The organism is Cupriavidus sp. YAF13 (genome assembly GCF_052113425.1).
Classification (GTDB): Bacteria; Pseudomonadota; Gammaproteobacteria; order Burkholderiales; family Burkholderiaceae; genus Cupriavidus.
This window is the reverse complement of sequence record NZ_JBFRDD010000020.1, coordinates 1-56,101: the sequence shown is the minus strand read 5'-3', so window position 1 is coordinate 56,101 and position 56,101 is coordinate 1. Positions and strand designations below refer to the sequence as shown.

Here is a 56,101-nt window from a genome sequence, read left to right as displayed (position 1 = left end):
TCCACAAGGCAACGGGATGCGATGTGCGCTGGCGACCGATGGCCGCCCGCGCAACAAGCACCTGGTCTGCGATAACGCGGAGCTTTCGATGCGCTACGAGCGCATCTATGCCGAACAGCAGAGGCTGCTGCACAGCGGTGTCACCAACGATGCGGACGTCCGCGCCTGGCGCAGCAAGCGCGATGCCTGCGGCTCCGTGCGCTGTCTTGATAGCCTGTTCCATGAATGGTGGCGGTGGCGGGACGCTGCCCGCATGAAGCCGGCACGGCCCGCCGTGGCGCCGAGCAAGACCATTGCGCCGAGCACGACCGTCATGCCGAATACGACCGTTGTGCCGAGCACGACCGTCATGCCAAGCACGACCGTTGCGGCGCCTGTCCCGCCAGAGCAGGAGCCGGCACCTCCCGCGCAAGACATGGCGACGCCGACTCCGCTGGCTGCCGCGCCAGAGAGCGCGCAACCGAGCGAGCCGACAGCGCCGGCGGCCGCCGACGTTCAGGCCCCGCCGAACCCGATCGGAACCGGGCAAGTCCCGCCCGAGCCAGCCTCCGGTGCCGGGGTGTCGCCAGGCTTGTCGTCAGGCTTGCGGACGGGCTTGCTGACGGGCTTCGCCGCCTTCGGCATTGGAGCGGCCTGGCTTTGGAAGCGCAAGCGAGATCGGCGCGCCTCGCCTAAACATGAACGGCGTCGGGCCATCTCCGCAGGCATGGCGATCCTGTACGGCTTGCTCATCGTGAATGTGCTGCTTCTGGCGTTCACGCTGAGGTCGAGTTAGCACACCTTGTTGTCGCACGGCTGGCCAAGGCGCCATGTCACGCCGAGCGCTGCGGCTGGCCGAGTGATGATCATCAGCTTCTGGGCGACCTGGTGCGCGCCATGCCGCAAAGAAATGTCGGCGCTTGATGCGTTCTATCAAGAGCATCACGCGCAAGGCGTGGACGTCGTTGCCGTCAGCATTGACAAGCTCAGCGACCGTTACTTCTAACCACTGAAAGCGCTTTTCACATTGCGGAATCCACGCCGAGTTTCCCCGGTGTTTTGTTTTCGTTCCTCGAAAACGCGTTCCACATCGCGAAATTCAATGCCTATCTCATTGAATAATAAGGATAAACCAACTCTTATGTCTTATATAAGACTTCGCCGTGGCGGGCCAGAGGCGCCATACAATGATCCCACGCTGCTTGCTTCGACATCCGTAGCGGCACACGCAACCCTTTCTTCAAACTTCAAACGCGCTTAGGAATTTCACATGACCCAGTATCAAGACGACATCAAGGCAGTTGCCGGTTTGAAAGAGAACCACGGCAGCGCATGGAATGCCATCAACCCCGAGTATGCGGCCCGCATGCGTGCCCAGAACAAGTTCAAGACGGGTCTGGACATCGCCAAGTACACCGCCAAGATCATGCGCGCCGACATGGCCGCCTACGATGCCGATCCGTCCAAGTACACCCAGTCGCTGGGTTGCTGGCACGGCTTCATCGGTCAGCAGAAGATGATCTCGATCAAGAAGCACTTCAACAGTACCGAACGCCGCTACCTGTACCTGTCCGGCTGGATGGTGGCCGCGCTGCGCTCCGAGTTCGGCCCGCTGCCGGACCAGTCGATGCACGAAAAGACCTCCGTCAGCGCGCTGATCCGCGAGCTGTACACCTTCCTGCGCCAGGCCGACGCCCGTGAACTGGGCGGCCTGTTCCGCGAACTGGATGCTGCCCAAGGACCGGCCAAGGCCGCCATCCAGGAAAAAATCGACAACCACGTCACCCACGTTGTGCCCATCATCGCGGACATCGACGCAGGTTTCGGCAACGCCGAAGCAACGTACCTGCTGGCCAAGCAGTTCATCGAAGCCGGCGCATGCTGCATCCAGATCGAAAACCAGGTGTCCGACGAGAAGCAGTGCGGCCACCAGGATGGCAAGGTCACCGTGCCACACGAGGACTTCCTGGCCAAGATCCGCGCCATCCGCTACGCCTTCCTGGAACTGGGCGTGGACGACGGCATCATCGTGGCCCGTACCGACTCGCTGGGCGCTGGCCTGACCAAGCAGATCGCCGTGACCAACACGCCGGGTGACCTGGGCGACCAATACAATTCCTTCCTCGATTGCGACGAAATCTCGGCCGATGCACTGGGCAATGGTGACGTCATCATCAAGCGCGACGGCAAGCTGCTGCGCCCTAAGCGCCTGCCTAGCAACCTGTTCCAGTTCCGCGCCGGCTCGGGCGAAGCGCGCTGCGTACTGGATTGCGTCACCGCACTGCAAAACGGCGCTGACCTGCTGTGGATCGAAACCGAAAAGCCGCATATCGCCCAGATCGGCGGCATGGTCAGCGAGATCCGCAAGGTCATCCCGAACGCCAAGCTGGTGTACAACAACAGCCCGTCGTTCAACTGGACGCTGAATTTCCGCCAGCAGGTGTACGACGCGATGAAGGCCGCGGGCAAGGATGTGTCGGCATACGAGCGCACCCAGCTGATGAGCGTGGAGTACGATCAGACCGAACTGGCACAGCTCGCCGACGAAAAGATCCGGACCTTCCAGGCCGACTCGTCGCGCGAAGCAGGTATCTTCCACCATCTGATTACGCTGCCGACCTACCACACCGCCGCACTGTCGACCGACAACCTGGCCAAGGAATACTTCGGTGACCAGGGCATGCTGGGTTATGTGGCTGGCGTGCAGCGCAAGGAAATCCGTCAGGGTATCGCCTGCGTCAAGCACCAGAACATGTCCGGCTCGGACATCGGCGATGACCACAAGGAGTATTTCAGCGGCGAAGCAGCCCTGAAAGCGGCGGGTAAAGACAACACCATGAACCAGTTCTGATACCAGTAGTACGCCGCAAACATAGCGCCAACCCAAAACGGGTTGGCGTTTTTTTATCCGGCGACATAGCTCACGTTTCCCGGATCTCGCTCAGCACCTTGGCCTCGACCTCCGGGTTGGGTTCGCCATCCTTGGTGGCGATCAATTCTTTCGGCGTCAGTGGGATCAAGGGCAGGATCAGCGCGTACACCACGGTCGTCGCGATCACGCAATAGGTGAATCCGTACGCTGGGCTGCTGTTATAGATCCATGAGCCCAATAGATCGCCGGCACGCGCCGAGAGGGCGAGAACGCCATCCACCAGCATCATCAAGGTGCCTTGCAAGCCTGGCGGGCAAGATCGCATCGCGAGATCGAGGTATGCTGCCGTGGCTACGCCGCCCATCAGTCCTATCGGCGCCGCCAATACAAGCGCGAGATTGGCTGAGTGAATGAATGCCAGCGGAATCATCTGCGGTACTGCGACGATCGTTCCCCACCACAGCAGCTTGTTCAGCGAGACTCTCTTGCACAGAAAGCCATACAGTAGAAATGTCGGGATGAACGCGGCGGCGAAGATCCCGTTGTAGTACGAGTAAACGGAATCCGATGCATGCAGGGCATTGGTCAGATAGAACTGCAGCGGAGTCGCCGATCCTGGCGCAAAGTTCCACAGAAAGCAGATGAGGACCGCTGGATAGACGGCCTTATGCTTCGCCAGCCGCCTGACATTCCCAACGAGATCCGTGCCCCTGGCTTGTGGCTGCTCGTAGATATGCCCGAAGACGGAAACGGGCTTCCAGAGCCCAAGCACCGCAATCCATAACGTGACCGTTGCCATCAGGATGAAGGCATCTTTCGCGGCAAGATGATCGGAGATATACCCGGAAGCGAATGCTCCCGCAACGACCGGGACGGAGCTGACCACATTGCACAGCGCGCTCAGGCGCCCGGACATGCGCTTCTCCTGGCCCACCAGAGCAATCAACCCCTGATAGGCTGCGGCGACAAATCGGGACGACAGCATTGCCAGCAGCATCCCGATGACCAGTCCCGCGTATGAGAAACCTGAAAACGCTATCCAGATGAAAGCCACCGCGGTCACTGGAGCGAAAATCAGGAGGAAGCCGCGATCGCGCAATCCCAGCGGGTTCCATTGGTCGCGGGCGAGGCCAAAAGCGAACGCAATGTACACGGGTATGCCTGTCACCAGCCGGAATGTCGAGATCTGCGTCGCCGTTGCATGCAACTGGTTCTTGAGTATGTACGACGTCTGTATATCAACCAGGAAACCGGCTGGCGTTGCCAGATAGATGAACAGGGTGAGCCAACCGAAATACAGCAGGGTTCGGTCGCGGTCCTCGGCACCATTGCGACCAGAAGCGGCCAGCACGTTTGTCGCGGCGCGTTTGAAGTTCTTGGACATGGGGGACCACGTACACGTCCTCGGAAAACCAATCAAAGGTGCTCCCGTGCATGTGCGGGCTGCGCCACCAAGCATCGTTAACAGAATACAGCGCCAGTGCAGAAACAGTGTAGGTAAAAAATGGGACTCGATGCTCGGAGGCCTACCTCGTTCGCGCGGAGAATCCCGCGAGCGAGCGAGCTGGCACGCTGCTAGCGGGCGGTGCGATGGCCTGGCCACCGTCCGCCAGGCTCTCCGGAGGCGTTCTGCGCGTTGCGCGCTTGCGTGGTATCCGACGGTTACGCCGGTAGCGCCGGTAGCGCCGCCTTCATCATCGCGCCGACGCGATCGAACAGGCATTGCGCAGCGGGCGCCACGCCGAGCAGGTGGATGCAGGCATGCACCATGCCCGGCAAGCGACTTTGGTGCACGATAACGCCGGCGTCGGCGAGGCGGCGGGCATAAGCCTCGCCTTCGTCGCGCAGTGGGTCGTACTCGCAGACCAGGATGGTGGCGGGCGGCAGGCCGCCGAGCCGCTCTGCGCGCAGCGGCGACGCAGCTGGCGAGTCTTTGTCCGCCGGTCCGCGCAGGTAGGCCGACCAGCAGAACGCCATCACATCCCGCGTCAGGTAGTAGCCTTCGGCAAACTCGGTGTAGGAGTCCGAGTCCATCGCACTGTCCAACGCGGGATATAGCAGCAGCTGATGCGCGATGGCAGGGCCATGGCGGTCGCGTGCCAACAGGGCCGCAGCGGCTGCGAGGTTGCCGCCGGCGCTGTCGCCGCCCACCGCGATCCGCTTTGGATCGATGCCGAGTTCCGCGGCCTTGTCGAATGTCCACACTACCGCGCGATACACGTCCTCCAGCGGCACAGGAAACTTGTGCTCGGGCGCGAGCCTGTAGTCCACCGACAGCACCACGCAGCCGGTGGCGTTGGCCAGGGCACGGCAGGGGTTGTCGTAAAGCGCCAGCGAGCAAAGAAACCAGCCTCCGCCGTGAGCGAACACGATGGCGGGCAGCGGCGCGTCAGCTTGCCGCGACGCCGCCGGCCAGTAAGCACGAATCCCGATCTCGTGGCCGTCATCGGCTCTGAGGCTGAACATCTTGATCGCGGCCACTTCCTGCAAGGGGCCGTGCAGCGCTGGCAAGTCGCGTTCGGTGGCGTGGCGCATGTCCGCTAGCGACGTCTCACCGCCGCTTGCTGGTAACGCAGCCAGGAAGCGAGCGATATCCGCATCAACGGGCATGCGCATGCCCTCCCTGCTGCGCTTCCAGGAACGGCAGCAGCTCAGCCATGAATGCCTCTGGCGCCTCCTCCATGATGAAGTGGCCGCAGTCCGGCACCACCGCGCCGCGCAGGTCGATGGCGTTGTCGCGCAGCGTCACCAGCGGCGCGTCGTTGGTCGCGTGCTCCGCGCCGATGGCCAGCACCGGCATCGCCAGCTTGCGCTTTGCGCGTTCGCGGTTCTGGCGCACCGTTTCCGGAATCGCGCGGTAGTAGGCGAAACCGCCGCGCAGGCCGCCCGGCGCCGAATAGGCCGCGATGTAGGTGTCCACGGCCACGCGGTCGCGGCGATGGGACCACTGGTCGAACATGAAATTCAGGTAGGCGGCCTCGCGCCCGGCGATCAGCGTCTCGGGCAGATCGGCTACCTGGTTGAACATGAAGTGCCACAGGAACTTGTTTTCAGCAGGCGGCGCGAAGATGCTCGGCGCAGGCGCGAGTCCGGGGATCACGGCCTCGGTAAGCGCCAGCCGCGTGACTGCGTCAGGATGGTCGCTGGCCAGCGCGTAGGCCACCCACATGCCCACATCGTGGCCGACCACCTGATAGCGGTCATGGCCTAGCGCGGCCATCACGCGGTGCAATGTGTGGGCAGTGGCGCCGGTGTCGTAGCCCGTGGGCGGCCGGTCGGAATGCCCTGTGCCCGGCGGGTCGACCGCGACGGCGAGGAAGCCGCGTTGCGCGAGCGCCGCCATCACATGGCGCCAGGCGAACCACGTCTGCGGCCAACCGGGAATCAGCAGCACCGGCTGGCCGCTGCCTGCGGTGACGCAGTGCACACGGTGGCCGTCGATGCGTACATAGGTGTGCGTGTGTTGGGCGTTGTCTTGCATGGATGTCTTCGTTGGATGATGCATTGGTTTCGTTGAATGCGTTGAATGCGTTGTATGCGTCGGATGCGCTGTTGGTGTCAGGCGATGCCGAGCATGCTGGCGATCTGCGCCTTGTTGACCGTGGCGCCAGCAAAGTCGTCGAAGATCCGCGAGGTCACGCGGATGATATGGCGGTTGATGAAATCCACGCCTTCGCGCGCACCGTCTTCCTGGTTCTTCACGCAGCACTCCCACTCAAGCGTGGCCCAGCCCTGGTAGTCGTATTGCGCAAGCTTGGAGAAAATCGACTTGAAATCGACCTGGCCATCGCCCAGCGAGCGGAAGCGTCCGGCGCGCTCGGTCCACGACGTATAGCCGCCATAGATGCCTTGCCGCCCGCTTGGATTGAACTCGGCATCCTTGACGTGGAACATGCGGATGCGGTCGCGGTACAAGTCGATGTAGTCCAGGTAGTTCAGCTGTTGCAGCACGAAGTGGCTGGGATCGAACAGGATGTGGCAGCGCGGATGGTCGCCAACCAGGCCGAGGAAGCGCTCGAAGGTGGCGCCGTCGTGCAGGTCTTCGCTGGGGTGGATCTCGTAGCAAAGGTTGACGCCTTGCGCATCGCAGGCATTGAGCACCGGCAACCAGCGTTTGGCGAGTTCTTCGAACGCGGCTTCGATCAAGCCTTCGGGGCGCTGCGGGAACGGGAACAAGTAAGGCCACGCGAACGAGCCGGAGAAGGTGCCCATCTCAGTCAGGCCGAGCCGGCGCGACGCCTTGGCGGCAAGCTGGAGCCGCTCCAGCGCCCACGCGGTGCGCGCCTGCGGATTGCCGCGCAGCGCGGGCGGCGCGAAGTTGTCGCACATGGAATCGTAGGCAGGATGCACCGCCACCAGCTGCCCGAAGATATGCGTGGTCAGTTCGCTGATGACCAGGCCGTGCTCGGCCAGCGTGCCTTTGACCTCGTCGCAGTATGTCTGGCTTTCCGCTGCGGTCTTTACGTCGAACAGGCGCTCATCCCACGCCGGAATCTGCAATGCCTTGAAGCCTGTATCGGCAGCCCATTTGGCGATGGCGGGCAGCGTGTCGAACGGCGCTTGTGTGTCGCTGAACTGGGCGAGGTGGAGGCTTGGGCCTTTGATGGTTTGCATGGATTGAACCGCCTATTGTTTGTCGAGCGACAAAGAATAGATGGCCGGGACGAGGAAGTCAACCGTGTTTGGCGCCGCGACGGTAAAATGCAAGCCGCAACAGCATTCACTCACGAGCAGAACATGGCCGGACGCCCCAGAGAATTTGATCGAGACCAAGCCCTGAATACGGCCATGAACGTGTTCTGGGAGCGCGGTTATGAAGGTGCGTCGATGTCGACGCTGGTCGAGGCGTTGGGCTTGGCCTCGGCGCGCATCTACGCGGCGTTCGGCAGCAAGGAAGCGTTGTTCCGGGAAGCGGTGGCGCTATACGAAGCTGGCGAAGGCGGCTTCGCGGACCGCGCCATGCAGGAAGAAGAGTCGGCCAGGCAGTCCATCGAACGCTTGCTCGGCGACGCTGCGCGGACCTACACCAAACGCGGCCGTCCGCATGGCTGCCTGGTGGTGTCCGCGGCCAGCAGCTGCGCGCTCGAGAACGAACCGGTGGCCGACTGGCTGGCGGAACATCGCCGCCAGCGCACGCAATCCATCATCGACCGGCTGCACGCGGCGGTGCAAAGCGGTGAACTGCGGCAGGATACCGACATCGCCGCGCTTGGCGATCTCTACGGCGCGCTGTTGCACGGCATCTCCGTGCAGGCCCGGGACGGCGTCAGCCGCGCCCGCTTGCAGGCGATGATCGGGCCCGCGATGCTGGCGCTGGATGCTGCCGCAGCCCCTGGCAAAGCCGCCCCTCAACGTTGATCTGGAAGAATCTGGCATCTGGCGCGACCAGGCGAATCCCCAGCTTGAGGCGCATGCGCGGACCATGAGCAGTCAATTGACAGCGCCTCTTCGCGTTCAGCGAGGGATGATTCTGTTCCCGGCCTCAGACTGAATAACTCGCCGCCATGCCCTCGTGAGCATGGTTACATCGTCCGCGCAGACATAGGCCGGGGCTCCGAGGGCCATGGCTGCTTGCAGGAATGCGTCATGGGCGCCTTGCCATTTTGATGTCAGCACTTCCTCGGTACTGTCGTTGTCAAACACGAGCCTGAAGGCGTTGTTTCCTTCGAGAGATCGAGCGCGCTGCCTGATGAGGGTGCTGATCACCTTGAAGCCTGAATGGATGGGCGATTGTTCCGCACCCTGCTTGCTTGGCGCGGCAAGAACACCTTCCCAGTCTTCATCAGACGCCGCGGGGCGCGGGAACTCGCGTGTCTCAGACCAGCGGATCCAGGCACGCGAGTACGCGTTCCATGCGCTTGGGTCGGCGTTCGAGGCCAGTGCTTCGGCTTGTTCTGGTGACAGCGTACGGATCTGCGAGAGCAAATCGACCACGCTGTCCCCGTGTGGCCCAAACAATGCCGCGCCCGGTATCTCTTCGACCAACTCCAGGGCCGTTGCACGCCAGTATCCTGGTTGTGCAACTAAGCCCGACATATCCCCCAGTGCTTTGACGCGTACACGCCAGAGCCGGCCGGGCCAATGGCTACCGACGATGACGGTGGAAAGTGATTGCTCCACGATTATCCAGGGAGGGGCAGCGGCGGCAAGCATCACCTCGTTGCCATCTCTTCGCAGGGCTGGGCTGCTATCAGGGGAGTCATACCAGAAACCCTCGGGACTAGGCGAAGGGCGATGGAACGGGAGCTTCATAGATAAGGTTCTCAATGCAATCGCTCGTCAGTATATAGGCCAGGGAACAGATTTCAGGGTGGCGGCGCGTCGTCGTCGTCGGCAGTCCGTGCGGCGTACTCTGGCTAACGAAAACTGAGCGCTTCGAGTGAAGCGTCCTTCAACGAATGCCCACCATGTCTGGCACCGTACCGGCTGCACGGCCAGTCCCTGTCACTATAATCAATGGGTCATGCTGCATCGCGCAGAGACCTTCGCTTGCCCGGCTACTGATGGGATGCAGGCTGGCGATCAGCCCGCCACGTGAGGGCGGTTTCCCGGCCAACCTACGGGGGACAAACCATGCAAGCAAGCCTTGATAAGGTGCGTACCGCAATTCTCGCCGTGATGATTTCACTGATTGCCGCATGCGGCGGGGATGGAGGCGGAGGCGGCTCGGGTAATGGCAGTGGCGCGGCTACCCCGCCGGGCGGCATTGATCTGCAAGTTGTCTCGTTCGGCGACAGCCTGTCGGACGTCGGGACCTATGCGCCGATCGCTAGCGCGGTCGGCGGGGGGCGGTTCACAACGAATCCCGGACAAGTGTGGACTCAGGATGTGGCGCAATATTACGGCGATACGCTAAGCGCCGCGTTTACGATCGACATCACGCATCAGTTGAGTACGCAAAACGGCCTAGGCTACGCGGAGGGCGGCGCCACGGTGGCAACGCCGGCAAATCTGAACAATTTTCTTACCGACGTGATCGGCAACATCGAAATGCCCGTCAACCAGCAGGTTTCGAGCTATTTGTCCGCACACGGGAGCTTCAACGCCAATCAGCTGGTGCTGGTCTGGGGCGGCTCGAACGACGTGCTTCGCGCCGGGGCGCTGCCAGCCGCGGCGCAGACCGTGCAGACGGCGGCAACCACCCTGGCTCAAGTTGTCGGACAGATCATCCAGAACGGCGCCACGCACGTCGTCGTGGTCAATGTCCCAAATGTCGGACTATCGCCCAAAGGCATCGCCGCGTCCGACGGCGGGGCAAACCTGACCCAGCTATCGCAGATCTTCAACAACAGCTTGAACGCTGCCTTGCAGGCCGATGGCCTGCAAGGCAAGGTCATCCAGATCGATTCTTATACATGGGAGAACCAGATCATCGCGAGCTTTCAGGCCAATGGCTTCGTCGTGTCAAACACCGGCGCCGCCTGCGACCCGGCAAAAACGCCTCACGACACGGCCTTGCTGTGCTCGCCGGCTACCTACGTGACGGCCAATGCCGATCAGACATACATGTTCGCCGACGACCTTCATCCGGCGACACGTCTGCATACACTGTTTGCCCAGTTCGTGGAGCAGCAGATCGCCAAGAGTGGTCTTGGTCACTGAGCCTTGGAAATTGATGACTCGTCAGCGGAATCGTCGGGTTCCGGCACGTGCGATTTTTGTCCGTGTCCGTGTCGTGTTACGCGGGCAAATGGAAGACATCGCACAAGGTGGCGTTTGGCACGCAAGAGGTCGGTGGTCTTAGGCGTGCCGTTTCATCACCCTCTAGTTCAGGTGTGGCGAGCGCCAACGATGACTGTTGCCTCTTCGGCTGCTAACAGTAGCGCGGCGGCGCAGCCGATGGCGGAACAGGTGGGGATGGTAGCGCTTACGATTGCTGTTGTTTCCGAAGCGCCTCCATCACGCGCCTGGCGGCAAACAGTGGCAGGTAGTCGTGAACCTTGGCGCCGTCCTGAAGCTCGTGCCAGGCGGCGAGATACGCGCGCTCCACTTCCTCCACCGGGACTTTCAAGGCTTCGGATATCCTGGCGATCATCGAGGACTGTGATTCGGTTCTCATATTGCCTGTCACCCGGCGGAAAGAGGCGGTGCATGATGCGGCGCTGTGCTGTCGCCTGTCGCCTGTTGCGTGCGGGCGGGCGGAAGGGATTGATTAGTCACCCGCCTGACAATCGGTGGGACGTTTTTTTAGTATAGGAATGCCGCGTCGCTAAACCCGCCATCGGCTTGCCATATTTGTCCTGCACAATGCGGGCTATGCCGACTCAGGTGGATAAGTTCTGAATGCCAACACCCACGACTGCCGCAGGCCTGGATCGTCGTAGCGAGTCGGTTGGCCTCTCCCTTGCTTTGTGGTCTCGCCGTGCATCCAAGAATGCCGGGGACGCTGGGGATGGGGTGCGCTTTGCTTGCTTGTTCGCGGGGTGCGGAGCCATCAGGTTGATGGCTCTTTTTGTTTTTGGTGCCACGGCGCGGCGATTGGCCATGCTGCTGGTGCTATGCATGGCGACGAGTGCCTGGGCCGATGCGGACATCGGGTTTCTTGCGATGTTTGCCAAGGACGGGTTGTGGCGTAACGTGCAGGCTCGCTGCCTGGCGCCCGGCGCGCCGCATCACCCCGATTGCGTGGTGGTGGATCGTGAAAAAGGCTTGGTGCTCTACAAGGATGCCATCGGCCGCTCGCATTTTCTCGTCATTCCGGATCATCGCGTGACTGGCGTGGAAGAGCGTGGCGTGTGGGAGGACGGCGGGCAGAACCCGTGGGCATTCGGCTGGGACGTCAGGCAGTTTGTCGGGCAGGCACGCGGGCGGCCGTTGCCCGATGGCATCCTGGGGCTGGCGATCAATGCCAAGGCGGCACGCAGCCAGGAGCAGATGCATATCCATCTGGACTGCATCAGCCGGGATGCCAGGGACTTTGTCGCCGGCGCGAGTGCGCGTATCGGGACCACCTGGACGGCCCTGCGGTTCATGGGCAAGCCGGTACTGGCTGTGTTCGTGCCTTCGCCGGGAGCGGCGCTGTCCGTCAATCCATTCCTGCTTATCAAGCATCGTCTTGGCGAGGTGGCGTCGGTCGTGCCGGACCGGGGCGTGTTTGTCACCTATGTGGCGGATGCCGCGGGCACGAGCGGCTTTGTCATCGTGGACCAGCCAGTCGATCGTGAGGCTGGCAGCAATGGACACGCCAGCGATTTCCTGGATCGCCAGTGCAAACTGGCGCAGGAAGACGCGCCAGCGGCGCTCGAGTAACCTCGGCTTCGCGGCTGTCAATCCGGGGTTGCGCTCGCGCAAGCCGTTGCTAGAATGAATGTCCCCGTTCAGCATGCAGGAGTGCAGCCATGGCAACGTATCAGCGCGGCGATTTGTTCCTCGTCACTTCTGTTGAGGAATTGCCCTGGGGGCGTTACAGAGGGTTTGTGACCATGATGGAGGGCACGCAGACGCAAGCCTCATCACGGCACACTTGCCCCATGTGCAGGGACAATCCGCTCCAGGCCCATGAGGACGCCGACGCCGATGTCGAGTACGCCTACAGGCACTATCTCTCGGAGCATATTGACTGGAGCGCCCACGCCGGCGATACGGAGCACTGAGCCGAAACCGGGAAACCGCTGCAGCGCAGGGCTTCCCGAACGCACTGCCCGCGCTACCCGCACTCGCTGCTCGCACTCACTTCAGGTTCTCTCCCCAGTAGGCTTCGATCTGCTTGACCAGCACAGGCGGCAGCGCCACGTAGTGTTCCGCCGCGGCATCGGCCTGCCCGTCATTCAATGCCCAACGGAAGAACGCGAGCGCGGCTTTGGCGCTGGCGGGATCCTTCGGGGCCTTTGGCATGATCACGAACACGGCGCCGGTAATTGGCCACGCCTGCGTGCCGGGCGCGTCCGTGATGACCTGATAGAAGTCGGGGTGCTGGCTCCAGTCCGCTGACGCCACCGCGGCGCTGAAGCTCTCCCGCGCGGGCTCGACAAACGAGCCCTCCCGGTTTCGCACGGCGGTGTAGGGCAGCTTGCGTTGCAGCGCGTAAGTCAGCTCGACATAGCCGATCGCCCCTTTGACATTCTTGATGTAGGTGGCCACGCCCTCGTTGCCGCTGGCACCGACACCTGCCGGCCATTTGACGGTAGTGCCCGAGCCCACGCTGCCTTTCCATTCGTCGCTGACCTTGGACAGGTAGTCGGCCCAGTTGAAGGTTGTGCCGGAGCTGTCGCTGCGGTGAACGACCAGGATCTTTTGATTGGGGAAGTGGATGCCGGGGTTGATCGCGCTGATGCCTGGGTCATCCCAGTTGGCGATCTTGCCCAGGTAAATATCCGCCAGCAGTTGGCCGGTAAGGCGGATCTGGCCTGCGGCCACGCCATCCAGGTTGACAATCGGCACCACGCCACCGACAACCAGCGGAAACTGGACCAGCCCCGCGGCGCGCAATTCATCTGGCTTGAGCGGCATGTCCGAGGCGCCAAACGTGACATTGGCGGCCTTGATCTGCCGGATGCCGTTGCCCGAGCCGGTGGGCTGGTAGTTCACTTCCAGGCCGGTCTTGGTGTAGTAGGTGGCCGCCCATTTCACCAGCAGGGGATAGACGAAGGTGGAGCCGGCGCCGGTGATATCGCCCGCGTGCGCGGACAGCGCAATGCCGGCGGGCAGGCTGGTAAGCAGACAGGTAAGCAGGCAGGTAAGCAGGCAGGTGCGCGTGGCGCTGCGCTTCACGTTTTGCCAAATGAGGGTCGGAGTCATTTTGCAACCTCCCGGGCATGTCAGTGAACGGCGCACGTATTGCATCTACTGCACGGACTGCATGTAACGCACCGACGGCATGGTCCGCCGGGGAGGTCACATGCTTATCCTAGCACTCGCTGCGTTGTTACCGGCAAGGCGTTTTGCAAGCGCGACGGAGGGGCGCAACGGTGCGTCATCGCGCTGTCATGATGTTGTCGCCGGGTTGTCATGATGGCTTGCCGAGTCCCTAGAGCCTAGAGGCCATTTCCAAAAGATGCTGGCGTCGTTGCGCGGCCTTGGCCGATCCACTTGTACTGTCTGCGGCCGCCCGCCTGGCCAGAACCGCTTCGCTTCATGTTGAAACAGCCTCTTACTTTTCCGCTATCCACCCCGCCACGGCTTTCACCACTTGCGGCTCGATCCCGTTGAACCCGTGATAGGACATGGCCTCGCACGGGTCTCCCACGCTGTTGCCGCCGGCAAAGTGGATCAGTCCGGCCTTGGGGGTCTTGGCCAGCTTGTCCATCAGTCCTTGCACCTCGTTGTATGGGCACTGCTTGCAGCCATCCTGTTCGTGATGGACCACAAGCACGGGTATCTTGAGTTTGTCGAGGGCCATCGCCGGCACCTGATGGCCGCGATCGTCGCGCAGGATGGTGGCGGTCAGCACGATGCCATCGGGGCCGCCATCGTCCGCCAGCCGGATCGCGGTGGACGCCACCGACTGGGTGCCGCGGCTGGTGCCGACCAGCCAGACGGGCAGGTGGGTGTGGCTGCGCATCCAGGCGATCACGGCCTTGGTGTCTTCGGCATGCTCGGCGGACAGGCGAAAACCGCTCAGGTAGGGCCAGGACAGCCGGTCGCTCGGCGCATCGATGACGGCAACCGCGAGGCCGTTGTCGACGAAGAGCTGGCGGGAGCGCACCAGGAAATTGCCGGCGCCCCAGGCAAGGCTGCCGTTGGGGTAGATACTCAGGCCACCATGCGCGCCTGCGTAGAGGATCACCGCCGCCGTGGGCTGTGCGGGCGCCAGATACAGGAAGCGCTGCGTCACGCCTGGGCGGGTCGGGATGTCAACCACCTGTGGCGCGGTTTGTGCGCGTGCGGCCAGGGTGCCGAGCAGCAGCGTGAGGCAGAGCGTGGCCTGGCGCAGCCATCGCGGCGGCGTGTTTGCTTGGCGGCAAGGCATGGGTTGTCTCTCCGGGGTTCGATCTGGCTGGCGGGCACGGCGCCCGTGGCTGCGCAGCAAGATAGCACCGGCGGCGAGGATGACCAATCCACGCTAACCCCGGCTTCGCCGTCTATGCCTCCGATCCCACCGATCCACCTATGCCACGGCGCTGACCCGATACACGCAGCGCCGCGCGTTGCTCAGCAAATGCTCTTCGCGCGTGACGGTCGCTTGCGCGCCAACGACCTCCTGGAAGATCCGCAGCTCGGCCCGGCAGAACCCCTGGCAGGTCTGGGCAGCGGCGCAGATCGGGCAATGGTCTTCGATCAGCAGCCAGTCCTTGCCGTCTTGCTCAAGGCGCGCCATGTAGCCTTCGGCCTGGCGCAGCGCGGCGAGCGTGGCCAGCCGCTGCTGCAACTCGCCCTGGCCGGCGACCGCCGCGAGATATTGCGCGCGGGTTTCCGACTCGCGCTGGCCGATCAGCTTGTCCATGCCTTCTTCGCCGAACAACTGCCGCACCGATCCGATCAGCTGGATGGTGAGTTGCGCGTGGGTATCGGGAAAGCGGCCGTGCCCGCTGGCGGTGAGGGTCCAGTCCTGGCGCGGCCGGCCTGCGCCGCTGGCGTTTTGCTGGCGGCCCTCGATCAGCCCGGCGGCGAGCAGCTTCTGCACCTGCTGGCGCGCGGCCTCGGCGGTGCCGCCCAGCGCCTGGGCGATCTGCGTGGTCGATGCCGCGCCCTTGGTCTTCAGCAGGAACAGGATGCGATCACCCGGAGACCCTGTAGGGTTATCCAAGTTATTGTTTGCATAATTCATGGGCGCGTCCTAATATCCAAAAACTGTCTTGGATATTAGGGCAGGCGGGCGGCAAAGTCGAGCCTGTCCTGCATCTGGCCAAGCCGATCAACGCTGTCTCAACGCTGAATATCAAGGAAATCGTCCCATGCAAGCCGCTCGTACGCAACACGCATCGCGTCAGCTCACCATGCTCAATCCGCTTGGTCTCTATGATCCCAGCGCCAACGGTTACTCCCATGTGGCGATGGTCGCGCCCGGTGCGGGCCTGGTCTGCGTGGCCGGGCAGGGTGGGGAGCGCGCTGACGGCAGCCTGCCTGACAGTTTCGAGGCGCAGGTGCGCCAGGCCTTCGACAACCTGGGCGTGGCGCTAGCCGCCGCGGGCGCGCAACTGCGCCATGTGGCCAAGCTGACCGTGCTGGTGGTGGATCACGACGAGGCACGCCTGGGCGTGCTGGCGGCGGCGGTGGAGCGGGCCTGGGGCGATGCGCCCAAGCCGGCGTGCACCTTGATTCCGGTGCCGCGGCTGGCGCTGGACGGGATGTTGTTTGAGGTGGAGGCGCTGGCCGTGGCGGAGGGCACAACGTCCTCCGCGTCCTCCGCTGCGGTGTAGCCGGTGCCAGTGCGCGGCACGCCGGTGTTGGGCTCAGGCCGCCAGCTTGGGTTGGCGGGACGGCTGAGGCTGTCCCGCCTGGGTCTCGCCAAACTGCGGATGGCGCGCGAACAGCTCGGCCACCCAGCTGACGAACACGCGCACCTTGGCCGACAGGTGGCGGTTCTGCGGGTACATCGCGGCGATCGGCAACGAGTCCGTGGGCCAGTCGGGCAGTACTTCAACCAGCCGGCCGCTTTCCACATAGGGCAGCGCCATGGCCCGCGAGATGCGGGCGATGCCGTGGCTTTCCAGCGCGCAGCTCAGGTAGACGTCGCCATCGTTGGTGGAAATGGACGAGGGCAGCAGCATTTCCGTGCGCTGCTCGCCTTGCCCGAGCGGCCACGGTATTTCGCGGCCGGTGCGGTTGGACAGGTAGTTCACGGCCCGGTGTTGCACCAGCTCGCTGGGCTGGGTAGGTGTGCCGTTGCGCTTGAGATAAACCGGCGAGGCGTAGAGCCCCAGCCGCAGCTCGCCGATGCGGCGCGCCACCATGGTGTCGTCCACCGGGTCGCCCACGCGCAGCACCACGTCCACGCCTTCCTTGAGCAGATCGATGGGCTTGCCGTTGATGGTGAGTTCCATCTTGAGCTCGGGGTAGGCGGCAAAAAACTCATGCAGCTTGGGGATCAGCACGAGCCGCGCCAGCCCGGCGGTGGTGTCCACGCACAGCGTGCCGCGCGGCGTGTTGTTCTGGTGGGTGAGGGATTGCTCGGCCTCTTCCACATCCGCCAGGATTCGCACGCAGCGCTCGTAATAGGCGGCGCCGTCGGTGGTCACGCTGATGCGCCGGGTGGTCCGGTGCAGCAGCTTCACGCCAAGATGGGTTTCCAGGTTCTGGATCAACCGGGTGAGGGTGGCCTTGGGCAGGTCCATGGCCTCGGCCGCGCGCGCAAAGCTGCCGACATCCACCACGCGGGTGAAAGCCTGCATTGATACGAGACGATCCAYGTTCACTCCCCTGGGTAAGGAAACAAGCGGGCCTGGCTGGCGGGGCAGGCACCCGGGTGGGGTGCGGCCCGGCGTGGCCCATGACGGCTTGCGCGGCTGCGGAAGTGCGGGAGTGGATCACAAAATGGATGACCTTGCACAGCGAAGGGTTTCCCGGGCGCCACATGCCCGATTATTTCACCGGGGAAACAGTGCATTGGTAAAGCCTCGCTTTATCCCACCTTCATCAACCACCATAATTCGGTGCATCGCAATATGCAATGGATGCGTCGCCCTCGCGCCGCACGTCACCGACATGTCGCCCTCGCAATCGAAAGCCGCAGCAGCAGCCTTAACCGCCGAACTGGCCGAGGGGCGCGTGACCGAGCACACGGTGGAGAGTTGCGGGCGCACTATCACGGTGCACCTGAACTACCCGCCGGGCTATCCGGAGGGCAAGGCCGCACCGTTGCTGCCGTGGCTGATCTACCTCCATGCGGGCGGCTTTGTGGAAGGCAGCCCGGAGAAATCCCAGCGCCTGGCGCGCTCGCTGGCCGCGACCATGCCTGCGGTGGTGGTCACCCCGGCGTATTCGCTGGCCCCCGATTTTCCGTTCCCGGCGGCGCCGGAGGACGTGTTTCATACCGCCGAATGGGTGCTGCGCCATGCGCGCCGCCTGAAGGTGGACAAGCTGCGCTTTGCGCTGGTGGGCGAAGAGGCGGGCGGCAACCTGGCGATCGCGCTGTCGCAGATGCTGCGCGACCGCGGCTTGCCCGAGCCGCGCGCGCAGTGGCTGATCCGCCCGGTCACCGACCCGTGCCTGCAGCACGCCTCGTGCTCGGTCGGGCAGGGCGGGCGCAGCGTGCCGCTGGAAATGCTCCAGCGTCTGGCGGGCTACTACCGCGATTACCTGCCGACCCCGGCCGCCAGCGTGCATCCCTACGCGGCCCCGGCGCTGTCCTCGCGGCTGGCAGGCCTGCCGCCCACCTTTGTGCAGGTGGCAGAAGAAGATGCATTGCGCGCCGAAGGCGAAGCCTTCGTCAGCCGCCTGCAGACGGCCAGTGTGCCGGCGCAGGTCCAGATCATGCCCGGTGCCTGTGGCGCCGGCGTGGAAGTGTCCCACGACCGATGTCAGGTGTGGATAAACGAAGGCGCGCGCTACCTGCAAGGCTATCTTGCCGGCGGCGACGACGCCTCACCCAAGGCCGAACGCCAGACAGGAGCCAGCCCGCCCGGCTGATCCGGCGTTACCAATAAGCCAAGCCGGACTGCGACAAGCAGGCGTACCGGGCGCGCTCCTTTTGCGCGCTCCGGCGGGGGCGTTCGTCCTATTTTTGCTTTCCAGTTGAAGAAAACCCGCAGACGGAATACGGAGTCAAGAACATGAATCAGCAAACTCGACGCACCATGATTGCCCTGGCCATCGTCGCAGTGCTCGGCGCTGGCCTGGCCACCTCGATCTTCAAGCCCTGGCACGCCGGCGAGGCGCAGGCCGTGCCTGGCCCGGCAGCACCGACCACCGTGGACGTGGCAGCGGCCCTTGGCAAGACCATCACCGAATGGGATGAGTTCTCCGGCCGCCTGGAAGCGGTGGACCGGGTTGAGATTCGCGCCCGCGTTGGCGGCACCATCGATGCCGTGCACTTCCGTGAAGGCGCGCTGGTGAAGAAGGGCGATCCGCTGTTTACCATCGACCCGCGTCCTTATGCCGCGGAGGTAGCGCGTGCGGAAGCTGCGCTGGCCGCCGCGCAAGTGCGTGCCGGCCACGCGCAGACCGAACTGGCCCGCGCGCAGCGCCTGGTGCAGGACAACGCGGTATCGCGCCGCGAGTTCGATGAGCGCGACAACGGTTCGCGGGAAGCCATCGCCAATGTGCGTGCCGCGCAGGCCTCGCTGGATGCGGCTCGCCTTAACCTGACCTATACGCGCATCACCGCGCCGGTCAGCGGGCGCGTATCGCGCGCCGAGATCACGGTGGGCAACCTGGTGGCGGCCGGTGCCGGCACGCCGGTGCTGACCACGGTGGTGTCGGTCTCGCCGGTGTATGCCAGCTTCGAGCTCGATGAGCAGACCTACCTGCGTTATACGGCGGAGAAGACGTCCGGAGCGTCCGGTGGCGAAGGTGGCCAGTCAAAGCTCCCGGTGTTCCTGGGCCTGGCCAACGACGAGGACTATCCGCGCGAGGGCCGTATCCAGTCGCTGGATAACCGGCTCGACACCAAGAGCGGCACCATCCGCGTGCGCGCCGTGTTCGACAACCCGGACGGCCGCCTGCTGCCGGGGCTGTATGCGCGCATCAAGCTCGGCGGCGGCTCGCCGCACCCGGTGGTGCTGATCAACGACCGCGCCATCGGCACCGACCAGGGCAAGAAGTTTGTGCTGGTGCTGGACGGCGCCAACAAGCTGGCCTATCGCGAAGTCACGCTTGGGCCCTCGTATGAAGGGCTGCGTGTGATCCGCCAGGGTTTGAAGGCCGACGAGAAGATCGTGGTCAATGGCCTGCAGCGCGTGCGCCCCGGCATCACGGTCGCGCCCAAGCCGGTCGATATGGCATTCAAACGCGAACTGGATCAACGCGGCGAATCGGCTGACCGCAAGCAAGCGGCCACGGAGAAAACCACGGATAAGGCGGCCGACGGAAAGCCGGTGACCTGAGCCGATCCGGCATGAACCGCCTGAGCTGAATCCGCCAAGGGTTTGCTCCCCTCTCCCGCATGGCGGAAGAGGGGCAGGGGCAGGGGGAGAGGGCGGGCGCATCCACCGTGCGCCGGCTTTGACAGTACCTCTCCCCCGAGGCCAAGCCATTTTTTAGCTTCCCCGCTCCACATGGCGCCTGCCATTCAGGCCGCCAGGGGGAGCCCTTTCGCCAAGACTGCCGAGACTGAGATGAATCTCTCGAAATTCTTTATCGACCGGCCTATCTTTGCCGGCGTGCTATCGGTGCTGATCTTCCTGATCGGCGCCATCTCGATGTTCAAGCTGCCCATCTCGGAGTATCCCGAGGTGGTGCCGCCGTCCGTGGTGGTGCGCGCGCAGTATCCGGGCGCCAACCCCAAGGTGATTGCCGCTACCGTGGCGTCTCCGCTGGAGGAGCAGATCAACGGCGTCGAAGACATGCTCTACATGTCGTCGCAAGCCAATAGCGATGGCCTGCTGACGCTGACCGTCACGTTCAAGCTCGGCACGGATCCGGACAAGGCCCAGCAGCTCGTGCAGAACCGCGTGGCGCAGGCCGAGCCGCGCCTGCCGGAGGACGTGCGCCGCCTGGGCATCACCACCGTGAAAAGCTCGCCCGACCTGACCATGGTGGTCCACCTGGTCTCGCCGAACGACCGCTACGACATGACCTACCTGCGCAACTACGCGGTGATCAACGTCAAGGACCGCCTGGCGCGGATCCAGGGCGTGGGCCAGGTGCAGCTGTTCGGCTCGGGCGACTATTCCATGCGCGTGTGGCTGAACCCCGAGAAGATGGCCGAGCGCAAGCTGGTGGCCGCCGACGTGGTCAAGGCGATCCGCGAGCAGAACGTGCAGGTGGCCGCCGGCGTGATCGGCGCCTCGCCCGCGCTGCCGGGCGCTGACCTGCAGCTCTCGGTAAACGCGCAGGGCCGCTTGGAAACCGTGGAGGCCTTCGGCGATATCATCGTGGCGACCTCGCCCGATGGCGGCGTGACCTACCTGAAGGACGTGTCCCGCATCGAGCTGGGCGCGTCGGAGTACGCGCTGCGCTCGCTGCTGGACAACAAGTCCGCGGTGGCCATTCCGATCTTCCAGGCTCCTGGCTCCAACGCCATCCAGATCTCGGACGACGTGCGCAAGACCATGGAGGAGCTCAAGCAGAACTTCCCCGATGGCGTGGACTACAGCATCGTCTATGACCCGACGCAGTTCGTGCGCCATAGCATCGAGGCCGTGACCCACACGTTGTTCGAAGCCATCGCGCTGGTGGTGCTGGTGGTGATCCTGTTCCTGCAGACGTGGCGCGCCTCGGTGATTCCGCTGCTGGCCGTGCCGGTGTCGATCGTGGGGACGTTCGGGCTGATGCACGCCTTTGGCTTCTCGATCAATGCGTTGTCACTCTTCGGGCTGGTGCTCGCCATCGGGATCGTGGTGGACGATGCGATCGTGGTGGTGGAGAACGTCGAGCGCAATATCGCCGAGGGGTTATCGCCAAAAGAGGCCACCTACAAGGCCATGCGCGAGGTGAGCGGCCCGATCATCGCCATCGCGCTGACGCTGATCGCCGTGTTCGTGCCGCTGGCCTTCATGACGGGCCTGACCGGTCAGTTCTACAAGCAGTTCGCGCTGACCATCGCCATCTCGACCATCATCTCGGCCTTCAATTCGCTGACGCTGTCGCCGGCTTTGTCCGCGCTGCTGCTGCGCGGCCACGATGCGCCGAAGGACTGGCTCTCGCGCGGCATGGATCGCGTGCTGGGTGGCTTCTTTGGCCGCTTCAACCGCTTCTTTGGCGCCAGCGCCGATCGTTACGGCAAGGGTGTGAGGGGCGTGATCTCGCGCAAGACGGCAGTGTTCGGCGTCTACGCCGTGATGCTGGCACTGACCTGGGGTGTGTTCCAGCTGGTGCCCAAGGGCTTTGTGCCGGCGCAGGACAAGCAGTACCTGGTGAGCTTTGCCAAGCTGCCCGACGGCGCCACGCTGGACCGCACCGAAGACGTGATCCGCCAGATGTCCGACATCGCGCTCAAGCAGCCGGGCGTGGAATCGGCGATTGCCTTCCCGGGCCTGTCGATCAATGGCTTCACCAACAGCCCGAGCGCCGGCATCGTCTTTGTCTCGCTCAAGCCGTTTGAAGAACGCAAGACCAAGGAACTGTCGGGCAACGCCATCGCAGCGCAGCTCAACGGCAAGTACGCCGCGATCCAGGACGCCTTCATCGCCGTGTTCCCGCCGCCGCCGGTTCAGGGCCTGGGCACCATCGGCGGCTTCAAGATGATGATCGAGGACCGCGCCGCGCTGGGTTACGACGCCTTGTTCGACGCAACCAACGCCTTTACCACCAAGGCGCGCGCCACGCCTGAGCTGGCCGGTATCTTCACCAACTACCAGGTCAACGTGCCGCAGCTGGATGTAAAGCTGGATCGGGTGAAAGCCAAGCAGCTGGGCGTGCCGGTGACGGATGTGTTCGACACGCTGCAGACCTACCTCGGCTCGGCCTATGTCAACGACTTCAACAAGTTTGGCCGGACCTACCAGGTCAAGGTCCAGGCGGATGCGCAGTTCCGCGCTCACGCCGAGGACATCCTGCAACTGAAGACGCGCAACAGCGCGGGCGACATGGTGCCGCTGTCGTCGCTGCTCACCGTCAACCAGGGCTTTGGCCCGGACAGCGTGATCCGCTACAACGGCTTTACCGCGGCCGACATGAACGGCGGCCCGGCCCCGGGCTTCTCCTCGGGCCAGGCGCAAGCCGCGGCCGAGCGCATTGCGGCCGAGACGCTGCCCAAGGGCATCAAGTTCGAGTGGACCGACCTGACCTACCAGGACATCCTGGCCGGCAACGCGGGGGTATGGATCTTCCCGCTGTGCGTGCTGCTGGTGTTCCTGGTGCTGGCCGCGCAGTACGAAAGCCTGACCTTGCCGCTGGCCGTGATCCTGATCGTGCCCCTGAGCCTGCTGGCTGCCATGACTGGCGTGTGGCTGACCAAGGGCGACAACAACATCTTCACGCAGATTGGTTTCATCGTGCTGGTGGGGTTGTCAGCGAAGAACGCGATCCTGATCGTGGAGTTTGCGCGGGAACTGGAGCATGAAGGCCGCTCCATCGTGGCCGCCGCGATCGAAGCCAGCCGCCTGCGCCTGCGCCCGATCTTGATGACGTCGTTCGCGTTCATCATGGGTGTGGTGCCGCTGGTGGTGTCCACCGGCGCGGGTGCCGAGATGCGCCATGCGATGGGCGTGGCGGTGTTCGCCGGCATGCTGGGCGTGACCTTCTTCGGGCTGTTCCTGACGCCCGTGTTCTACGTGGCGCTGCGCCTGCTGGCGACCCGTGGCATGCGCCGCACGGTGTCGGACGCGCCGTCGGCGAGCCACAAGGCTATCGCCTCCGCTGAATAACGGTGATCGACATGAATGCAACATTGACATCCAAGATGACATCGCGACTCCCCGCGGCGCTGCCGCGCCTGGCCACGCTGGCCGTGGCCCTGATCCTGGCGGGCTGCTCGCTGGCGCCGACCTACAAGGTGCCGGAAAGCGCGACCGCCGCCACGCCGGCCTACAAGGAAGCGATGGCTGCGCAAGCCGAAGGCACGCAATGGAAGGTGGCCACGCCGGCAGAAGGCGCGCAGCGCGGCGAATGGTGGAAGATCTTCGGCGACGCCGATCTCGACCGCCTGATTGCCACGGCCACCGAGTCCAACCAGGACCTGGCGATCGCCGCGGCGCGCCTCAAGCAGGCCCGCGCCTTCACCGGCGTGGCCGAGGCCGACCAGTACCCGCAGTTGAGCGTGGGCCTGGACCCGACCCGCACCCAGTCCTCGGCCGCCTCGCAGGGGTTGCCGGACGGCACGCGGGTGGCGCCGCAGACGGTGCTCAAGGCACGCGCCATCGCCAGCTACGAGCTCGACCTGTTCGGCCGCGTGGCGGACAACGTCAAGGCGGCGCGGGCGGAAGGCGACGCTGCCGAAGACCTGTATCGCTCGGTGTTGCTAGCGCTGCAGGCGGACGTTGCGCAAGCCTACTTCGCGCTGCGCACGCTGGACAGCGAGCGCGACCTGCTCAACGCCACCATCACCTTGCGAGAGGACGCGCTCAAGCTGCTCAAGCGCCGGTTCGACGAAGGCGAGACCACGGACCTCGACCCCGCCCGCGCCGAAGCCGAGCTGGGTACGGCCCGCGCGGATCTGGCCAGCATCGAACGCCGCCGCGCCAACCAGGAGCACGCGCTGGCGGTACTGACGGGGGCGCCGCCGGCCGCCTTCACGCTGGCCGCGCGCCCGCTGGACGCGGCGCTGATCTCCGTGCCGGCGGGCCTGCCCTCCGACCTGCTGGAGCGCCGCCCCGACATCGCCCAGGCAGAGCGCCTGATGGCGGCGGCCAACGCGCGCATCGGCGTGGCAAAGGCCGCGTTCTATCCGCGCATCACGCTCACCGGCTTGTTCGGCTTTGAATCGAACGACCTGTCGAACCTGTTCAAGTGGTCGTCACGCGCGTGGATGCTGGGCCCGCTGGTGGGCAGCACGATTGCCGCGCCGATCCTCGACGGGGGCCGCAACAAGGCCAACCTGGCGGCGGCGCGCGCGCAGCACGAGGAAGCGGTGGCGAGCTACCGCCAGAGCGTGTTGACGGCGATGCGCGAGGTGGAAGACAGCCTGGCAGACGTACGCTGGCTGAGCCAGCAGGCCGGCGCATTGGACGGCGCACTGGGCGGCGCCCGCCGCGCGGCCAAGATCTCGCGCAGCCGCTACGAAGCGGGCGCAGTGGATTACCTGACGGTGATCGACGCGGATCGTACGGTGCTGCAGTCGCAGCGCGATGCCAACCAGGTGGCCGGGCTGCGCGCCTCCGCCACGGTGGCGCTGGTGCGCCGGCTGGGCGGCGGCTGGGGGCCGTTGCCGGATGCCGCACCCAGCGTGGCGCAGGCGGGCACTGGCCCGCTGGCATCGAACCACTGAGTCCTGGCGCCAGGCCTTCAAAACGCGGCAACCGCCCTCGCGCGGTTGCCGCGTTTTGTCATTGCCGCGCCAACGTGGCCAACAAATCTGACTACACTAAAAGCACCTCGGCCACCCCAGCCGGAAAGGGCCGCAGGCCTTACCGCAGCCCGCCGGCGCATTGTTTGTCCAGGCCTCCACCATGAGCAGGCGGCGAACCCACAGTACGCGAACCCACAGTAGGCGGACCCACAAACGGCGGACCCTGTTCGTCGGGTTCCTGGTTCTGGCGGGCGCGGCGGCCGTGCTGTTGCTCCCGTTGCCGCGGCCGTGGCGCGCCGTTACGCATATCGTCAACGAGGTGACGATCGCGCAACCCGATGCCGTGGTGTTCGACTACGTTTCCACGCCCGCCAACTGGCCCAACTGGCATCCATCCTCGCTCGCCGTGACTGGCGCCTCGGCCGGTCATTCGCTCCTGCCCGGCGAGCAGGTCACCGAGACCTTCCTGGTAGCCGGGCGGCGCGGCCAGGTGGTGTGGACTGCGGTGGAGCGCAGCCCATCCTCGGCCTGGACGATCCAGGGCACCATCGACGGGCGCGAGGCGGGCGCGGTCCGCTACACGCTCGCCCAGACGCCGGAGGGCACGCATTTCCGGCGCGAATTCAGCTACGCCGCGCCGAATCTGCTCTTTACGCTGACTAATTGGCTGGTGCTGCGAAAGCGCATTGAGGCCGAGTCGGCCGAGGCGGTGACGCGGCTGCGGGCGGTGCTGGAGGCCCGCAAGCCCTCGCCCGGCACGGGCGGCTGATCAGCGCGCCGCCTGGGCCGCCGCGTCCGGGCTGGCTACCGGCCGAGCCAGCGCGAGCAACAGCAGCGCACAGAGCAACGCCGCCGCCAGGTTGTAGCCCATCGCGCCGGCAAACGCGTGGGCATAGCGTTGCGCGCTGCCGATGCCGATACCGATACCGCCTTCGGTTTGCAACGCCCGCTGGAAGAACATCCCCGCGATGGCGATGCCGAATGCGCCGCCCACTTGCTGCATGGTGGACACCAGCCCGGACGCCATGCCGGCCTGCGCCTCCCGTGCAAGGCCGAGCACGAGATTGAGCAGCGGCGTCATCAGCATGCCCTGGGCCAGGCCAAACAGGATCAGCGCGGGCACCAGATGCCAGGGCACCAGCATGGCGCCTGCCGTCACCACCTGGAGCGTCAGGGCGGTGTGCGCCGCGGCGTACAGCAAGGCCGCCACGGCGAGCACGGCGTTGCCGAAGCGGCCCACCAGCCGGGGCGCCCATATCGACGCGGCGACGAATCCCACGCTGGCCGGCGCGAACACGCTGCCGGCCAGCAGCGGGCCGACGCCCAGCCCGGCCTGCAACAGCAGGGCGAAGCACAGGAAGAACGCGCTGGCCGTGGAGTACACCAGCAGCACCACCAGCGTACCCAGGGCAAAGCGGCGCTGGGCGAACAGGGCCAGGTCCACCAGCGGAGCGGACCGGCGCCGTTCCACGCGCACAAAGCCGGCCAGCAAGGCGGCGGCCAGCGCCAGCGAGGCAAAGGCCCAGCCCGGCCAGCCGCGCGCGGGGCCCTCCAGCAGCGGCACCAGCAGCAGCGTCAGCCCGGCGCTGGCCAGCAGCACGCCGGGCCAGTCCAGCCCGCTTGCGGGCGAGCCGGGCGCTGCCATGGCCCGCGATTCGGGGATGCGCCGCGCGGCCAGCATGGCAGCCGCGCCCACCGGGATATTGATCAGGAAGATCAGGCGCCAGCCGAGGCCGAACAGATCGCTCTGCACCAGCAGGCCGCCCAGCACCTGGCCGGCGATGGCGGCCAGGCCAAGCGTCATGCCGAGCAGGCCGAAGGCGCGGCGGCGCGCGGCCTCGTCAAAGCTGACGCGGATCACGGCGTAGATCTGGGGGAACAGCAGCGCGGCGGCGGCGCCTTGCAGCACGCGCGCCGCGATCAGCAGCGCCGCGGTAGGGGCCACGCCGCACAGCGCCGAGGCTAGCGTGAAGCCCGCCATGCCGAGCGCGAACAGCCGCCGCCGGCCGTGGAGATCGCCCAGGCGGCTGCCGGTGATCAGCAGCACGCCGTAGGCCAGTTCGTAGGCCGCCACAACCGCGCCGATCTCGCCGAAGCTGGCGCCCAGGTCAGCCTGGATGGAAGGAATCGCCACATTGACCACGAACAGGTCGAAGACGGTGACAAAGCCACCTAGCAACAGCACGAACAGCACGGGCAAGCCGCTTGGAGAGGGCATGGGGGATCCTGTTGAATACGCAGGCCCGCATTCTCAGCTGCTCGTTAAAGTATTACAATTTAACTCCTTATGCTATTACAGCAGGCAATAGGCTAATTCCATGCAGCTAGTTCCATGCCCCTAATTCCATGCCGCCACGCACCCTAGACCGCACACGCGCCGCGTTGGCGGACTTCCTGCGCCAGCGGCGCGAGTGCATCTCTCCCGCGCAGGCGGGCCTGCCCAGCGCCGGCCGGCGCCGCACCCCGGGGCTGCGCCGCGAGGAGGTGGCGGCGTTGGCCGGCGTGGGCCTGACCTGGTACACCTGGCTGGAGCAGGGGCGCGAGATCGGCGTTTCGGCGGCGTTCCTGGAGAACCTGGCGCGCGTGCTCCGGCTGGACGCCGCCGAGCGGCGCCACCTGTTTCTGCTGGCGCACCAGCGCCCGCCGGCCGAGAGCGGGCGCACCTGGTGCACGGTGCCGCCGCTGGTGCGCCGGTTGATGGACGACCTGCCGCTGCGGCCTGCCTATGTGCTCAACCTGCGCTGGGATGTGCTGGCGTGGAACGCGGCGGCCGAGCGCGTGTTTGGCTTTGGCGCTTGCGCGCCGGGCCATCGCAATATGCTGCGCATGATCTTTCTGGACCCGGCCATGCGCGAGCGCTTTGCCGGCTGGGAGGCACAGGCGCCACAGATGCTGGCGAGCTTTCGCCGCGACCTGGCCCGCGCGCCGGACGATCCGACCCTGCTTGAGCTGGTGGACGAGCTGGAGCGCGCGGCGCCGGATTTCAGGCAATGGTGGCGCCAGCACGATGTGCAGGGCGTTTGCAGCGGCATCCGCGCCTTGTGGCTGGATGCGGTGGGGACGGTGCGCTGCGAGCATGCCACGCTCACTGCGGACGAGGAGCGTCACCTGCGGCTGGTGGTCTATGCGGCGGTTGCGGGGGAGCCTGGCAGCGAGGCGTTCGAGGCGTGGCTGGCCAGCGGCATCGGCAGCGGTGCGTGCGCGCCGGCCGTATACTGATCGTGCAATTCAATCGGAGTCGATGGTGTCGGTAGAAAACCTGGCGTCCCCTGCAGGACGCACCCCAGAAGCGGCAGCTACGCCGGAGCCGGCAGCGCAAGCATTGCCGCCCAAGCCTGTGGCGCCGCCCACGCCGGATATCAATGATTGCTGCGGCAATGGCTGCGATCCCTGCATCTTCGACCTGCACGCCGCGGCGATGGAGCAGTACCGCGCCGAGCTCAAGGCTTGGCTGGCGCTTGCCGGCCAGACGGCCGATGCCGGCGCGGGTGGTCCCAGCTTCTGACCCGGCTGGCACGCCACAAGCACCAGACACGTACCTCACGAGGAGCCTGCCTTGACCGTCGCCGACCGGAATATGCTGGCTGATCTCCACGCGTTCGTGCGGGACCATCCGCGCCTGCTGGTGCTGACCGGGGCTGGCATCAGCACCGATTCCGGCATTCCCGGCTACCGTGACGCGCAGGGCACCTGGCAGCGCACGCCGCCCGTGCAGGCGCAGGATTTTTTTCGCTCGCATGCGGTGCGCCAGCGTTACTGGGCGCGCAGCATGCTGGGCTGGCCGGTGCTTGCCAACGCACAGCCCAACGCCGCGCACTTCGCGCTGGCTCAGCTGCAAGCGGCAGGCTATGTGCGCCAGCTTGTCACCCAGAACGTGGACGGCCTGCACCAGCGCGCTGGCAGCACCGGCGTGATCGAGCTGCATGGCCATGTGGGCAGCGTGATCTGCCTGCAATGCGGCACGCGCCGCCCGCGCGCCTCGCTGCAGGCGCAGCTCGAGGCGGACAACCCGGCGCTAGCCGAACTGCGCGCGCTGCCGGCTTCCGACGGCGATGCGCACCTGGAGCTGGCCAGCTTCGAGGCCGTGCATATTCCCGTGTGCGGGCATTGCGGCGGCGTGCTCAAGCCCGACGTGGTGTTCTTCGGGGAGTCGGTGCCGCGCGAGCGCGTGGATGCGTCCCTGCAGGCGCTGGATGAGTCAGATGCCTTGCTGGTGATCGGCTCGTCGCTCACGGTGTTCTCCGGTTACCGCTTCTGCCTGGCGGCGGAAAAGCTGGGCAAGCCGGTGGCGGCCATCAATCTTGGCCAGACCCGTGCCGATGCGCTGCTGGCGTTGAAGGTGGATGCCTCGTGCGCGGCGGCGCTGACGGACCTGGCCGGGCGGCTGGACTTGCCTGCGGGCGCCCCCGCCCACTAGACGCGCTCAGGGATCGCGCCGAGCCAGCGGATTGCCGGGGCCGGGCACCGGCAGCGTGCGCTGCGCATCGCCGGCGTGCAGGGTGTAGCGGTTTGCGGCGTCCGGTCCGTCGACGATTTGCAGGCCTTCGCGCAGCAGCCAGGCCCGGATCTGGGCCTCGGTGGCTTCCGGGTGAAACTGTGCGTGCAGGTTGCTGCCGCCATCGCTGCTGCTGCTGTCGATCTGGGGGGGGGCGTGCTGCCGCCGTGCGCCGGCAGTGCGGCGTTGCCGCTGTTGTAGCGTCCCACCAGCAGGCCGAATTGCAGCACCGCCAGCGTGGCGGCAACCAGGGCAAAGGGCTTGACCCAGCGGGCGCCGTTGGCGGCTTCGGCGGGCGGCGGTTGCGGGACGGGACGTTGCTTTGATTTGACCTCGTTCATTTTGCTGTCGCTCTTGCTGCCGCCATTGCTGCCGTTGTTGCTGTCGCGGGCAATGCGGACGCGGCATTGTATCGCTTCGAGGTGATCAATAAAGCTCACGTTGACGGGGAATCCGGCCACCCTCCGGCACTGGCTTGTGCCCGCTCGGCCTCAGCAAACGCCACCCTTCGTCAGAGGGGCGCTTGCTGCAGCCGCAAGGCATGAAAGCAAGCTAGGGAATCCCACTACAGCACTGGCGCGGATATTGCTTAAAATCCGCTGTTAATACTGTGAAATTTCACAAGGCGGGCAAAATGCAAGTAGCGAGTCTGGCCAGCGCTGGCCAGGAGCCGATTTGACGTGCCGCGCGCACTGCGGCGGGGCGCGGGTGTGGTGCTGTGGGTGCGGTGGGTGYGGTGAGTGCGGTGCGTGCGGTGCGTGCGGAGGCCCGGCGCCATGAATACGCGCTTTGTCGAAGCCTTCATGTGGGTGGCGCGGCTAGGCAGCTTTCGCGCGGCGGCCGAGAAGCTGCACATCACCCAGGCCGCCATGTCCAATCGCATTGCCTCGCTGGAGCAGGAGATTGGCGCGCGCGTATTCGAGCGCGAGGCGCGGGACCTGCGGCTCACGCCGGTGGGATTGCGCCTGCTTGGCTACGGCGAGCGGCTGCTGGAGCTGCAGCGGGAGATCATGGTGCTGGGGCGCGCCGGCCATGAGCTGCTGGGGCTGGTGCGCATCGGCGCCATCGAGAGCGTGGTGCATACCTGGCTGGTCGACTTCCTGCGGCACCTGCAATCATCCTATCCGGGCATCGAGGTGCAGATCACCTCAGAGACCACGGAAGGGCTGCACAAGACCTTGCGCGCCGGCGGCATCGATATCGCCTTGCAGACGGACCCCGCGGTGGGCGAGGGCATCACCAGCACGCCGTGCCTGCCGATGGCGATCGGGTGGGTCGGGCCGCCCGGCGCGGCGCAGCCCGATGAAGGGAAACTGGCCACGCTGCTGCAGCACCCGACCATCACCATGAGCCCGGGCTCGCAGCCGCACGTGGCGCTCAAGGAGTTGTACCGCAAGGCCGGGCTACCCGTTGGCAAGGTGCACTGCGTGAGCTCCATCGCGGCCATCGTGCGGCTGGTGAAGGCGGGCTTTGGCAATGCGCTGATGCCGCTGGCGCCGGTGCGTGAAGAGGTGGAGCGCGGCGAGTTGCGCGTGATCTGCTGCGATGTGCCGCTGCCGCACCAACGGCTGGTAGTGAGCCATCTCGACCATGCGGCGTCGGAGGCGATTCGCCTGGTGGCGGATCTGGCTTGCCGCGAATCGGATCGCTTTGTGCGTTCGCTGCCTGCACCGTTTGCGCCGGAGTGAGGCATGGCCGCGCGCTAAGCTGGTGCGCGAACGCAGCCGGATCGAACAGAAAAACTGATCGGAAACACCAAGAAAAACCCGTTTGTCGCGCGCGGCGATCGCGCCGATCATCAACTCACCGCTTTGTATTGGCGTGGCAACCGGAGAGTTTGATGAGCGAGATGTTCGCGACTGAAAGTTTGGCGATAGAGAGCGTGGCAGGCATGGCCCCGCAGGGCATGTTGTTTGTCGCGTCGAATGTGGATGCGGCCGACGAAGCCGATTTCAATCAATGGTACGACCGCGAGCACGTGGAAGAGCGCGCCCGCATCGAAGGCTTCATCTCTGCCGCGCGCTATGAAGCCGTGCAGGGCGGCCCCAAGTATCTCGGCCTGTATCGCACCGAGTCGCTCGGTGCTTTCACCTCCGCGGCCTACAAGGCGGCCTTTCGCCGCCAGACGCCGTGGTCGGTGGCCAACCTGGACCGCATGCGCCAGCCGATGCGCCGCGTGAGCGAAGTCACCGCCACGGTCGGGCAGGGCAGCGGCAGCTGGATTGCCGTGCTGCCGCTGGCGCAACCGGAGGATCCGCTGGCACTGGTCGACCTGGCGGGCGAGGTCGGCGGGCAACTGTCCGCGCAGCCTGGCTTTGTCCAGTCCTACCTGCTGATGCCCGACGCCGAGCTAAGCCAGCCGTTGCCCAAGGAGAGCCTGACCGACCGGCAACTGCTGCCCATCCTGGTGATCGAGAGCAGCGCCGAAGCCGCGAACGAGCAGGCACTGCAGGAAGCGGCAAAGCGCCTTGGCGCATCGATGCAGCAGTCTGCGCGCTACGCACTGAAATGGAAGCTCTTCTCCGGGGAGGTGGCGTGATGACCAACGCCAGCACGATTTCCACCGCGCAGGGCGCCGCAGGCACGCTCGATGCGGCCACGCACGCCGCCAAGCCCAGGATGGGCCGGCTGGCCGCGGCCAGCACCATCGGCACCACGCTGGAGTGGTACGACTTCACCGTCTACAACCTGATGGCCGCGTTGGTGTTCAACGCGGTGTTCTTCCCCTCGTTCGATCCGCTCACGGGCACGATCCTGGCGTTTTCCACCTATGCGGTGGGCTATGTCTCGCGCCCGCTTGGCGGCGTGCTGTTCGGGCATCTGGGCGACAAGCTCGGCCGGCGCTTCGTGCTGGTCGCCACGCTGATCCTGATGGGCGTGGCCACGGGGCTGATGGGCTTGCTGCCCACTTACATGTCGTGGGGCATCTGGAGCCCGATCCTGCTGGTGGCGCTGCGCTTCCTGCAAGGGGCGGCGATCGGCGGCGAATGGGCTGGCGCGGTCTTGCTGTCGATGGAGCACGGCGCGCAGCACCAGCGCGGGCGCAACGCGTCGTTCACGCAGGTGGGGCCGTCGTGCGGCACGCTGCTGGGCACCGGCTTTATCGCCGTGGTATCGCTGTGGCTGAGCCCGGAGGATTTCCAGGCGTGGGGCTGGCGCATTCCGTTCCTGTCGAGCGTGCTGCTGGTGCTGTTCGGGCTGTGGCTGCGCAAGGGCGTTGAGGAAACCCCGCTGTTCAAGGAGATGGAAGCGCGCAAGAGCACGGCCAAGACGCCGATCAAGGAAGTGTTCGTGGATCACTGGCGGCGCCTGCTGGTGGCCGGTGGCGTGCGCATCGGCTCCGACGTGCTCTATGCGCTGGTGGTGGTCTTCACGCTGACCTACGTGACCAGCGTGCTGCACCTGTCCCGGCCGCTGGCGCTGACCGCGACCATGATCGGCGCGGCGTGCAACGCCATCGCGGTGCCCTTGTTCGGCAGCCTGTCGGACAAGCTCGGCCGCCGCCCGGTGTACATAGCCGGGGCCTTGCTGGCCGTGGTGTGGGCCTTTGTGTTCTTCCGCCTGATGGACAGCGCGCAGCCGCTGCAGATCTGCGCCGCGGTGGTGGTCGGGCTGATCATCCACGCCATGATGTACGGCCCGCAGGCGGCCTTCGTGACCGAGCAGTTCCCCACGCGGGTGCGCTACGCCGGGTCCTCGCTGGCCTATACGCTGGCGGGCATCGTGGGCGGCGGCTTTGCGCCGCTGATCATCGCCAGCCTTTACAAGTCGTATGGCTCGACGCTGGCGATCTCGCTGTATGTCAGCGCCGCCGTGGCGCTGACGCTGGCGGCGCTGCTGGTGGCGCGGGAAACCGCGAAGAAGCCGCTCGAAAGCTGATCCGGCTAGCCCTCGAGCGCCGTCGCGAAGACCGTTTCGCGGCGGCCTTGCAGCAGCGCCTGGCGAAAGGAAAGCACATGGGCCGTGACCGCGTTGGCCGCTGCCGCGCCGTCGCCGTCGCGCAGCGCCTTCAGGATGGCACGGTGCTCGGCGCCGACCTCGGCCAGGTGCCCTTCGGACGACAGCGAAATGGCCCAGAAGCGCTGTGAGCGCGCGTGCAGCACCTTGAGGATTTCGATGAGGATCGGGTTGTCCGAGACCTGCGCGATTTCCTCGTGGAACAGGCGGTCCAGGTTGGTCACCTCGGGCAGGTTGCGCTGCGCCACGGCGTCTTCCACCTGGCTCAGCAGGCTTTCGAGCTTGCGCAGGCCGGCGGCGGTGATGCGCTCGGCAGCCAGCCTGGCGCACAGCGTTTCGTTGGCCAGGCGCACGTCGATCAGGTGCAGCGCATCGTCGATGGACAGTGGCGAGACCACCACGCCCTTGCGTGGCAGGATCTGGACCAGCCCTTCGTTGGCCAGCCGGTGCAGCGCCTGGTTGATGGGCGTGCGGCCGAGGTCAAGATCGTCGACCAGGGTGGAGATGTTGAGGTGCTCGCCGGGGCGGTAGACCAGTGTGGTCAGCCGCTCCCGCAGGCCGTTGTAGGCCAGCTCATTCTGCGATGGTTCTTCGGTCCTGGCCCGGGCGCGCGATGTGCCGGCGCTGCGGCGATCCACTGATGGCAAAACTCTCTCCCGACAACACGGCAACGCGTGCAAGGGCGATATCGTACTACCAAAAGCAGGCGCGGCCCGAGGCGCCTGGTCAATGCCGCATGCCTAATCCAGCTTGATGTCCGCCGTGCTGATCACGGCCTTCCACTTGGCCACTTCGGCCGCGGTGTGGTGGTTCAGCGCGGCGGGTTTGTAGGCGGCGTCCGGCAGCAGCTGGATGCCCTGGTCGGCGAGCTTCTTCGCAAACTCCGGGTCGGCGATGGCCTTGGCGAACGCGGCGTAGTTGCGCGCGATGACGTCCTTGGGCGTGCCCTTCGGCGCATACAGGCCATACCAGGTGGATGCCTCGAAGTTCGGCATCACGGTTTCCGCCACGGTGGGCACGTTGGGGAACTGCGGCACGCGCTGCTTCGCCGTCTGCGCGATGGCGACGACCTTGCCGCCCTTGACTTGCGGCAGGGCGGTGTTGGTCTGGTCGAACATGCCATCCACCTGCCCGCCCATGACATCGGTCAGGGCCGGGCCGGCGCCTTTGTACGACACCGGGGTCACCTTGATCCTGGCCTGCTGGGCGAACATGGCGGCGACCAGATGCGAGGTGGAGCCCACGCCCGCGTTGCCGAAGTTGAGCTTGCCCGGATTGGCGCTGGCAAAGGCGACCAGGTCCTGCACGGTCTTGAACTTCGAGTTCGCGCCGACCAGCAGCACCAGCGGCGTATCGGGGAAGCGGAACACGCCCTCGAAGTCCTTGACCGGGTCATAGGACAGCTTCTTGTATAGCGACGGCGCCGCGGCCATATAGCCCATATGCCCGACCAGGAAGGTGTAGCCATCGGGCGCGGCCTTTGCCGCCTTGCCCGCGCCAATGGTGCCGCCGGCGCCGGCCTGGTTCTCGATCAGCACCGGCTGGCCCAGATCGCGCCCGACGCGGTCCGCGATATTGCGGGCAAGCGCGTCGGTGGGGCCGCCGGCCGCGAAAGGCACGATCCACGTGACCGGGCGGGCGGGGTAGCTTTGCGCCAGCGCGCTGGTGGACAGGGCTAGCAGGGCCAGGGCGGCGCCCAGTTGCTTGGTCATTGTTGTCTCCATCATCAAGGTGGTATCGGTTGTTCTGAGATGACCGGTACTGCTTATATGTACATCTAAGAAATATGTTTGAACATATATTAGGAATCTGGCCAGCGACCGTCAAGCCGGATCCACATCTCGTTTACCCTTTACGCTTGGCTTGCGGGCCGCCAGGCGCTAGCATCTGCTACGCCTCAGGCACATCGATCGATCATTCAGGGAACCCATGGAGCCACGCCACGCCGAGTTGACCAAGGCACTTATTCACGACATCACGAGCGGGGTCTATCCGGTCGGGTCAAGCCTGCCGGGCGAACTGGAGCTGGCCGAAAAGCACGGCGTCAGCCGGGGCACCGTGCGGGTGGCGCTGATGCGCATCCAGGAGCTAGGCCTGGTCTCGCGCAAAAAGCGCGCCGGCACCCGGGTGGAAGCCGCCGCGCCGCGCAGCAGCGAGTACACGCCCAAGCTCTCCACCATCGACGAACTGGTGCAGTACGGCGCCGCCACGCAGCGCGTGATCCACGGCGCGCGCGAGATCGTGCTGGACATCGAGCTGGCCACCCGGCTGGGCTGCCCGCCGGGCTCGCGCTGGCTGCACATCGAATCCTCCCGCACCAACCCCGAAGCGCCAGCCCACCCGTTATCGTGGTCCGATATCTACGTGATGGCGGCTGACGGCAGCAAGATCCGCAAGCTGCTCAAGACGGATCCCAACCTGATCAGCGAGATGGTCGGCAAGACCACCGGGCGCCTGGTCAAGGAAGTGCGCCAGACCGTGCGCGCGGTGGGCGTGCCCGCCGCGCTCGCGGACGTGCTGGGCACCGCGCCCGATGCCCATGCGCTGGAATTCGTGCGGCGGTATTTCGACCAGTCGGACCGGTTGTTCGAAGTGGTGGTGAGCTTGCATCCGGCCGATCGCTTCACGTATTCGACGGTGCTGCAGCGTCAGGGCTGAGCTTCGCCGGTCCGGAGCTCGTCTGGAAACGGGGAGTCAAGGGATTTGCTTTCCGGTGGCGGGGCGTGTCATTATGTATAGACATAATTGATTCGCGCAGCCGCTGGTCCGCTTGCTGCGCCCACCCCGCCATGACCGTGATCTTCCAGGAAGACGTCGTCGACACCATTGCCGACGCGCTGCAGTACGTCAGCTACTACCATCCCGCCGATTTCGTGCAGGCGCTCAAGCGCGCCTTTGCCGCCGAGCCCGCTGGCGCGGCGCGCGATGCCATCGAGCAGTTGCTGGTCAACAGCCGCATGAGCGCCGAGGCGCACCGGCCGATCTGCCAGGACACCGGCGTGGCGCAGGTTTTCATGACCGTGGGCATGGACGTGCGCTTTGCGGCGCGCGATGGCGCAGCAAAGCTGTCCGTGCAGCAGATGGTGGACGCCGCCGTGCGCCGGGGCTACACGCACAGCGCCAATCCGCTGCGCGCCACCATGGTCGGCTCGGCACTGGGGGAGCGGCGCAACACCGGCGACAACACCCCGGGCTTCCTGCAACTGGAACTGGTGCCCGGCAACACCATCAAGATGACGGTGGTGGCCAAGGGCGGCGGCGGCGACGTGAAGGCGAAGTTCGCCACGCTCAACCCAAGCGATTCGCTGGTCGACTGGGTCCTCGCCGCCATCCCGCAGATGGGCGCTGGCTGGTGCCCGCCCGGTGTGCTTGGCGTTGGGGTGGGCGGCACGCCGGAGCAGGCCATGCTGGCGGCCAAGCGCGCGTTGTTCAGCCCCATCGACATCCATGCGCTGCGCGACAAGGGGCCCGCGAACGACACCGAGCGGCTGCGGCTGGAACTGTTCGAGCGCATCAACGCGCTCGGCATCGGTGCGCAGGGGCTGGGCGGGCTGGCCACCGTGCTGGATGTCAAGGTGGCCGCGCTGCCGTGTCACGCTGCGACGCTGCCGGTGGCGCTGATTCCCAATTGCGCGGCCACGCGTTTTGTCACGCTGGAGCTGGATGGCTCAGGCCCCGCGCGGCTGGAGCCGCCGCCTGCCGGCACCTGGGATGGCATTCCCGGCGCGTTGGCCGCCAAGCCCGGCCGCGTGGTCGACCTGGACAACCTGGATGCCGCGGAGGTGGCGCAATGGCAGGTTGGCGAGACCTTGCGGCTGCGCGGCCGCCTGCTGACGGCGCGCGATGCCGCGCACAAACGGCTGGTAGCCATGCTGGATGCGGGCGAGCCGCTGCCGGTGCCGCTGCGCAATCGCGCGATCTACTATGTGGGGCCGGTCGACGCCGTGGGCGACGAAGCGGTAGGCCCGGCAGGGCCGACCACGGCTACGCGCATGGACAAGTTCGTGCCGCAGTTGCTGGAGCAGACGGGCTTGCTGGTGATGATCGGCAAGGCCGAGCGCGGGCCAGTGGCCATCGAGGCCATCCGCCGCCACGGCGCGGCCTACCTGATCGCGGTGGGTGGCGCGGCCTACCTGATCTCCCGGGCGATCCGCAAGGCACGCGTGCTGGCCTTCGCGGAACTGGGGATGGAGGCCATCTATGAGTTCGAGGTGGAGGACATGCCTGCCACGGTGGCGGTGGATGCCACGGGGCGGTCGATACATCGGATCGTCGCGGGCTGAGGCCCGCAGCGCTCCGGGGAGCTACGCCTGGGGCCGATAGCGCCCGCGCAGCGGATCCAGCAGGCTGGTCAGGCCGTTGTGGTCGAGTTCGTGCATCAGGGCCAGCAGCTGGCCGATCTCGCCCGGCGGAAAGCCTTCGCGCGCGAACCAGTTCAGGTAGGTGCCCGGCAGGCTGGCGATGGCGCGGCCCTTGTACTTGCCATAGGGCATGGTGCGGGTGAGCAGGAGTGGCAGGTGTTCGGGATTCATGGAGCAACCTCAGGCGGGCCTCGGATGGCGCCGGCAGGGGGATGTTACCAGCGTGCCGCGCCCGGTTTGCCGCCGCCTGCCGCGCCGGGGTACGATCCTGACCTTATCGCTGACGAGGACAAGCAAGATGGCAAAGCAAGGCACAGGCGCTGGCCTGAAAAGCATCGCTCTGTTCGAGGCTGCCAAGGGTGTGCTGGTGATCCTGGTGGGGCTGGGCCTGGTTGCGCTGCTGCACCGGGACGCGCAGGCGCTGGCCGAGGCCATTGTCGCCCGCCTGCACCTGAACCCGGGGAGCCGCTACCCGACCATCTTCCTGTCGCTGATGGCCCATCCGAGCGACGCGCGCCTGTGGGCCATTGGCGGATCCGCCGCGATGTACGCAGCCATGCGCCTCACGGAGGCCTACGGCCTGTGGCGTCAGCGCGTGTGGGCGAAATGGCTGGGCGTATGGTCGGGCGCGGTCTACATCCCGGTGGAACTGTACGAGGCGGTGGTGCATCCCAGCGCGATTCACATCGGGCTGGCCATCGCCAATGTACTGATCGTGGCCTACCTGGCAAACAGCATCAGGCACAATCCGGCCGGCGCCTAGCCATCGCAGGCGCCTCCCGGCGTGGCCAGGCCAGCAATGCGCCAGCGGCCAGGCCGTACAGGTGGGCGCTGGCCACGACCGGGCCGCCCAGCCATGCGCCTGCGTCCTCGGCGGGCCCCGCCAGGATCTGCCAGCCCGCGCGCGCCGCCAGCGCGAGCAGCAGCATCGCCGCGAGGCCATCGCGGCGGGCCCGGGGCAGCAGGGCGACCATGGCAAGCCCGTAGTTGATGCCGGAGAAGCCCGCATAGCGGAGCAGCTCCGGCTCGCCGGCTAGCAGCAGCAATCCTGTCATGGCCGCCAATGGCGGCACCACGTGCCAGGCGCGCATGTGCGCCGGCAGGAGCGCAGCCAGCATCAGCAGCCCCGCCACGTTGAGCAGGCAATGTGCCCAGCCGAGATGCACGAAATGACAGCTCAGCAGGCGCCATGCTTCACCCGCGAGCATGGCCTCGCGATCGAAGCGCAGGGCCTGCATCAGCGCAGGCCCGGCAGCCTGGAGCGCGACCAGCGCCAGCGCCAGCAGCAGCCACCCGCCGGCGGCGCGCCGCCTGTCAACGTGCCTGTCAGCGTGCATGTCAGCGGCGCGCAACGCCGCCTGTAAAGCCGCCGGCAAAGCGGCGCCATGCCGCTGCGGCCAGGGCGCCGGCCAGAACCAGCAGCATCCACGTGTCCGCTGCGCCGGTCCCGGTGTCGCCGCCCTGGCTGGCGGTGGCGCCACCGGCATTGCCGTTGCCCGTACCCGCTTGCTCACCCTCCGGCGCAAGGCTGTCGTCGCGCAGTGCCAGGTCTACCAGCACCGGGTCGTGATCGGACGAACGGTAAGCATCCGGTGCGTAGAACGACGTTTGCTGATCCGTGCTCTTGAAGGCCACCGAGTACTCCAGGGCAATGGGCTCATCCGCATTGATATGCCACTCGCTGACCGCGCGGATGCGGCTCGCCGCAGCGTCATTGGCCAGCGCGTGGTCGATATAGCCGGCCTCGCCGCCAAAGACATAGCTATAGGCGCTGGCGCCGACGAAGCGCGCCACCATGTCGGCGTAGCCCTTGTCGGCAAAGAGGCGGATCGGGTCTTCCTTTGCGTAGCTGTTGAGGTCGCCGATCAGCAGCTTGCCGTCATCCGCGACGCCGGTGGGCGAGGTGGCAAGCCAGTCGGCGATCTTGCCGGCGGCGGCGAGGCGGGTCGGGTTCCAGCAGCTCTGGCCATCGCCCTGGTCGGCGTCGGCACCCGTGGACCCGGTGCAGCCCTTGGATTTGAGGTGGTTGACCACCACCGTGAGCTTGCGGGTCTGGCCAGGCAGGCGGAAGGTGCGGGCCAGGGGCTGGCGGTTCTTGTCGTCGATGGCCAGCGTGGCAGGCACGCCCACGGGCTCCACGGTGCGGCTGTTGTAGATCAGGGCGACCTTGATGGCGTCGCCGCCGAGCTTGTCCACGCCCGGGTCGACAAAACGCCAGTCCGACCCGAGCTTGCCGACCAGCCGCCGGATGGCGCTGAATTCGCCATAGCCGTCGTTCTCGATTTCCATCAGGCCAACGACATCGGCATTCAGCGCTTTGAGGGCGGCCACGATCTTGGCTTCCTGGCGCTCGAACTCCGCCAGCGTCTTGGCACCGCGATTGTTCGGGTCGTCGAAGCCCGCGCCCTTGCCGTCGCCGTTGAAATAGTTCAGCACGTTGAACGATGCCACCCGGATATCGGACTGGGCCGCGCGTGCCGGCGCGCTGGTGCGCGGGTTCGCCGTGGCCTGGAAGGCCGGGGCGGGTGCGCCGGGCACGGTCTGCAGGCGCCAGCCGCCAAAGCGCATTTCCAGCACGCCCTGCACATTGCTGACGGTGTACCCACCGCGCAGCGTGTTGGCCGCGCTCAGGCCCGGCGCGGGGAAAGGCACGACCGCCGGGTTCTGCTTGTTCGAGCCGTCGTCGAGCACCATGCGGTTCAGTGCGTTGGCCGCGGCCTGCGCGGCCGCGCCGGCCTTGGGCAGCGCCACATTGGTGGGCAGCGGCAGGCGGCCGTTGCTCAGCAGCACGCTGCCGTAGCGGCCCAGTTCATAAGTCTCGCTCACAGTGAGAGATTGCGGCAGCCGCACCAGCATGCCCTCGAAGGCAGCCAGCGATTGCGCGGTCTGCGCGGGTAGCGTGACTATCGCCGGGGTGACGGTCTGGCCGTTGCCACAAACCGCCACGGTGCTGGCAAGCGCCAGCTGCGTCTGGCCGAACTTCTCCTCGACCTTGCCAACCAGGTGGACCAGGTCGCCGGCACGGGCACTGGTCGAGGGGGCATACACGAACAGTCCCTCGGACACGCCAGGACGGTTCTGGCGCTGGGCATCCGCCTGCTGGACGAAAAAGCCGCCAAAGCCATCCGTGCCGGGATAGTCGGCCGTCACCACCGCCTCCACGTCGACCGTCTGCCCGGCCAGCGGCGAGGTGGCGCCGGCGCCCTGGATATCGGCGATCAGCGTGGCTGCGGCGCCGCACTGCGCGGTGACCGGCGGCAATGGCGCCGGTGCGTTGTTGTAGTAGCCAAGGTCGGCGAAGGYGTCGGTGCCGAAGCCGTCCCACTGCAGCGCCGGATCGAAGGCCCCGGTGCTGTCGCTGTCGCCGGTGACTAGCCCGGCCTTGCGGCGCAAGGTGTTGTCCTTGGTGATGGAGGTGCCGGTGCCCCAGGCGCCGCCGGCAGGCTGCACGCCGACCTGCCCGAAGCGGTCGATCACGGTGCCCGCGCGCGTCAGTACCAGCGCGTCGTCGCCGTTGAAGGTGAATGCGATGACCTGGTTCAGGCGGCTGCCGAGTGTGGCCGCCATGCTGGTATGCGCCATCACGTAGACCGCGCCGGGGGCCAGCGTGCCGCTGAGCGTGAAGGTGCTGGTGGGTGCCGTGGCGCCGTTGTTGTACTGCTGGAGCTTGTATTGCGACAGGTCGATCGCGGTAGCATCCGGGTTATACAGTTCGACGGCCTTGTTGTTGGAGGTTCCTTCCACGACCTCGCTGATGATCAGGTCGGCATGGGCGGGCAGGGCGATGGCAAGCAGGGCGGTACTAAGGACGGACAGGCGCATGTGGGGCGGCTCGATGGATCGGGTTTTGCAAAGTCCGTGATGCTATTGAGCGCAGGTGACAGGGGCATGAATGGCTGGCATACATTTGCCCGCCGCCCTCCGCCGCCCCGGAAAAGCACGCGGCTCACGCCCGCCAGCGCGGCGGGACGCGGCGCACAAACCAGTGCCACGCGGTGAGCGCCGTGGCGCCCGCCAACGCCCAGAGCAGCCAGGGATCCGTGGCGCCAGCGCCGGCTTGCGCCTTCTCGTTGGATTCCTTGCTGGCATTCGCGCCGGTGCCACCGCTGGTGCCAGTGTCGGTGCTGGTACTTCCCGCGCTACCGTCTGCGCCCGCTGCGCCTGCTGTGCCCGCTGTGCCGCCCGTGGCCACGCCATCGCCGCGCATGGCAAGGTCGACCACCAGCGGGTCGTGGTCGGAAGAGCGATAGGCGTCGGGTGCATAGAAGGATTGCTGCTGCGCCTCGCTCTTGTGGGCCAGCGCATAGGCCAGGGAAATCGGCTCGTCGGCGTTGATGTGCCAATGGCGCGCCGCGAGGGTGCGGCTCGCCGCCCCCGCATCGGCAAGCGCGTGGTCGATGTAGCCGGCCTCGCCGCCAAAGACATAGCTGTAGGACGGGGCGCCGGCTTCGGCGAAGCGCGCGATCATGTCCGCATAGCCGCGCTCCGCCAGCAGGCGGATCGGGTCTTCCTGTGCGTAGCTGTTGAGGTCGCCAATCACCAGCTTGCCATCGTCCGGCACGCCGGTGGGCGAGGTGGCCAGCCAGTCGGCAATGCGGCTGGCCGCCGCCACGCGCGTGGGATTCCAGCAGCTCTGGCCATCGCGCTGGTCCGCATTGACGCCGCGAGCGTCGTTGCAGCGCTTGGACTTGAAATGGTTCACCACCACCGTAAGCTTGGCGGGATGGCCCGGCAGGCGGAAGGTGGCGGCCAGCGGCTGGCGGGTTCTCGCGCCCAGCGCCAGGGTGGCCGGCGTGCCGACGGGTTCGACCTTGCGGGCGTTGTAGACCAGGGCGACCTTGATGACGTCGTCGCCCAGTTGCTCCCGGCCAGGATGGATGAAGCGCCAGTCCGGACCGAGTTTGCCCGCGAGCCGGTGGATGGCGCTCAGCTCGCCATGGCCATTGTTTTCGATTTCCATCAGGCCGATCACGTCGGCGTTCAGGCCTTGCAACGCGCTCAGGATCTTGGCTTCCTGGCGGGCGAACTCGGCAGGCGTCTTTGCGCCGCGATTGCCGGGGTCATCGAAGCCCGCGCCGCGGCCGTCGCCGTTGAAGTAGTTCTCGACATTGAACGCCGCCACGCGCAGATCGGTGTGGGCGGCGCGCGCCGGCGCGCCGGTGCGCGGATTGGTGGGCTGGAACGCCGGCAGCGGCGCGCCGGGGAGCGGCTGGATGCGCCAGGCGTTTGCGCGCCATTCCAGCACGCCCCGCACATTGGCGACGGAGTCCCCGCCACGCAGTGTGTTCGATGCGCTCAGGCCCGGTGCGGGATGGATGACGCGAGGCGGGTTCTGCCGGCTGTAGCCATCGTCCAGCACCAGGCGATTGAGCGCATTGGCGGCAGCCTGTGCGGCGGCGGCTTCCCCGGGCAAGGCCACGTTGGTGGGCAGCGGCAGGCGGCCGAGGCTGAGCACCACGCTGCCGTAGCGGCCGAGTTCGAAGGTTTCGCCGACGGTGAGCGTCTGCGGCAGCCGCACCAGCATGCCCTCATAGGCCGCCAGCGAGCCCGTGTGCGGCGTGGGCAGCGTGACGGTTTCCGGGGTGACCGCCTGGCCCGCCGCGCACACCGTGGCGGGGCCGGACAGCCTTAGCCGCATCTGGCCCGCGCGCTCCTCCACCGTGCCGAGCACGCGCACCAGATCGCCCGCCCGCGCAGCTGCGCGCGGCGCATGGACGAACATACCCTCCGACACGCCTGGACGACGCTGGCGCTGGGCGTCGGCCTGCTGCACGAAGAAGCCGCTGAGGCCGTCGGCACCCGAGTAGTCGGCCGTGACCACCGCCTCCAGCGCGACCCTTCGCCCGATGGACGGCGTGCCCTCGCTTTCGTCCCGCAGGTTTGCGATCAGCGTGGCCGGCGCGCCGCATTGCGCGCTGGGAGGGGCCAGCAGCGCCCGCGCCTGATCGCGATAGCCCGCGTCGGCATGGGCGGGCAAGGCAAAGCAGAGCCAGGCCAGGCAGGGTGGCAGCCAGCGCGGCAGGATGTGCGGCAGGCAGCCGTGCAGGAAAAGCTTTGGCAAGAACAGGCGCATGGATGGGTCTCCAAGGTCTCGGCGCAATGTGGGTCCGGATGGACTGCTGATGCCAAGCGTAAAACCCAGGGCCGGCTCGCGGATTGAGCCAATTCTCATATTGGCCGCGGCGCAGACTCTGCGAGAATGCAGCCTTGTCCTCAACGCAGCTGACGAGATACCGTGACTGTCCGTGCCGTCGTGTTCGATTTTGGTGGTGTGCTGTTCGACTGGAACCCGGAATACCTGTATCGCGAATTGATTCCAGATCCACAGGAGCGCGCCCGCTTCTTGTCGGAGGTGTGCTCGCCAGCGTGGAATATCCGCCAGGATGCCGGCAGGCCGCTGCATGAGGCTACCGAGTCCCTGGTGGCCCGGCATCCCGCGCAGGCCGGCCTGATCCGCGCGTTCTATGGGCGCTGGCCGCAGATGCTGCGTGGTACGCTGGCCGATGGCGTGGCGCTGCTGCAGCGCCTGCACGACGCGCAGGTGCCGCTGTTCGGCCTGACCAACTGGTCCAGCGAAACCTATCCCCATGCCGTGCGCATCGGCGATTTCCTGTCATGGTTCCGCGATATCCTGGTGTCCGGCGAGGTTGGCGTGGCCAAGCCGGACCCGGCCATCTACCGGCTCATGCAGGCGCGCATCGATGCCAGCCTGCCGGGCCTCGCGCCAGGTGAGCTGCTGTTCATCGATGACAACGCGGCCAATGTGGCTGCGGCAACGGCGCTGGGCTGGCAGGCCGTGCATCACGTCAGCGCCGCGCAGACCGCAGGCGCACTGCGCGCAGCGGGATTGCATTTCTAGCCAGATTAGCCAGATTAGCCAGAGGATTCAGGAGCCCGCCGCCATGGCATCCACACCAGAACGTCCCAAGCATTTCTCCATGATCCGCGAGTTGCATCTTGCCGATCTGTTCACACTGGGCAACGCCGCCTGCGGCATGGCATCGGTGTTTTTCGCCATGTTCTACATCGCTTCGGGCTCGCCAGCGCATTTCATGGCGGCGGCGGCGCTGGCGCCCGCGGCCTTCATTTTCGATGTGCTGGACGGGCGCATCGCGCGCTGGCGCCACCAGCATTCCGCGCTGGGCCGCGAGCTGGACTCGCTCGCCGACATCATTTCCTTCGGGGTTGGCCCGGCCACGCTGGCGTTTGCCGCGGGCATGCGCGGCGGCTGGGACATGGCGGCGCTGATCTACTTCGTCTGCTGCGGCGTGAGCCGGCTGGCACGCTTCAATGTCACCGCCGAGAGCTTGTCCGAGGGGAGCGGCAAGGTGGCGTATTTCGAGGGCACGCCGATTCCCACCAGCGTGCTGCTGACTGCCGTGCTGGCCCTTTGCGCGTGGCAGGGCCGGGTGGGCGATGCGCTCTACGGCGGCGTGTGGTCGATCGGCCCTGCGGACCTGCATCCGCTCGCACTGCTGTTCGTGCTCTCCGGTTCGCTGATGATCAGCAAGACCTTGCGCATCCCGAAGATGTAGCCCCGCGCAGGAATGGCAGCGCAGGGCAAGGTCTTCACGCTGGCTGGCTGGAGGATCCCGGCGGCCGCCATTGCTCCCCGATGGCACGGCCGCCCATGGCGGGATCGCTGACCGATGGCGCACCCGCCTCCATGCGCCCGGCGCAGCGTCGCGCATAGCCGGGCAGGGCGGCTACCGTCACGGTGAAGTCATACCAGCCGCCTGACGCATCCACGGGCCACGCCAGCGTGTGCCTGGCGCGGGCCGGCACGGTGACTTTGCTGGCTGTGCCATCCACGTAAGCGTTGGCGGCAAGCACGAATGTGCAGGGCTGGTCCGCGTCATTGCGCAAGCCAATGCGCAGGCTTCGCGCGGGGATGTCGTAGCCGATCTCGATCTCGGGGGCCAGGCCCGTACTGGTACTGGCGCCACCTGCCGGTCCGATGAAATGGCGGTGCCAGCCGTTGGGGCCGAGCACCCAGAGGTCATAGCGTCCCGCGTCGGCACGCGTGTCCCAGGTGCCGGCCAGGCGCTTGCCGGCTTCGACGGTATAGCGGCGCGGCACACGGTCCAGGTGCAGCCGGTCGTAGACGTGAAATACCACCCCTGCCTGGCCGCTGCTGGTAAAGCTCAGGTGCACTGCCGCATGGCCGGCATCGGCCAGGGCCTGCGCGTGCAGCACGTACGGCAGGGCCCGCGACGGGCGTGTGCCGCTGGCCTGGCTGGGCAATTCGGGCAGTGCCGGGATGGCTGGCGTACGTGTGCCGGGCAGCGCGCCCGCCCGGGCGGCGAGCGTGGCGGTGGCCGGCAGCGAGGCCACGACGCTGGCGTGGTTTGGCGTGGCGAAATCGAATAGCGACGTGAGGTCGCCGCAGACCGCGCGGCGCCATGGCGTGATGTTGGGCTCGTGCACACCGAAGCGGGCCTCGATAAAGCGGATCACCGACGTATGGTCGAACACTTCGGAGTTGACCCAGCCGCCCTTGCTCCAGGGCGAGATCGCCACCATCGGCACGCGCATGCCCAGGCCGTAGGGCCGTTGCAGGTAGCGCGGATGGTCGTCGGCTTCCACCCCGGTGATCAGGCCGTGGTACTCGCCGAGGGTGTCGACGGTGGAGGCACCGGCAAGCACAGCCTGCGCCGGGTCCGCGTGCCACGAGAGGTAAGACGGCACCGCCGGCGGCGGCACATGGTCGAAGAAGCCGTCGTTCTCATCGAACATCAGCAGCAGCACGGTCTTGCTCCACACCGCCGGGTCGGCAGTGAGCGCGTCGAGCACGGCGCTGACGTAGGCGGCGCCCTGGGCCGGGCTGGACGGCCCGGGATGCTCGGAGCCCTGGCGGGTAGGGCAGATCCACGACACCTGTGGCAGGCGGCCATCGAGCACGTCCTGGCGCAACAGGCCCAGGCTGCGTGTGGAGAGCGCCTTGTCCTTGAGCGTCGCCTGCGCGCCTGGCGCACCGCGAAAGGCGTCACGATAGCGCTTGAACCCGGCGGTGGCATTGAGCGCGAAGTTGTTCGCCATGTCCTGGTAGATCTGCCAGCTCACGCCGGCGGCTTCCAGCCGCTCGGGATAGGTGGTCCAGGCATAGCCGCCGTCGGGCTTGCCGCCGCCGAGCTTGTTGTAGGTGTTGCCGATGGCCGGGCCATTGCCCTTGCCCAGCGGGTCGTTGGTGCCGCTCCACAGGAAGCAGCGGTTGGTATTGGTGCCCCCGAGAAACGACGCATGGTAGGCGTCGGCCACGGTAAAGGCGTCGGCGAGCGCGTACTGGAAGGGCACGTCGGCCTGGTCGAAGTAGCCCATGGCGTGGCCATTCTTGAAGGTGGGCCAGTGCTGCATGCAGCCTTCGCCCCAGGCGTCCTGGGTGTTCGACCAGGTGTGTGGCGTGCCGGTGACGCGCATCAGCTCGAACACGCGCCCGGTGTCGAGGTGGAAGGGTGCCAGCGTGGCCGGCGCGCCGGGCTGGCTTTCGTCGCGCTGGTACCAGACTGTCTTGCCGGCAAGGCCCGGGGCATCGGCCACCGGCACAGGGAAGCGGTCGGCAAAGCCGCGCACGCCCCGCATTGCGCCGAAATAATGGTCGAAGGCGCGGTTTTCCTGCATCAGCACCACGATATGCTCGACATCGTGCAGGCTGCCGGCGCGATGATTGGCGGGAATGGCTCGTGCCTTGCGGATGGCTGGCGGCAGCAGGCCAAGCGTGCCGGCGGCGGCGGCGGTGCCAGCCGCCGAGCGCAGGAATCTACGTCTGTCGGTCATGAAAAGGCGTGGCGCGGATTGGGCGCAGATTGGGCGCAGATTGGGCGCAGATTGGGCGCGCTGAGGGACGGTTTGTTATTGCATGCCCGCCATCTTAGCGCTCTCCCGGCGCTCCGGCTCCGCGCCCGCGCCGCTGGCTGGCCACTATTGCCGCAGCGACAGCCAGATCGCCTTGGGCTCGGTGAAGTTGTCGATGGCAGCGTCGCCATGCTCCCTGCCCAGCCCCGAGTCGCCGGCCCCGCCCCAGGGCAGGCGCACGTCGGTGTGGCCATAGGTGTTGATCCACACCGTGCCTGCCTTGAGCTCGGCAGCCACCTGATGCACGCGGCCGATGTCGGCGCTCCACACGCCCGCCGCCAGGCTGAACGCGGTGCCGTTGGCGATGCGCACGGCGTCGGCTTCATCCTCGAAGCGGATCACGCTGGCAACCGGTCCGAAAATTTCCTCCTGCGAGACCCGCATCTCGTGCTCGACGTTGGCGAATACGGTGGGCTGCACGAAGTAGCCCTTGCCGCCCACGCGCTCGCCACCGGTCACGGCGATGGCGCCTTCGCGCTTGCCGATATCCACGTAGTCCAGCACGGTCTTCATCTGCGCGGACGACACCAGCGGTCCCATGGTGGTGTCCGGCGCGGCGGGGTCTCCCACGCGGATCGAGGCGGCGCGCGCCGCCAGTTTTTCCACCACTTCGTCATAGACCTCGCGCTGCGCCAGGATGCGCGAGCCGGCCGAGCAGACCTGCCCCGCATTGAAGAAGATGCCGGAGGCGGCGGCGCGCACCGCGGCGTCCACGTTGGCGTCGGCGAAGATCAGGTTGGCGGACTTGCCGCCGAGCTCCAGCGTGACGCGCTTGAAGTTGGCGGCGGCGCCCTGCATGATGCCGCGCCCCACGCCGGGCGAGCCGGTGAACGTCACCTTGTCGATGCCGGGATGGGCCACCAGCGCGTTGCCCACGACGCTGCCCTTGCCGGTGACAATATTGAGCACGCCGGGTGGCAACCCGGCCTGCAGTGCCAGCTCGCCCACGCGCAGCGCGGTCAGCGGGGTGATCTCGGCGGGTTTGACGATGAGGGTGCAGCCGCAGGCCAGCGCAGGGGCGATCTTCCACATGCCGATCATTAGCGGGAAATTCCACGGCACGATGGCGGCGACCACGCCCACCGGCTCGCGCACGGTGTAGGTCAGCGCGCCGGGGCGGGTTGGCACCACCTGGCCGTTGATCTTGTCGGCCCACCCCGCGTAATAGCGCACGGTGTCGATCACCGCCGGCATGTCCTGGCGCCGCACGGCGGCCAGCGGCTTGCCGGCATCCAGGCTTTCCAGCGCGATCAGCTCTTCCTGGTTCGCTTCCAGCAGGTCGGCAAAGCGGTACAGGATGCGGCCACGCTCGGCCGCGCGCAGGCCGCACCAGACCTTGAGCGCGGCGCGGGCGGCGGTCACGGCCAGGTCGACGTCGGACGCGCTGCCCTGCGCGACCAGGGCGATCGGGAGCTCGGTGGCCGGATTGATATCGGTGGAATACTCCCCGGTGCCGGGTGGCAGGCGCTTGCCGTCGATCAGCAGGTCGTGTCTTGGCAGTTGGGGCTGCGTGCTCATGATTGCTCCTCGCTTGGGGTCGGTGAACCTCGCGGCACGTTAGCGGAAGCAATACGGCTTGCCGGTGACGCCCGTGCCTGCTGTCACGATGCAGTGTGGGTGGGCGTTGGCACTAAGTCCAATTAATAGGATGGATTGATTAATACGAAAAAAGCATGAATCAAGGCGGGATAAGAGCGGAGCAGAGGCGCCCGTCAGCCTTCGGCGCGTGTTGCCCGGTCGGTGGCGCCCCGAGGGATGTCCTGTCGCCAGCCGGCATTGCGCAACAGAGCGGTCATGGCTGTATGCAACTGATGCGCCACAACTGGCTTGTGCAGCAGCGCGGCACCCCCGGCATGGACGCTGCGCAGGCGGTCCGGGGCGGTGTCGCCGGTGATGATGACGGTGGGAATGGCGTGTCCTAGCCGCTCGCGGATCGCCATCATGGCTTGCTGGCCGGTGCGCTCGCTGCGCAGGCGATAGTCGGCCAGCAACAGGTCGGGCCGGAAGGCGCCAAGCGCGGCCAGCGCGTCTTCCTCGGACTCCACGGCCAGGCACACCGATTGCCAGCTCTCCAGCAGCGCTGCCATGGCGACCCGGATTTCCTGGTCGTCGTCGATCACCAGCACGCGCAATCCCTTCAGGCTCGGCTTGTGATGCAACCCGGCGGGCGGGGTTTCGGTGCGGTCCTCGGTCAGGGGCAGGGCGAAGCGGAAGACCGATCCGCGGCCAGGCCGAGAGTTCAGCAGAATCCGGGTGGAAATGGTGCGCGCCAGCCCTTCCACGATGGCCAGGCCCAGCCCGAGGCCCTTGCGCTGGTCCCGCTCCGGATTGCCCAACTGGTGGAACTCCTTGAAGATCGCGCGATGCTGGGTCACGGGAATGCCGACCCCGGTATCCCAGACCTCGATCATCGTGCGCTCGCCCCGGCGGCGGCACGCCACCAGCACGCCGCCCTGGGCGGTATAGCGGATGGCATTGGCGATCAAGTTGCGCAGGATCAGTTCGACCAGCGTCGGGTCGGCGAACACCGTGGCGGTGGTATCCCGGGTCCGGTAGAACAGGCCGCGGCCGTCGGCCTGTGGCGCAAACTCGTTCTCCAGCTTGTAGAGCAAGGGCTGCAGGCGGAAGGCGCGCGGCCGGGCGGTGATCACGCCGGCGTCCACCTTGGAGAAGTCCAGCAGCGTGTTGAGCATTTCGCGCGCGGCCCCGGAGGCAGCCTCGATGTGCGTGAGCAACTGGCGCTGCTTGTCGGTGAGGTCGGAGCGGCCCAGCGTGACCACGAACAAGCCAAGCGCATGCAGGGGCTGGCGCAGGTCGTGGCTGGCCGAGGCGAGGAACACGGATTTGGCGCGGTTGGCTTCCTCGGCCTCGCGTTGGGCATATTCCGCGCGGGCAGTCTGCTCGCGCAACTGCGAGATCAGTTCCACGTTGGCAAAGCGCAGTGCAATGCCGTGCCGTGCCACGCGCGCATAGTTGCGCGCAAAGATCATCAGCACCATGAGATAAAGCGGCGCGCCGAGGAACATGGGCAGGTAGGCGACGTCGCCGGTGGCGATAAAGACCGCCCAGACCGGCACGATGGCCGGGATGAAGAACCCCACGGCAACCGGCAGGCAGGCAGAGAACACCGCCAGCGCGGCCGCGCTCATGCCCGCGATCAGCGACAGGATGCAGATCACCGCCGCGGGCGTCTTCACATCCATGTAAAGCCACGCCGCCAGCCCCCAGAGCGCGCCGATCAGCGTCAGCAGCAGCGTCATGCTGCGCGCGTAGCGCCCGGCATGGGCTTCGGCCGTGCGCTCGGGCATCAGGCGCCGCCCGAAATGCCCGGCGGCGCAGGCCAGCCCCATCGTCAGCGCCCAGGGCAATGCACCCGGATGCCCACCGCCGAGGACCAGCCCGAGGGCCAGGATGAACGCCGCCAGCGCGCAGCCCAGCATGGCGATGCCGAAGCTCTGGTCGATCAGTTCCATTTGCGCGGCCAGCAGCCGCGGTTCATCGAAGCGAGGGAGGATAGACGCCATGGCTTACCTGCCCATCTGCACCAGGCCGCGGCGCTGGGCCTCCAGCACCGCCTCGACGCGGCTGACCACGCCCAGGTAATCGAGAATGGCCGCCACGTGGACGCGCACGGTGTTCTCCGAGAGTCCCAGATGATGGGCAATGATCTTGTTGGAGCGGCCCTGGCTGAGCTGGTCCAGCACCTCGAGCTGGCGCGGCGTGAGCGAGCTGGCCTGGTAGCCCTGGTATGCGTTGGCGCTGGCATGGCCATGCGGCTTGCCGCAGTCGGCGCCGGCGGGGTCGGCGTTGAAGTATGTGCCACCCCGCAGGCAAGAGGCAATGGCGTCTTCGATCTCGACGCTGCTCGCGGATTTCGGCAGGAAGCCGGCAATCTCCTTGCGCGCGGCGGCGGGAATGGTTTCCAGCCCGGAGGTGCCGGACACGATCAGGATGCGCGCTGCACAGAAGTGGCGGCGCAACACCTTGATGCCCTCGATGCCGTTGAGGCCGGGCATCTGTATATCCAGCAGGATGATATCCACGCTGGCGGCGCGGTGTTCCTCCACCGCGCCCATGACGGAGCCCGCCTCGATGATGCTCGCCACGCTTGGGCTGTCTGCCAGCACCAGGCGCAGGCCGGTGCGGAACAGGGTGTGGTCGTCGATCAGCAGCAGGTGGGCGTTGAGCATGGGTTGGGGTTGGCCGGCGCACGGCGCGCAGGCTGCGGCCGCTGGAACAAGTGGAGCAAAATGTGACGCGCTGCGCCCAGGTCGAAGCGAGCGCCAGGGCGAATTGGACTCGATTATGGTGGGCTTGTCTATTTCCCCACTAAAGAGGGGAAAGGATGGGTGGGCGCAGCGGCGTCTGGCACGGTGCCGCCCCGCAGATCGCCTGTGCGCTAGCGCTAGCGGGAAATGATCTGCCGCATGCCGGCGCCGGCGGCCTGGCGCAGGGATGGGTACTAGTCCAGAAGGATTATGTTGTTCGCAGACGTCCGGTGTCACCATGCACGCATGGGTGATTTCCGCGACTCGCCCATACCACTTTTGTTACCCACTACCACCCGGCAGTGGGTTTTTTTTGCTCGTGGTTTGGCGCCGCCGTAAGGGCTGGCCGCCACGGGGTGCAACCTGTTGCAGGCCGATGTGCCGATGCCTTCCTGATCGACCGGCTGGCTGATCAACCGACCGGCCAGTCAGTCGATCAACTTGCCCGCGGCATCGAAGAAAGGATGGTCTGCGCCAAAGTCACCGATCACCGCCGCGTGGCTGACCAGCCCCTGCGCGGGATCCCACTGATGCAGCAGGTAGCCGGGCGGCTCCATGCGAAACCGCGAGGCCGCCTGTGGGTCGAGATCGAGCGTGACCTGATGCGCGGGACCCGGTGCCGTCATGGCGATCGTGCCGCCAAAGCGGTGCGTGATGTGCCGGTGCAGGTGGCCGCACAGCACGCGCTCAACCGTCGGGTGCCTGCGCACCACCGCCTCCAGCAGCGCCGCATCCGCCAGGCCCTGCTGGTCCATATGGCCGATGCCGGTATGAAAGGGCGGGTGGTGGAGCATCAGCAGCGTGGGCCTGCCAGGCTCGGCCGCGAGCGTGGCCTCCAGCCAGGGCAGCGCGGCGGGATCGACCTGGCCGCCAGGCTTTCCCGGCACCGTGCAGTCGAAGGCCACCAGGCGTAGTGGGCCGGCCTCCACGCTGTAGTGAACCGGCGCGTCGCCGTCGCCGTTGGCGAACAGGTAATCGTGATCGGCAAATACGCGGCGCAGCGTGGCGCGGTGATCATGGTTGCCGGGCAAGAGCCGTACCGGCATCGGCAGCGTTGCCAGGATGCCGCGTAGGAAGCGGTATTCCTCCTCGGTGCCGAAGTCCACCAGGTCGCCGGTGATGACGACGGAGTCGGGCTGCTGCGGCGCCGCCAGCAGCGACGCGATGCAGCGCCGCAGCGCGCCTGCGGTGTCTACCATGCGGTAGGACAGCTTGCCGCCGGCCTTGATGTGCAGGTCTGTGATGTGGGCCAGCAGGTAGGTGCCGGCCGGGTTGGCGTTGGTGGTGTTCATGCGGTGAGCGCTTCGGGGAGCGTGATCAGGTGGCCGGTATCGAGGCGCAGGCCCACGCGGTCGCCCGCGAGCCAGCCATCGCGCCGGGTGGTGTCGACGACAAGCGGCGCCGGCGCGCCCACGTCGACCAGCAAGCGCGTGTAGTTGCCCAGGAACAGCGCGGTGACGACCGAGCCGCCCAGGTGAGCATCCTCGGCCTGGGCCAGCGCGACGTCTTCGGGGCGGAACAGCAGTTCGGCGCGCGGCGAGGGCGCGGCGGCGAGGCTTGCGGCGGTGCCATGGCGCGGCACCAGCCCACCCGGCACGCGCCAGGCATCGGCCTCCAGCACGGCCGGCAGGCGGTTCATGGTGCCGATGAAATCCGCCACGAAGGCATTGGCCGGCGCGCGGTAGATCTGCTGCGGCGTGCCAGTCTGCGCGATGCGGCCACGGTCCATCACGATGATGCGGTCGCCCAGCGCCATGGCCTCGGCCTGGTCGTGGGTGACGTAGACGGCGGTGATATGCAGGCTGCGCAGCAACTGGTTGATGTCGGCGCGCAAGGCGTCGCGCAGCTTGGCGTCCAGCGCGGTCAGCGGCTCATCGAGCAGCAGCACGCGCGGCTGCACGGCAATGGCGCGGGCCAGCGCCACGCGCTGGCGCTGGCCGCCGGACAGCTGGTCGATGCGCCGCTCGGCAAAAGGCCCCAGATGCATCATGGCGAGCATCTCGTCCACCCGGCGGCGGCGCGCGGCGGCGTCGATGCGGCGCACGCGCAGGCCATAGGCGATGTTCTCCGCCACGGTCATGTTGGGAAACAGCGCGTAGCTCTGGAACACCATGCCCACGCCGCGCTGCTCGATCGGCAGCGGCGTCACATCGTTGTCGCCAAACATCACCACGCCGCCGGCGTCGGGGAACTCCAGCCCGGCGATGATGCGCAGTGTGGTGGTCTTGCCGCAGCCCGAGGGGCCCAGCAGTACCACGGTCTCGCCTGCGCCGATGTCGAGGTCAAGCGGTTGCAGCGCCAGCGTGCCGTCGGCGAAGGTCTTGCCGCAGTGGCGCAGCGTGATGGTGGTCGGCTCATGCATGGCGGGCCTCGGAAGTGGAGAGCGAATCGGTGCCGGGGATCGTTCTGGTGTCGGCGCCGTCGGCAAGCGGCTGATGCTTGCGGGCGCGCGCGCCCAGCGCGGACAAGCCCTGCATCAGCACCAGCAGCGGGATGATCATGAAGAAAAACACGATGGTGTAGGCCGAGCCGATCTCCAGGCGCATCGAGGCGTAGCTGTCGGCCAGCCCCACCGGCAGCGTCTGCGTGGTGGGTGTATGCAGCATCCAGGTCAGGTTGAACTCCCCGACGGACAACGTCACCACCATCAGCGCCCCGGCCAGGATGCCCTGGCGGCAGTTCGGCAGCACCACGGTAAAGAAGCGCTGCAGGCGGTTTGCGCCCAGGCTGGCGGCAGCGTCCTCCAGCGTGCGGATATCGATGGCCGACATGATGGCCAGCACCGAGCGCACCATGAACGGCAGCGTGAACAGTACGTGGCCCACGAGGATAAACACCCAGCTCGTGCGGAACGCCTGCCAGCCGCCATAGAGCAGGATCAGGCCAAGCGCGGTGGCCAGCCCCGGCACCGCCACCGGCAGCATCAGCAGCTCCTCGATCAGGCGCGTCACGCGCCCGCGCCGCAGCGCCATGTAGTAGGCCGCGGGCACGCCAAGCACCAGGGTGCAAGCCAGGCACGCCAGGGCAATGCCCAGCGACAGGAAGATGGTGTTGCGGTAGAGCGCCCACACCTCTACCAGCCAGCGCGTGGTGAGGCCGCTGGACACGCCGGTAAAGATGTTGTTGGTGAGGCCGGCGAGCACGGACAGCACCACCGGCACCACCATGAACAGGCACACCAGTAGGGTGAGCGCGAGCTGCAGCCAGTAGGCATTGCCGCGGCGGGAAGATGTCATCATGGGTAGCCTCAGGCAGTAGCGGCGACGGCGTCGCCCGAGAACCAGCGCGCCACCGCCAGCATGGCCCAGGTGACCGTGCCGAGCAGCAAGGACAGTGCGGCGGCCATGCCGAAGTTGGCGTAGTTGGTGAACTCGTTGTAGATGGTCAGCGGCAAGACATCGAGCTGCGTGGCCAGCGTGAAGGCGGTGCCGAAGGCGCCCATGCTGGTGGCGAAGCAGATCGCGCCGCTGGAAATCATGGCCGGCATCAGCGCGGGCAGCATCACGTCGCGCACCACGCGCCAGCGGCCCGCGCCAAGCGAGCGGGCGGCTTCTTCCAGCGACGCGTCGAGCTTGGCAACGGCCGCCATCACCGTCAGGATCACGCGCGGGATGGAGAAGTACAGGTAGCCGACGAACAGGCCGGCGAGACCGTAGGCAAAGGTCCAGCGGTCTCCAATCAGCCAGTCGCTCACCATGGCGAGCAGGCCGTTGCGCCCGCCCAGCATGATGACCATGAAGCCGATGACGACACCGGGGAAGGCGAGCGGGAACGTCAGCATGGCGACCAGCAGCGCCTTTCCGGGCACCGCGTTGCGCTCCAGGAAAGTGCCGGTGATGCCGGCGATGATCAGGGTGGCCAGTGTTACCGTTGCCGATAGCAGCACGGTGACCATCAGGCTGTGCAGATAGCGCTCGCTTGAGATGACGGTCCAGTAGACGCTCGCGCCTTGCTCACCCGTGACGCTGATCGCCAGCAGCTTTGCCATGGGCAGGCAGAAGAAGGCGAAGAAAACGATCAGGGCCGGGAGGGCGAAGAGGAGGAGTGGGGGGCTTCGTTTAGGCATGATGGGTTTGTTATTTTCCCAGGGGGGTGAAGATCTGCTTCAACGTTGACTTTGACTGTTTGGGTTCAAGGGGGACTGCAACTGCTTAACTTCAACTTCAGCTTCAACTTCAACTGCAGTTTCACCACGCCTGCGGCGCGGCGACCCACTTTTTTGTCTTGCCAAAAAAGTAGGCAAAAAAGGCGCGCCGGATGGGGCGACTACCCCCTCGGGCTTCGGCGAAAAGAGCGGCCGGGACCCAAACTCGCATCGCCTTAAGGCGATACTCAGACATGGGTCCCTCTTTTCCGCTCTTTTCGCCTCCCTCTTTTCCGCTCTTTTCGCCG

At 66.3% G+C, this 56,101-nt stretch carries 51 protein-coding genes (1 of these 51 cut by a window edge); 24 read left to right on the top strand and 27 right to left on the bottom strand.

Features of this window, described 5'->3' with window-relative positions:
- The 3 genes from AB4061_RS17665 to AB4061_RS17655 all read left to right on the top strand — a co-directional run.
- Window positions 1-775 carry the 3' portion of a GntR family transcriptional regulator gene (locus AB4061_RS17665; protein WP_441635960.1) on the top strand. It extends 128 nt beyond the left edge of the window, so 775 of the gene's 903 nt are visible here — the last part of the coding sequence; the start codon falls outside the window, past its left edge; it ends in the stop codon at window positions 773-775.
- Between the two features lie 6 nt (window positions 776-781).
- Window positions 782-985, top strand: a complete 204-nt coding sequence (locus AB4061_RS17660; RefSeq protein ID WP_441635958.1) for a TlpA disulfide reductase family protein — start codon at window positions 782-784, stop codon at window positions 983-985.
- 264 nt (window positions 986-1,249) lie between these two features.
- Window positions 1,250-2,830: an isocitrate lyase gene (locus AB4061_RS17655; RefSeq protein ID WP_441635956.1), complete on the top strand. Its 1,581-nt coding sequence runs from the start codon at window positions 1,250-1,252 to the stop codon at window positions 2,828-2,830.
- Between the two features lie 70 nt (window positions 2,831-2,900).
- On the opposite strand, the gene AB4061_RS17650 is transcribed toward AB4061_RS17655, so the two are convergent.
- The 4 genes from AB4061_RS17650 to AB4061_RS17635 all read right to left on the bottom strand — a co-directional run bounded on the left by AB4061_RS17650 (window position 2,901) and on the right by AB4061_RS17635 (window position 7,465).
- Entirely contained in the window at window positions 2,901-4,202 is a 1,302-nt protein-coding gene (locus tag AB4061_RS17650; protein ID WP_441636058.1) for an MFS transporter, read from the bottom strand.
- A 311-nt stretch (window positions 4,203-4,513) separates the two neighbouring features.
- Entirely contained in the window at window positions 4,514-5,467 is a 954-nt protein-coding gene (locus AB4061_RS17645) for an alpha/beta hydrolase (protein WP_441635954.1), read from the bottom strand.
- Window positions 5,451-6,332 carry an alpha/beta fold hydrolase gene (locus tag AB4061_RS17640; protein WP_441635952.1) on the bottom strand — a complete coding sequence of 294 codons (882 nt, stop codon included), beginning with the start codon at window positions 6,330-6,332 and terminating at the stop codon, window positions 5,451-5,453. Before AB4061_RS17640 ends, AB4061_RS17645 begins: the two co-directional genes overlap by 17 nt.
- 77 nt (window positions 6,333-6,409) lie before the next feature.
- Window positions 6,410-7,465 (bottom strand): sugar phosphate isomerase/epimerase family protein, encoded by a 1,056-nt coding sequence (locus AB4061_RS17635; protein ID WP_441635950.1) that lies wholly within the window; start codon window positions 7,463-7,465, stop codon window positions 6,410-6,412.
- A gap of 174 nt (window positions 7,466-7,639) precedes the next feature.
- Between AB4061_RS17635 and AB4061_RS17630 the strand changes: the two genes are divergently transcribed.
- Window positions 7,640-8,209: a TetR/AcrR family transcriptional regulator gene (locus tag AB4061_RS17630; RefSeq protein ID WP_441635949.1), complete on the top strand. Its 570-nt coding sequence runs from the start codon at window positions 7,640-7,642 to the stop codon at window positions 8,207-8,209.
- Between the two features lie 96 nt (window positions 8,210-8,305).
- Here the strand turns inward: AB4061_RS17630 and AB4061_RS17625 are convergent, their stop codons facing one another.
- Window positions 8,306-8,971 carry a hypothetical protein gene (locus tag AB4061_RS17625; RefSeq protein ID WP_441635947.1) on the bottom strand — a complete coding sequence of 222 codons (666 nt, stop codon included), beginning with the start codon at window positions 8,969-8,971 and terminating at the stop codon, window positions 8,306-8,308.
- A 453-nt stretch (window positions 8,972-9,424) separates the two neighbouring features.
- Between AB4061_RS17625 and AB4061_RS17620 the strand changes: the two genes are divergently transcribed.
- Entirely contained in the window at window positions 9,425-10,453 is a 1,029-nt protein-coding gene (locus AB4061_RS17620; RefSeq protein WP_441635945.1) for an SGNH/GDSL hydrolase family protein, read from the top strand.
- A gap of 265 nt (window positions 10,454-10,718) precedes the next feature.
- Here AB4061_RS17620 and AB4061_RS17615 read toward each other — a convergent pair whose 3' ends face one another.
- Window positions 10,719-10,910 (bottom strand): DUF3562 domain-containing protein, encoded by a 192-nt coding sequence (locus AB4061_RS17615; protein ID WP_441635943.1) that lies wholly within the window; start codon window positions 10,908-10,910, stop codon window positions 10,719-10,721.
- A gap of 425 nt (window positions 10,911-11,335) precedes the next feature.
- Between AB4061_RS17615 and AB4061_RS17610 the strand changes: the two genes are divergently transcribed.
- Together AB4061_RS17610 and AB4061_RS17605 are read left to right on the top strand one after the other, a co-directional pair.
- The gene (locus tag AB4061_RS17610; RefSeq protein ID WP_441635941.1) at window positions 11,336-12,100 is read left to right on the top strand and encodes a CDP-diacylglycerol diphosphatase; all 765 of its coding nucleotides are present in this window, start codon (window positions 11,336-11,338) and stop codon (window positions 12,098-12,100) included.
- An 89-nt stretch (window positions 12,101-12,189) separates the two neighbouring features.
- Window positions 12,190-12,444, top strand: a complete 255-nt coding sequence (locus tag AB4061_RS17605) for a hypothetical protein (protein WP_441635940.1) — start codon at window positions 12,190-12,192, stop codon at window positions 12,442-12,444.
- A 76-nt stretch (window positions 12,445-12,520) separates the two neighbouring features.
- On the opposite strand, the gene pstS is transcribed toward AB4061_RS17605, so the two are convergent.
- The 3 genes from pstS to AB4061_RS17590 all read right to left on the bottom strand — a co-directional run bounded on the left by pstS (window position 12,521) and on the right by AB4061_RS17590 (window position 15,557).
- Window positions 12,521-13,588, bottom strand: a complete 1,068-nt coding sequence (gene pstS / locus AB4061_RS17600) for a phosphate ABC transporter substrate-binding protein PstS (RefSeq protein ID WP_441635938.1) — start codon at window positions 13,586-13,588, stop codon at window positions 12,521-12,523.
- Between the two features lie 352 nt (window positions 13,589-13,940).
- Window positions 13,941-14,759, bottom strand: a complete 819-nt coding sequence (locus AB4061_RS17595) for an alpha/beta hydrolase (RefSeq protein ID WP_441635936.1) — start codon at window positions 14,757-14,759, stop codon at window positions 13,941-13,943.
- Between the two features lie 138 nt (window positions 14,760-14,897).
- Window positions 14,898-15,557, bottom strand: coding sequence for a helix-turn-helix transcriptional regulator (locus AB4061_RS17590; RefSeq protein WP_441635934.1), 660 nt, complete (start codon window positions 15,555-15,557; stop codon window positions 14,898-14,900).
- 127 nt (window positions 15,558-15,684) lie between these two features.
- On the opposite strand from AB4061_RS17590, the gene AB4061_RS17585 reads away from it, so the two are divergent.
- Complete coding sequence (locus AB4061_RS17585) at window positions 15,685-16,149, top strand: RidA family protein (protein WP_441635932.1); 465 nt, start codon at window positions 15,685-15,687, stop codon at window positions 16,147-16,149.
- A 33-nt stretch (window positions 16,150-16,182) separates the two neighbouring features.
- Here the strand turns inward: AB4061_RS17585 and AB4061_RS17580 are convergent, their stop codons facing one another.
- The gene (locus tag AB4061_RS17580) at window positions 16,183-17,121 is read right to left on the bottom strand and encodes a LysR family transcriptional regulator (RefSeq protein ID WP_441635930.1); all 939 of its coding nucleotides are present in this window, start codon (window positions 17,119-17,121) and stop codon (window positions 16,183-16,185) included.
- 313 nt (window positions 17,122-17,434) lie between these two features.
- On the opposite strand from AB4061_RS17580, the gene AB4061_RS17575 reads away from it, so the two are divergent.
- The 5 genes from AB4061_RS17575 to AB4061_RS17555 all read left to right on the top strand — a co-directional run bounded on the left by AB4061_RS17575 (window position 17,435) and on the right by AB4061_RS17555 (window position 25,545).
- Window positions 17,435-18,358, top strand: coding sequence for an alpha/beta hydrolase (locus AB4061_RS17575; RefSeq protein WP_441635928.1), 924 nt, complete (start codon window positions 17,435-17,437; stop codon window positions 18,356-18,358).
- A gap of 143 nt (window positions 18,359-18,501) precedes the next feature.
- The gene (locus tag AB4061_RS17570) at window positions 18,502-19,773 is read left to right on the top strand and encodes an efflux RND transporter periplasmic adaptor subunit (RefSeq protein ID WP_441635926.1); all 1,272 of its coding nucleotides are present in this window, start codon (window positions 18,502-18,504) and stop codon (window positions 19,771-19,773) included.
- Between the two features lie 231 nt (window positions 19,774-20,004).
- Entirely contained in the window at window positions 20,005-23,196 is a 3,192-nt protein-coding gene (locus AB4061_RS17565) for an efflux RND transporter permease subunit (RefSeq protein ID WP_441635924.1), read from the top strand.
- Window positions 23,197-23,231: 35 nt separating this feature from the next.
- Window positions 23,232-24,755 carry an efflux transporter outer membrane subunit gene (locus AB4061_RS17560; RefSeq protein WP_441635922.1) on the top strand — a complete coding sequence of 508 codons (1,524 nt, stop codon included), beginning with the start codon at window positions 23,232-23,234 and terminating at the stop codon, window positions 24,753-24,755.
- A gap of 265 nt (window positions 24,756-25,020) precedes the next feature.
- The gene (locus AB4061_RS17555; protein WP_441636056.1) at window positions 25,021-25,545 is read left to right on the top strand and encodes an SRPBCC family protein; all 525 of its coding nucleotides are present in this window, start codon (window positions 25,021-25,023) and stop codon (window positions 25,543-25,545) included.
- On the opposite strand, the gene AB4061_RS17550 is transcribed toward AB4061_RS17555, so the two are convergent.
- Complete coding sequence (locus tag AB4061_RS17550) at window positions 25,546-26,994, bottom strand: MFS transporter (protein WP_441635920.1); 1,449 nt, start codon at window positions 26,992-26,994, stop codon at window positions 25,546-25,548.
- A gap of 128 nt (window positions 26,995-27,122) precedes the next feature.
- On the opposite strand from AB4061_RS17550, the gene AB4061_RS17545 reads away from it, so the two are divergent.
- The 3 genes from AB4061_RS17545 to AB4061_RS17535 are packed head-to-tail and all read left to right on the top strand — an operon-like array spanning window position 27,123 to window position 29,193.
- A complete protein-coding gene (locus AB4061_RS17545; RefSeq protein WP_441635918.1) occupies window positions 27,123-27,995 on the top strand; it encodes a helix-turn-helix transcriptional regulator in 873 nt (290 codons plus the stop codon).
- 22 nt (window positions 27,996-28,017) lie between these two features.
- Window positions 28,018-28,281 carry an oxidoreductase-like domain-containing protein gene (locus AB4061_RS17540; RefSeq protein WP_441635916.1) on the top strand — a complete coding sequence of 88 codons (264 nt, stop codon included), beginning with the start codon at window positions 28,018-28,020 and terminating at the stop codon, window positions 28,279-28,281.
- 51 nt (window positions 28,282-28,332) lie between these two features.
- Complete coding sequence (locus AB4061_RS17535) at window positions 28,333-29,193, top strand: NAD-dependent protein deacetylase (protein ID WP_441635914.1); 861 nt, start codon at window positions 28,333-28,335, stop codon at window positions 29,191-29,193.
- On the opposite strand, the gene AB4061_RS17530 is transcribed toward AB4061_RS17535, so the two are convergent.
- Window positions 29,190-29,711 carry a hypothetical protein gene (locus tag AB4061_RS17530; RefSeq protein WP_441635912.1) on the bottom strand — a complete coding sequence of 174 codons (522 nt, stop codon included), beginning with the start codon at window positions 29,709-29,711 and terminating at the stop codon, window positions 29,190-29,192. The genes AB4061_RS17535 and AB4061_RS17530 overlap by 4 nt on opposite strands.
- A 336-nt stretch (window positions 29,712-30,047) precedes the next feature.
- Between AB4061_RS17530 and AB4061_RS17525 the strand changes: the two genes are divergently transcribed.
- The 3 genes from AB4061_RS17525 to AB4061_RS17515 all read left to right on the top strand — a co-directional run bounded on the left by AB4061_RS17525 (window position 30,048) and on the right by AB4061_RS17515 (window position 33,150).
- Window positions 30,048-30,959, top strand: coding sequence for a LysR family transcriptional regulator (locus AB4061_RS17525; protein ID WP_441635910.1), 912 nt, complete (start codon window positions 30,048-30,050; stop codon window positions 30,957-30,959).
- Window positions 30,960-31,111: 152 nt separating this feature from the next.
- The gene (locus AB4061_RS17520; protein WP_441635908.1) at window positions 31,112-31,810 is read left to right on the top strand and encodes a hypothetical protein; all 699 of its coding nucleotides are present in this window, start codon (window positions 31,112-31,114) and stop codon (window positions 31,808-31,810) included.
- Between the two features lie 80 nt (window positions 31,811-31,890).
- Window positions 31,891-33,150 (top strand): MFS transporter, encoded by a 1,260-nt coding sequence (locus tag AB4061_RS17515; RefSeq protein WP_441636054.1) that lies wholly within the window; start codon window positions 31,891-31,893, stop codon window positions 33,148-33,150.
- A 5-nt stretch (window positions 33,151-33,155) separates the two neighbouring features.
- Here AB4061_RS17515 and AB4061_RS17510 read toward each other — a convergent pair whose 3' ends face one another.
- Both AB4061_RS17510 and AB4061_RS17505 read right to left on the bottom strand, forming a co-directional pair.
- On the bottom strand, window positions 33,156-33,866 hold the full coding sequence (locus tag AB4061_RS17510; RefSeq protein ID WP_441636052.1) for a GntR family transcriptional regulator: 711 nt from the start codon (window positions 33,864-33,866) through the stop codon (window positions 33,156-33,158).
- A gap of 102 nt (window positions 33,867-33,968) precedes the next feature.
- On the bottom strand, window positions 33,969-34,940 hold the full coding sequence (locus AB4061_RS17505) for a tripartite tricarboxylate transporter substrate-binding protein (RefSeq protein WP_441635906.1): 972 nt from the start codon (window positions 34,938-34,940) through the stop codon (window positions 33,969-33,971).
- 217 nt (window positions 34,941-35,157) lie between these two features.
- On the opposite strand from AB4061_RS17505, the gene AB4061_RS17500 reads away from it, so the two are divergent.
- Together AB4061_RS17500 and AB4061_RS17495 are read left to right on the top strand one after the other, a co-directional pair.
- Window positions 35,158-35,886: a GntR family transcriptional regulator gene (locus AB4061_RS17500; RefSeq protein ID WP_441635904.1), complete on the top strand. Its 729-nt coding sequence runs from the start codon at window positions 35,158-35,160 to the stop codon at window positions 35,884-35,886.
- A gap of 131 nt (window positions 35,887-36,017) precedes the next feature.
- Complete coding sequence (locus tag AB4061_RS17495) at window positions 36,018-37,511, top strand: fumarate hydratase (RefSeq protein WP_441635902.1); 1,494 nt, start codon at window positions 36,018-36,020, stop codon at window positions 37,509-37,511.
- A 21-nt stretch (window positions 37,512-37,532) separates the two neighbouring features.
- On the opposite strand, the gene AB4061_RS17490 is transcribed toward AB4061_RS17495, so the two are convergent.
- Window positions 37,533-37,760, bottom strand: coding sequence for a DUF3820 family protein (locus tag AB4061_RS17490; protein ID WP_441635900.1), 228 nt, complete (start codon window positions 37,758-37,760; stop codon window positions 37,533-37,535).
- 127 nt (window positions 37,761-37,887) lie between these two features.
- Between AB4061_RS17490 and AB4061_RS17485 the strand changes: the two genes are divergently transcribed.
- A complete protein-coding gene (locus AB4061_RS17485; RefSeq protein WP_441635898.1) occupies window positions 37,888-38,352 on the top strand; it encodes a DUF2127 domain-containing protein in 465 nt (154 codons plus the stop codon).
- On the opposite strand, the gene rrtA is transcribed toward AB4061_RS17485, so the two are convergent.
- From rrtA to AB4061_RS17470, 3 genes are all read right to left on the bottom strand, one after another.
- Entirely contained in the window at window positions 38,327-38,926 is a 600-nt protein-coding gene (gene rrtA, locus AB4061_RS17480) for a rhombosortase (RefSeq protein ID WP_441635896.1), read from the bottom strand. The two genes, AB4061_RS17485 and rrtA, sit on opposite strands and share 26 nt — an antisense overlap.
- A gap of 1 nt (window position 38,927) precedes the next feature.
- Window positions 38,928-41,411 carry an ExeM/NucH family extracellular endonuclease gene (locus AB4061_RS17475; protein WP_441635894.1) on the bottom strand — a complete coding sequence of 828 codons (2,484 nt, stop codon included), beginning with the start codon at window positions 41,409-41,411 and terminating at the stop codon, window positions 38,928-38,930.
- Between the two features lie 124 nt (window positions 41,412-41,535).
- Window positions 41,536-43,662, bottom strand: coding sequence for an ExeM/NucH family extracellular endonuclease (locus tag AB4061_RS17470; protein ID WP_441635892.1), 2,127 nt, complete (start codon window positions 43,660-43,662; stop codon window positions 41,536-41,538).
- Window positions 43,663-43,824: 162 nt separating this feature from the next.
- Between AB4061_RS17470 and AB4061_RS17465 the strand changes: the two genes are divergently transcribed.
- The gene (locus tag AB4061_RS17465; RefSeq protein ID WP_441635890.1) at window positions 43,825-44,448 is read left to right on the top strand and encodes an HAD family hydrolase; all 624 of its coding nucleotides are present in this window, start codon (window positions 43,825-43,827) and stop codon (window positions 44,446-44,448) included.
- A 43-nt stretch (window positions 44,449-44,491) separates the two neighbouring features.
- Window positions 44,492-45,124, top strand: a complete 633-nt coding sequence (locus AB4061_RS17460) for a CDP-alcohol phosphatidyltransferase family protein (protein WP_441635888.1) — start codon at window positions 44,492-44,494, stop codon at window positions 45,122-45,124.
- Window positions 45,125-45,158: 34 nt separating this feature from the next.
- Here AB4061_RS17460 and AB4061_RS17455 read toward each other — a convergent pair whose 3' ends face one another.
- From AB4061_RS17455 to AB4061_RS17415, 9 genes are all read right to left on the bottom strand, one after another.
- On the bottom strand, window positions 45,159-47,363 hold the full coding sequence (locus AB4061_RS17455) for a phosphocholine-specific phospholipase C (protein WP_441635886.1): 2,205 nt from the start codon (window positions 47,361-47,363) through the stop codon (window positions 45,159-45,161).
- 144 nt (window positions 47,364-47,507) lie between these two features.
- The gene (locus tag AB4061_RS17450; RefSeq protein ID WP_441635884.1) at window positions 47,508-48,959 is read right to left on the bottom strand and encodes an aldehyde dehydrogenase family protein; all 1,452 of its coding nucleotides are present in this window, start codon (window positions 48,957-48,959) and stop codon (window positions 47,508-47,510) included.
- Between the two features lie 194 nt (window positions 48,960-49,153).
- A complete protein-coding gene (locus tag AB4061_RS17445; RefSeq protein ID WP_441635882.1) occupies window positions 49,154-50,965 on the bottom strand; it encodes an ATP-binding response regulator in 1,812 nt (603 codons plus the stop codon).
- A gap of 3 nt (window positions 50,966-50,968) precedes the next feature.
- Window positions 50,969-51,631 carry a response regulator gene (locus AB4061_RS17440; RefSeq protein ID WP_441635880.1) on the bottom strand — a complete coding sequence of 221 codons (663 nt, stop codon included), beginning with the start codon at window positions 51,629-51,631 and terminating at the stop codon, window positions 50,969-50,971.
- A gap of 506 nt (window positions 51,632-52,137) precedes the next feature.
- On the bottom strand, window positions 52,138-53,001 hold the full coding sequence (locus AB4061_RS17435) for a phosphodiesterase (protein WP_441635878.1): 864 nt from the start codon (window positions 52,999-53,001) through the stop codon (window positions 52,138-52,140).
- Window positions 52,998-54,071: an ABC transporter ATP-binding protein gene (locus tag AB4061_RS17430; protein ID WP_441635876.1), complete on the bottom strand. Its 1,074-nt coding sequence runs from the start codon at window positions 54,069-54,071 to the stop codon at window positions 52,998-53,000. The genes AB4061_RS17435 and AB4061_RS17430 overlap by 4 nt, the downstream gene beginning before the upstream one ends.
- A complete protein-coding gene (locus AB4061_RS17425; RefSeq protein WP_441636050.1) occupies window positions 54,064-54,945 on the bottom strand; it encodes an ABC transporter permease in 882 nt (293 codons plus the stop codon). Before AB4061_RS17425 ends, AB4061_RS17430 begins: the two co-directional genes overlap by 8 nt.
- Before the next feature lie 11 nt (window positions 54,946-54,956).
- Entirely contained in the window at window positions 54,957-55,775 is an 819-nt protein-coding gene (locus AB4061_RS17420) for an ABC transporter permease (protein WP_441635875.1), read from the bottom strand.
- 121 nt (window positions 55,776-55,896) lie between these two features.
- On the bottom strand, window positions 55,897-56,101 hold a 205-nt coding region (locus AB4061_RS17415), incomplete at its 5' end, for a hypothetical protein (protein ID WP_441635873.1).

What these genes read in the sequence shown, in the direction of transcription:
- AB4061_RS17455 (WP_441635886.1), bottom strand. Translation starts at nt 47,363, where the DNA reads ATGACCGACAGACGTAGATTCCTGCGCTCGGCGGCTGGCACCGCCGCC.
- AB4061_RS17545 (WP_441635918.1), top strand. Translation starts at nt 27,123, where the DNA reads ATGCCGCCACGCACCCTAGACCGCACACGCGCCGCGTTGGCGGACTTC.
- AB4061_RS17620 (WP_441635945.1), top strand. Translation starts at nt 9,425, where the DNA reads ATGCAAGCAAGCCTTGATAAGGTGCGTACCGCAATTCTCGCCGTGATG.
- AB4061_RS17500 (WP_441635904.1), top strand. Translation starts at nt 35,158, where the DNA reads ATGGAGCCACGCCACGCCGAGTTGACCAAGGCACTTATTCACGACATC.
- AB4061_RS17635 (WP_441635950.1), bottom strand. Translation starts at nt 7,465, where the DNA reads ATGCAAACCATCAAAGGCCCAAGCCTCCACCTCGCCCAGTTCAGCGAC.
- AB4061_RS17565 (WP_441635924.1), top strand. Translation starts at nt 20,005, where the DNA reads ATGAATCTCTCGAAATTCTTTATCGACCGGCCTATCTTTGCCGGCGTG.
- AB4061_RS17520 (WP_441635908.1), top strand. Translation starts at nt 31,112, where the DNA reads ATGAGCGAGATGTTCGCGACTGAAAGTTTGGCGATAGAGAGCGTGGCA.
- AB4061_RS17585 (WP_441635932.1), top strand. Translation starts at nt 15,685, where the DNA reads ATGCAAGCCGCTCGTACGCAACACGCATCGCGTCAGCTCACCATGCTC.
- AB4061_RS17645 (WP_441635954.1), bottom strand. Translation starts at nt 5,467, where the DNA reads ATGCGCATGCCCGTTGATGCGGATATCGCTCGCTTCCTGGCTGCGTTA.
- AB4061_RS17440 (WP_441635880.1), bottom strand. Translation starts at nt 51,631, where the DNA reads ATGCTCAACGCCCACCTGCTGCTGATCGACGACCACACCCTGTTCCGC.
- AB4061_RS17540 (WP_441635916.1), top strand. Translation starts at nt 28,018, where the DNA reads ATGGTGTCGGTAGAAAACCTGGCGTCCCCTGCAGGACGCACCCCAGAA.
- AB4061_RS17490 (WP_441635900.1), bottom strand. Translation starts at nt 37,760, where the DNA reads ATGAATCCCGAACACCTGCCACTCCTGCTCACCCGCACCATGCCCTAT.
- AB4061_RS17610 (WP_441635941.1), top strand. Translation starts at nt 11,336, where the DNA reads ATGCTGCTGGTGCTATGCATGGCGACGAGTGCCTGGGCCGATGCGGAC.
- AB4061_RS17515 (WP_441636054.1), top strand. Translation starts at nt 31,891, where the DNA reads ATGGGCCGGCTGGCCGCGGCCAGCACCATCGGCACCACGCTGGAGTGG.
- AB4061_RS17550 (WP_441635920.1), bottom strand. Translation starts at nt 26,994, where the DNA reads ATGCCCTCTCCAAGCGGCTTGCCCGTGCTGTTCGTGCTGTTGCTAGGT.
- rrtA (WP_441635896.1), bottom strand. Translation starts at nt 38,926, where the DNA reads ATGCACGCTGACAGGCACGTTGACAGGCGGCGCGCCGCCGGCGGGTGG.
- AB4061_RS17560 (WP_441635922.1), top strand. Translation starts at nt 23,232, where the DNA reads ATGACATCGCGACTCCCCGCGGCGCTGCCGCGCCTGGCCACGCTGGCC.
- AB4061_RS17605 (WP_441635940.1), top strand. Translation starts at nt 12,190, where the DNA reads ATGGCAACGTATCAGCGCGGCGATTTGTTCCTCGTCACTTCTGTTGAG.
- AB4061_RS17435 (WP_441635878.1), bottom strand. Translation starts at nt 53,001, where the DNA reads ATGAACACCACCAACGCCAACCCGGCCGGCACCTACCTGCTGGCCCAC.
- AB4061_RS17485 (WP_441635898.1), top strand. Translation starts at nt 37,888, where the DNA reads ATGGCAAAGCAAGGCACAGGCGCTGGCCTGAAAAGCATCGCTCTGTTC.
- AB4061_RS17575 (WP_441635928.1), top strand. Translation starts at nt 17,435, where the DNA reads ATGTCGCCCTCGCAATCGAAAGCCGCAGCAGCAGCCTTAACCGCCGAA.
- AB4061_RS17450 (WP_441635884.1), bottom strand. Translation starts at nt 48,959, where the DNA reads ATGAGCACGCAGCCCCAACTGCCAAGACACGACCTGCTGATCGACGGC.
- AB4061_RS17570 (WP_441635926.1), top strand. Translation starts at nt 18,502, where the DNA reads ATGAATCAGCAAACTCGACGCACCATGATTGCCCTGGCCATCGTCGCA.
- AB4061_RS17525 (WP_441635910.1), top strand. Translation starts at nt 30,048, where the DNA reads ATGAATACGCGCTTTGTCGAAGCCTTCATGTGGGTGGCGCGGCTAGGC.
- AB4061_RS17640 (WP_441635952.1), bottom strand. Translation starts at nt 6,332, where the DNA reads ATGCAAGACAACGCCCAACACACGCACACCTATGTACGCATCGACGGC.
- AB4061_RS17580 (WP_441635930.1), bottom strand. Translation starts at nt 17,121, where the DNA reads ATGCAGGCTTTCACCCGCGTGGTGGATGTCGGCAGCTTTGCGCGCGCG.
- AB4061_RS17460 (WP_441635888.1), top strand. Translation starts at nt 44,492, where the DNA reads ATGGCATCCACACCAGAACGTCCCAAGCATTTCTCCATGATCCGCGAG.
- AB4061_RS17495 (WP_441635902.1), top strand. Translation starts at nt 36,018, where the DNA reads ATGACCGTGATCTTCCAGGAAGACGTCGTCGACACCATTGCCGACGCG.
- AB4061_RS17630 (WP_441635949.1), top strand. Translation starts at nt 7,640, where the DNA reads ATGAACGTGTTCTGGGAGCGCGGTTATGAAGGTGCGTCGATGTCGACG.
- AB4061_RS17595 (WP_441635936.1), bottom strand. Translation starts at nt 14,759, where the DNA reads ATGCCTTGCCGCCAAGCAAACACGCCGCCGCGATGGCTGCGCCAGGCC.
- pstS (WP_441635938.1), bottom strand. Translation starts at nt 13,588, where the DNA reads ATGACTCCGACCCTCATTTGGCAAAACGTGAAGCGCAGCGCCACGCGC.
- AB4061_RS17470 (WP_441635892.1), bottom strand. Translation starts at nt 43,662, where the DNA reads ATGCGCCTGTTCTTGCCAAAGCTTTTCCTGCACGGCTGCCTGCCGCAC.
- AB4061_RS17420 (WP_441635875.1), bottom strand. Translation starts at nt 55,775, where the DNA reads ATGCCTAAACGAAGCCCCCCACTCCTCCTCTTCGCCCTCCCGGCCCTG.
- AB4061_RS17615 (WP_441635943.1), bottom strand. Translation starts at nt 10,910, where the DNA reads ATGAGAACCGAATCACAGTCCTCGATGATCGCCAGGATATCCGAAGCC.
- AB4061_RS17445 (WP_441635882.1), bottom strand. Translation starts at nt 50,965, where the DNA reads ATGGCGTCTATCCTCCCTCGCTTCGATGAACCGCGGCTGCTGGCCGCG.
- AB4061_RS17430 (WP_441635876.1), bottom strand. Translation starts at nt 54,071, where the DNA reads ATGCATGAGCCGACCACCATCACGCTGCGCCACTGCGGCAAGACCTTC.
- AB4061_RS17425 (WP_441636050.1), bottom strand. Translation starts at nt 54,945, where the DNA reads ATGACATCTTCCCGCCGCGGCAATGCCTACTGGCTGCAGCTCGCGCTC.
- AB4061_RS17590 (WP_441635934.1), bottom strand. Translation starts at nt 15,557, where the DNA reads ATGAATTATGCAAACAATAACTTGGATAACCCTACAGGGTCTCCGGGT.
- AB4061_RS17505 (WP_441635906.1), bottom strand. Translation starts at nt 34,940, where the DNA reads ATGACCAAGCAACTGGGCGCCGCCCTGGCCCTGCTAGCCCTGTCCACC.
- AB4061_RS17655 (WP_441635956.1), top strand. Translation starts at nt 1,250, where the DNA reads ATGACCCAGTATCAAGACGACATCAAGGCAGTTGCCGGTTTGAAAGAG.